Here is a 54,327-nt window from a genome sequence, read left to right as displayed (position 1 = left end):
GGCCGGCGAAGGCGAAGCCTTCGGACATGCCCCCGTGCAGGGCGAGCAGCGGGCGGCCCGGGCCGCCGAAGTCCAGGTACGACAGCGTGCGGCCGTCGATCGTCAGCGTGTGGCGCATGGCTTGGCTCTCCCCTGTGAGTCATGCGGTGCGGTGCGGTACGTGGATGAGCCTGCCAGGATTTGGGCAAGCGCGCAATACGAATGTCTTGCGCGCTTGCCCAAATTGGGTCGCGGATACGATCCCGGCATGGGAAATCGCGAGGACCTGCTGGCCGGAGCGCGCCGCTGCCTGGAGGAGAAGGGCTACCTGCGCACGACCGTGCGCGACATCGCCTCGGCGTCGCAGGTGAGCATGGCCGCGATCGGCTACCACTTCGGCTCGCGCGAGGCCCTGCTCAACCTCGCCCTCTCCGCCGCCATGGACGAGTGGGCGGCCGGGTCCGGCCGGCTCGCCGGCCAGGGCGCCACCACCGCCGAGCGGTACGCCGACACCTGGGACCGCAAGATCCGCGACTTCGGCGACATGCGCTGGCTCTGGACCGCCTCCGTCGAGGCCTTCGTCCACGCCCAGTCCTCGCCCGAGCTGCTCGCCACCCTCGCCGAGAACCAGCGCCAGGCCCGCCGCATGGTGGCCGCGCAGCTGCGCGGGGTCCCCCAGGACGAGGTCACCGAGGAGGACGTACGGGCCCTCGGGTCGGTGCACATCGCGCTGCTGAGCGGGGTGATGGTGCAGGCGCTGACCGACCCGGAGCAGGCGCCGACGGGCCGGGAACTCGCCCAAGGCCTGCGCGCCATGGCCGAGTTGCTCGAAAGCTGAGGGCTACCGAAGGGTAGTAAAGCCGCGTCCCGCACGCCAGAATCCCCGGGGCACCAGCCGACGGCGGCTGGCAGCCGTCACCGGGTCGGCAAAGGGGCGGGCATGGCACTGGATCGACGGGCATTTCTGGTCGGGGCGATGGCGGCGGGCGCGGCCGCGGCCGCGGGACTCGCAGCGGCGGGGCCGGCCTCGGCCCGTACGCTCGGCACGCAGGACTGGATGGCCGGGCTCGGGGACTCCACCGCCCTCCAGCGGATGACCATCCCCGGCACCCACGACTCCGGAGCCCGCCAGGGCGGGCTGTTCGTCGCCTGCCAGAACACCTCGATCGCCGAACAGCTCGACTCGGGCATCCGGTTCCTCGACGTCCGGTGCAGAGTCACCGGTGGATCGTTCGCGATCCACCACGGCTCCTTCTACCAGGGCCTGATGTTCGGGGACGTCCTCGTCGCCTGCTGGAACTTCCTCGCCGCACACCCCTCCGAGACCGTCCTGATGCGGCTCAAGCAGGAGTACTCGGAGGACAGTGACGCCACCTTCCGCGCCGTCTTCGACGACTACCTCGACAACCGGGGCTGGCGCCCGCTGTTCCGGATCGCGGACTCGCTGCCCGCCCTCGGCCAGGCCCGCGGCAAGGTGGTCCTGCTCGCCGACAACGGCGGTCTGCCCGGACTGCGCTACGGCGACGGCAACGTCTTCGACATCCAGGACGACTGGAACGCCGAGCCCTTCGCCAAGCGCGGCAAGATCGAGGGCCAGTTCCGCCGGGCCGTCCAGCAGCCCGGCAAGCTCTTCGTCAACTACGTGAGCACGTCCGCCTACATGCCGCCGCGCTGGAACTCCGACCGGCTCAACCCGCAGGTGCACTCGTTCGTCGACGGCGGGGAGCTGGCCGGCCGGACCGGGCTGGGGATCGTCCCGATGGACTTCCCCAACACCCGCTCCGGGCTCGTCGCCTCACTGATCCGGCACAACTGACGGCTGCTCCGGCGGCGGCGCCGGGGCGCCCGGGAAGCGGAGCACCGCCTCCGTGCCCGGGCCGCCGGCCGGCGCCGCCCGCAGCTCGACGCTGCCGCCCGCACGGCGCACCGTACGGTCCACGATCGACAGGCCCAGCCCGCTGCCGGGCAGGGCGCGGGCCGAGGAGGAGCGCCAGAACCGCTCGAACACGTGCGGCAGGTCCTCCGCCGGGATGCCGGGCCCGTGGTCGCGCACCGTCAGCTCGCCCGCCCGCAGCACGACCTCGACCGTGCCGCCCGGCGGGCTGAACTTCACCGCGTTGTCCAGGACGTTGACCACCGCCCGCTCCAGCGCTGCCGCCTCGCCCCGTACGTACCAGGGCGCCACCTCGTCGGTGAAGTGCAGCTCGGGGCCGCGCAGCCGGGCACGGGACAGCGCGCTCTGCGCGATCTCGTGCAGGGCCACCACCTCCAGCCTGGCGGGCGGGGCCGCGTCCGGGCGGGACAGCTCCTGGAGGTCCCCGATCAGCGCGGCCAGCTCCGTCATCTGCGCCTTGACCGAGGCCAGCAGCTCCTTGCGGTCCTCGGGCGGAATGGCCCGGCCCGTCTCCTCGCTGCGCGCCAGCAGCTCGATGTTGGTGCGCAGCGAGGTCAGCGGGGTGCGCAGCTCGTGCCCGGCGTCCGCGATCAGCTGGGCCTGCCGCTCCTGGGAGGAGGCGAGGGCCGCCGTCATGGAGTTGAAGGACCGCGACAGGCGGGCGATCTCGTCGTCGCCCTCGTCGGGGATGCGTACGGTCAGGTCCTCGGTCCGGGCGATGTGCTCGACGGCGCCCGTCAGCTCGTCGACCGGCCGCAGCCCCGTACGGGCCACCCACAGGCCGGCGAGGCCCGCGCCGGCCACCCCGATCCCGGAGACCAGGATCAGCACCCAGGCCAGCGTGGACAGCGGCTTGTCGATGTCGGCCAGCGGCCGGGCCACCGAGACCGCGAAGACCGGGGCGCCGGGCTGGGTCCGCGCCGCGAAGGTGTAGACGCGCATCCCGACGCCGTTGTCGGTCGTCGCGTCGTGCAGCGCCTTGGCCTTGCGGCCCGCCGCGACCTGCTTGTCCGTGGCGGTCACCGGCAGGTCGCTCTGCCCGCTCACCCAGCAGTGGCTGCCGTCCGCGGTGACGATCTGGACCGTGGCGTTCAGGTTCTCGGCGATGTCCTGCTGGACCTGCGTCGGCGGGCGGGCCGGACAGCCCTCGCGCAGCCGTTCCAGCACCTGCACGGTCGGGTTGGTGGCCATCAGGGACTGGTTCAGCTGGTTGTCCAGCTGGGCCCGCACCATCACCCACGACACCGCGGACACGATGGCCACGGCCAGCGCCACGGCCGTGGCCACCAGCAGGGCGATCCGGGAGCGCAGGGGGAGCGCGCGGAACCTGGCCGCCGGGCTCACTCGGGCCCCCCGGAATCGCCGGCCCCGGCGACGCGCAGGACGTAGCCCACCCCGCGCACGGTGTGCACCAGGCGGGGCTCGCCGCCGGCCTCGGTCTTGCGGCGCAGGTACATGACGTACACGTCCAGGGAGTTGGAGCTGGGTTCGAAGTCGAAGCCCCAGACGGTCTTGAGGATCTGCTCGCGGGTCAGCACCTGGCGCGGGTGCGCCAGGAACATCTCCAGCAGCGTGAACTCGGTGCGGGTCAGCTCCACCTGGCGCCCGGAGCGGGTGACCTCGCGGGTGGCGAGGTCCATGCGCAGGTCGCCGAAGGCGAGCGCGTCCGTCTCCTCGTGGTCGCCGGCGCCCGGACGCCCGGTCGCGTAGGCGCTGCGCCGCAGCAGGGCGCGGACGCGGGCGAAGAGCTCGTCGAGCTCGAAGGGCTTGACGAGGTAGTCGTCGGCGCCCGCGTCGAGGCCGGTGACGCGGTCGCCGACGGTGTCGCGGGCGGTGAGCATCAGGATCGGGGTGGTGCTGCCGGAGGCGCGCAGCCGCCGGGCCGCCGTGAGGCCGTCCATCCGGGGCATCTGGATGTCGAGGACGATCAGGCCGGGGTCGTACGCGGCCGCCTTGTCGAGGGCGTCGAGCCCGTCGACGGCGGTCTGCACGGCGTACCCCTCGAAGGCGAGGCTGCGGCGCAGGGCCTCCCGCACGGCCGGCTCGTCGTCGACGACGAGGATGCGGTGCGGGTCGCCTTCGGCCGGATTCATCTTCGGTCCCCCAGGGGTGGTCGTGGTCGGTCGTACCAGGCTCGCACGGGACGCCTGGGCCGTTTAGAACGACGTCCCGAAGCCGCTGGTGCCGCTGGTGCCACTGCTGCCACTGCTGCCGCTGTTGTTGCCGCCGGACCCGGTGGTGCCGCCCTTGCGGAGGGAGTCGAGGTCGGCCTTGATCGTGTTCACCGGGATGGCGAAGCCGAGGCCGACGCTGCCGGCCGAGGAGCTGTCGCTGGAGGGGGAGTAGATCGCGGAGGGCATGCCCACGATCTCGCCGTTCATGTTGACGAGGGCGCCGCCGGAGTTGCCCGGGTTGAGGGAGGCGTCCGTCTGGATGGCCTTGTACGAGGTGGTGTCCGACCCGGTGTTCCCGTTGAACTGCTGACCGTCGTACGAGAACGGCCAGCTGCCGCCGCCGCGCTGGCGCTGGGGCGCCTGCTGCTCGGACTTGGGTACGTTGACCTCGCGGTTCAGGGCGGAGACGATGCCGCTGGTGACCGTGCCGGTGAGGCGGTCGGGGGAGCCGATCGCGACGACCTGGTCGCCGACCTTGAGGTTGTCGGAGTTGCCGAGCTTCGCCGCCTTGAGCCCGCTCGCGCCCTGGAGCTTGATGAGGGCGAGGTCCTTGTCGGGGTCGGTGCCGACGGTCTTGGCGGTGTACTTCTTGCCGTCGCTCATCGTCACCTGGATCTCGGTGGCGCCCTCGACGACGTGGTTGTTGGTGACGATCTCGCCGTCGGCCGTGACCACGACGCCCGAGCCGGTGCCCTGGCCGGAACCGGTGCGGGTGTCGATCCGCACGACGGAGGGGCTGACCTGCTCGGCGACGCCGGAGACGGTCCCGGTGCTGGACTGCGAGACGTTGGTGCCGCTGATGCCGCCGCCGGTGCGGTCCTGGCCGGCGAGCAGCTGCTGCACGCCGGCGGCGGTGCCGCCACCGATCACGGCCGCGGCCAGCGCCACGGCCGCGAGCAGCGCGACGGGCCGCTTGGCCCGGGCCGCGTGCGCGGGCCCCTCGGGGGGCGTGGGCGCCATCGGCGGCTGGTGTGCTTCGTGCCATCCGGGCGCGGCCGGCGCCGGCGCATGCGCCGCCGGCGGCGGGTACGCGGGCGGCGGCGGGTAGTCCCCGAAACCGGCGCTCTGGGTCGGGCGGTTCTCCTGCGGGTACTCGCCGTCGCGGCGGAAGCTCTCGGTCATGACCACGACTCTGTCCCCGGATCATGAGAGCTTCCTGAGTCCACCCTGAGAAGCCCGACAGAACCGCGTATGCCCGAAATAAGCCCGCGAAGGACCAAGCTCGCGAAGGATCAAGCCCGCGAAGGATCAAGCCCGCCCGGGCCCACCGGGGCTGCGGCATCCCGGCCGGGGGCCGACGGACGGAGTCCGGTGCAGCGGCCCGAAGCCCGGGAGGCCCGCCAGGGCCGAGCGGTGCGAGGGGCGCGTGGAGGAGGAGTCAGCGGCAGCCGCAGGAGCGGCGGATCACCAGGGCCGACGGGAACTGCTTCAGGCGTTCGCGGCGGGAGCCGGCCACGCGCAGGGCGTCGTCCAGGACGAGGTCCACCGCGGCGCGCGCCATCGCCGGGCGGTCCGAGGCGATCGTCGTCAGCGGCGGGTCCGTCAGGGCCGCCTCCTTGACGTCGTCGAAGCCGGCCACCGCCAGCTCCCCCGGTACGTCGATCCGCAGCTCCCGCGCCGCCCGCAGCACGCCGATGGCCTGGTCGTCCGTGGCGCAGAAGATGGCCGGCGGCCGGTCCGGCCCGGACAGCACCTCCAGCGCCACCCGGTACGCGTCGTAGCGGTTGTACGGGGCCTCGAAGAGGCGCCCTTCCGTCGAGCGGCCCGACTCCTGCATCGCCCGGCGCCAGCCCTCCACGTGGTCGGCGACCGGGTCGCCGACCGACGGGGTGTTCTCCACCCCGCCGATGCAGGCGACGTACTCGTGCCCGTGCTCCAGCAGGTGCCGGGTGGCGAGCTGCGCGCCGCCGATGTCGTCCGTGACGACCGCGACGTCGTCGATGGCCTCCGGCCGCTCGTGCAGCAGCACCACCCGCGCGTCCCACGCCTCGATCTCCGAGGCGGCGCGCTCGCTCATGCCCTGGCTGACCAGGATCAGGCCCGAGACCCGCATCCCGAGGAAGGCCCGCAGGTAGTGCACCTCGCGCTCGTCCCGGTAGTCGGAGTTCCCGACCAGGACCATCTTTCCGCGCTCGGCGGCGGCCTGCTCGACCGCGTGCGCCATCTCCGCGAAGAACGGCTGCCGCGCATCGGGGACGATCATGCCTATGAGGTCGGTGCGCCGCGACGCCATCGCCTGGGCGACCCGGTCCGGGCGGTAGCCCAGCTCCTTGATCGCGGCGAGTACACGCTCGCGCGTGGCCGGGGCGACCGGCCGGGGTCCGTTGTTGATGACGTAGCTCACGACGGCGGTAGACGTACCCGCAAGTCGTGCAACGTCATCCCGCGTCACCTTGGCCACGCTCGGGAGTCTACGCGGGGTGACCTACCTCTGGGCAGGCCGTCCTGCCGACTGGGCGATCACAGGAGGTTCCTCCATACGGGGGACGCCGGACGCGGCCTGGGCCGCCGCCTGCGCCGCGGCCTTGGCGGCCGCCTGGGCCGCCGCTTCCGCGGCCGCCCGCTCGACCTTCTCCGGCGTGACGAAGCGGTAGCCGACGTTGCGGACCGTACCGATCAGCGACTCGTGCTCGGGGCCGAGCTTCGCGCGCAGCCGCCGTACGTGGACGTCCACCGTCCGGGTGCCGCCGAAGTAGTCGTACCCCCACACCTCCTGGAGCAGCTGGGCACGCGTGAAGACCCGGCCCGGGTGCTGGGCCAGGTACTTGAGCAGCTCGAACTCCTTGAAGGTGAGGTCGAGGACCCGCCCCTTCAGCTTGGCCGAGTACGTCGCCTCGTCGACCGACAGGTCGCCGTTGCGGATCTCCATCGGGGAGTCGTCGGAGCCGAGCTGCTGGCGGCCGGTGGCCAGGCGCAGCCGCGCCTCGACCTCGGCGGGGCCCGCGGTGTCGAGGAGGACGTCGTCGATGCCCCAGTCGGCGGTGACGGCCGCGAGGCCGCCCTCCGTGACGACGAGGATCAGCGGACAGCCGGGGCCGGTGGAGCGCAGCAGCTGGCAGAGCGAGCGCACCTGCGGCAGGTCGCGGCGGCCGTCGACGAGGATGACGTCCGCGCCGGGGGTGTCCACGAGGGCCGGGCCCTCGGCGGGGGCCACCCGGACGCTGTGCAGGAGCAGGCCGAGGGCCGGCAGCACCTCGCTGGACGGCTGGAGGGCATTGGTCAGCAGCAGGAGAGAGCTCATGCCCGACCACCTGCCCAGGTCGGGCGTTCGTGCACGGTTCGCTGGTCCATCACGTCGGTTCCTCCTCGGTCCCGTCGAGGACTTTCGCGGTACTGCTTCGTACGTGGTGCGTGGTGCTGGTGCGGTGTGGTGGTTCGCCGGGCCCCGCGCCCTGAGGCCCTGACGGCCACCACTGTTCTCGGTCCGTTCAACGTGTTGAAAGCACAAAAGGACCCGGGGGCAACGTTGCCCGGATCCTCTCGCCAGCAGGATAGCCCACCCGCCGCCGCGTGGCCGAGGCTCGGACTTCCTCGCTTCTGTGGTCCCTGCCACCCCTGGGACCAGCGTATGCCCCGGTTTCACCGGATCGATGGATGTACGGGAGGCCGCCCGGGCGCATGCGGGGCGCGTGGGGGCACACCGGATCCGGGGGCCGGAGGGTTCATCATGGAGGCCGACGGTAGAGAGCCGACGATAGGAGCTGCAGTGGCAACCGGAACCATCCGCTACTGGGCGGCGGCCAAGGCCGCGGCCAAGACGGCGGAGGAGCCGTACTCGGCGCGGACACTGGCCGAGGCGCTCGACGCCGTGCGGGAACGCCACCCCGGTGAGCTGACCCGGGTCCTGCAGCGCTGCTCCTTCCTCGTGAACGAAGAGCCCGTGGGCAAGCGCCCGCACGATGCCGTTCCGCTGACCGAGGGGGGCACCGTCGAGGTGCTCCCGCCGTTCGCGGGCGGGTGAGCGGAAACCGATGAGCACTCCCGAGGAACAACAGCAGCAGCAGCGCCCGCAGGAGGACCCGTACGGGACCCAGACCTGGCAGGCGGACACCTGGGAAACCGGCTACCAGCCGGTCCAGCCGCCGCTGGGCGCGCTGCCGGGCCAGCCGGTGGCGCCGGAGGGCTGGTTCCGCGACGAGGCCGCGGCCCAGCCGCAGGCCGCTGTGCCGTGGCCGGAGGCCGCCTCCGGCGCCGCGGCCGAGCAGCCCGCGTACCAGCAGCCTCCGGCCGAGCAGCCCGCGTACCAGCAGCCTCCGGCCGAGCAGCCGGTCGCCCCCGAGGGCTGGTTCCGCGACGAGGCCCCCGCGGCGCCCGCCCCCTCCTCGGGCTGGCCCGCCGCCTCCGGCCCCGAGGCCGGCTGGCAGCCGAGCGGCACCCGGGACGCGGCGCCCGCCGCGGGCTGGGCGCCGGGCGGTGGGTCGTGGACCGAGGGCTCCGCCGCGGAGCAGACGGCCTACCTCCCGCCCCAGAGCGCCGCCCCGGCGGCCGACGCCGCCGACCAGACGGCCTTCCTCCCGCCGTACCCGGGCCCGGCCGCGCCCCGGCCGGCCGCCGCCGCGCCGTACGAGGGTTCCGCGTACGAGGGTTCCGCCGCGGGCGACCGCTACCCGGGCGGTACGCCGTACCCGGCTTCCCCCGCGGCCGGGGGACCCGCCTCCGCGGCCGCCGAGACCTCGTACCTGCCGCCGTACCCCGGCCCGGGCGGAGGCGGCGAGCCGCAGGCCGCCGCCGCTCCGCCCCGGCACCAGCAGGGCGGGGTCGGCCGGGGCCGGGTCCCGGCCGCAGTCCCCCGGCCGGGGGGGGGGGGGGGAGCCGCAGGCCGCGGGCTCGCCGCAGGCGCAGCCCGTGGCTCCCGAGGGGTGGTTCCGGGACGAGGCGCCGGCCGCCCAGGCACAGGCCCCCGGCCAGGCCCCGGCCCCCGCCCCGGCCGCCGACTGGGCGCAGGGCGGCTCCCGCGAGTCCTGGGCCGAGGGGTCCGCGGCCGAGCAGACCGCCTATCTCCCGCCGCAGGCCGCCGCCCCGGCGGGCGGCGCGGCCGAGCAGACCGCCTTCCTGCCGCCCTACCCGGGCCCGGCCGCGGCCGACCCCCAGGGGGCCGCCGGCGCCGCGGAGACCGCGTACCTGCCGCCGTACCCCGGCCCGGGCTCCGAGGAGCCGGCCGCCGCCGCCCCCGCCGCCCCCGCCCCCGCCCCGGCCGCCCCGGCCGCCGCTCCCGCGGCTCCCGCCGGCGCCGAGGGCGAGGATCCCGCGTACTCCCCGCCCACCCTCGGGGGGAACACCCTGCGGGCCGTCGATCCGGCTCAGGCGCGCGCCGAAGGGCGGTCGCCGATCATCGATCCCGGGCCGCAGCCGGCCATACTGACCGCCGCGCTCGGGCTGCTGCTGGCCGGTGCCGCCGCCGTCGGGCACCTCGGCCTCCTCGCGCCGCTGATCGTCCTCCAGGGGCTCACCGCGGCCGGCTGGTTCCGGCTCAACGGCATGTGGCCCGCCCGCCAGGGCATCGCCCTCGCGTTCCTCGGAGCCCTCGTCGCCGACGCGGCCGTGCTCGCCGTGGACGACACGTACGGCCCCGGCGCGATCATCGGGACCCTCGGCGCCTGGGTGCTGCTCACGCTGGTCCTCCAGCTGCGCAGCCACGCCGACCCCGACGAGCGGATGTACGGGCTGATGGCCTCCGTGGCCTCGGCCGCGCTCGCCATCGTCTGCGCCGGCTACCTGGCCGCCGACCCGGCCGCCGTCAGCGTCGGAGCCGCGGCCGTGGCCGTCGCCGTCTTCACCCGCGCGCTGCCGCTGCCGACCCCGGCCTCCGTCGGCGTCTCGCTGGCCGCCGCCACCGGAGCCGGCATCGCCGTCGGCGGGCTGACCTCCGTCGGGGTCGGCGGGGCGCTGCTCGGCCTGGCCGCCGGGGTGTGCGCGCTGATCGGGCTGCGGGTGGCCGCGTACGACTACCCGTCCAAGTTCGTGCACATGACGGCCGGTGTGGCGCTGCCGCTGGCGGCCGCCGCTCCCGCCGTCTACCTGATCGGCCGGGTGGTCGGCTGAGGCGGGCCCTCCGCCGGCCCCTCCGCCGGCCCCTCCGGCGGCCCCTCCGTCACCCTCCGTCACCCTCCGTCAGGCCCGGCTCCGGGCCTGACGGCCTCCGTACGGCCGGTCATGGTCAACTAGAACGCACGTACCGGTCTACAGGGGGAGGACACGTGCGGTTCCTGCGCGTCGTTGTGATCATCGGAGTGGTGCTGGGGGCGCTGTTCGCCGGCGCCGACCGCTGGGCGGTGAACTACGCCGAGAACCGGCTGGCCGACCGCATCCAGGCCCGCCAGGGGCTCGCGGGGGCCACGGAGGTGGACATCCACGGGTTCCCGTTCCTGACCCAGGCGCTCAGCCACGACCTCGACCGCGTCGACGTGAAGCTCAAGGGCGTGGAGGCCGTCTCGGACGGCCGCAAGACGCGGCTGTCGGAGCTCGACGCCAGCTTCCGCAGCGTGAAGCTGAACGGCGACTACAGCGGGGGCACCGCGCAGCGGGCCGAGGGCACGGCCCTCGTCACGTACCAGGACCTGACCGAGGCCTCGCAGACCGGCGTGACGGTCACGTACGGCGGGGCGCCCGGCAAGGTGAAGGTGACGGCGGCCGTGGAGGTCCTCGGCAAGCGGCTCGCCCCCAGCGTGGTGTCGACGGTCGCGCTCGTGGACGCCCCCGGCGGCGGCAAGATGGTCCGTGTCCGCGCCGACGAGGTGCCGGGCGGGGGCCTGCCCGGGATCGAGGGCGCGGTCCGCAAGAAGACCGACTTCGACCGCCGGCTCGACAGCGGCCTGCCGTCCGGGCTCAAGCTGACCGCGCTGACCTCGGACGAGTCCGGCGTACACCTCACGCTGAGCGGCTCGGACGTGGTGCTGGCCGGATCGTGAGACGGTACGGTCCGATCCGCAGAAGGCCGGGCCGTACGAAGGCCCCCGGAGGCGGTGCGGGAGCCGCCCGGGAGCATGTTCATCCCATTATTCGGACGATCCTGTCTCGGAATATGACACACCGGTGACAGGGCGGCCGATTCGTCCCTACGATCCATGGCTATGAAGCATCAGCAGGCGGACCTCACGAAGCGACGGGCAGTAGACCTGTGTCGCGTCGCCGCCATGCTCTGTCGATCCATGTGACCTGTGAGCGCTTCCGCTCCATCAGCCGGACGACCGTCCTTCCCGCGTGACCGCACCGCAGCCGCCCCCTCCTGCCCACTGACGCCTCCCCGCGCAGTGCCCGAGGAAGCCGCCCGCAGCGGTACGCACCAGCAGAATCCGCAGAACCTGCAGAACCCGCAGACCGCCCCGCGCCACCTGCACCTGCACAGCACGCCCCGCCGCACACTGCCCCGGAGGAGATCACCATGAGCCGCAGCGACGTCCTCGTAGACGCCGACTGGGTCGAGGCCCACCTGAACGACGCGAACGTCGTCATCGTCGAGGTGGACGAGGACACGTCCGCGTACGACAAGAACCACATCACCAACGCCGTCCGGATCGACTGGAAGCAGGACCTCCAGGACCCGGTCCGCCGCGACTTCGTGGACCAGGAGGGCTTCGAGAAGCTCCTCTCCGCCAAGGGCATCTCCAACGAGGACACGGTCGTCCTCTACGGCGGCAACAACAACTGGTTCGCGTCCTACGCCTACTGGTACTTCAAGCTGTACGGCCACCAGGACGTCCGCCTCCTCGACGGCGGCCGCAAGAAGTGGGAGCTCGACTCCCGCGACCTGGTCGACGGCACCGAGGTCCCGAACCGCCCGGCCACCCAGTACAAGGCCCAGCCGCAGGACGCCTCGATCCGCGCCTTCCGCGACGACGTCGTGGCCGCGATCGGCGTCCAGAACCTGGTCGACGTCCGCTCGCCCGACGAGTTCTCCGGCAAGCTGCTCGCCCCGGCGCACCTCCCGCAGGAGCAGTCGCAGCGCCCCGGCCACGTGCCGAGCGCCCGCAACATCCCGTGGTCGAAGAACGCCAACGACGACGGCACGTTCAAGTCCGACGAGGAGCTGACCGCCCTCTACCAGGCCGAGCAGGTCGACCTGGCGAAGGACACCATCGCGTACTGCCGCATCGGTGAGCGCTCCGCGCTGACCTGGTTCGTGCTGCACGAGCTCCTGGGCCAGGAGAACGTCAAGAACTACGACGGCTCCTGGACCGAGTACGGCTCCCTGGTCGGCGTGCCGATCGAGCTCGGCGCCAACAAGTAACCACCACGGCCGGGTACGCGACGCCCTCCGTAGTACGACCCCTCCAGGACAGGACAGAGAACATGTGTGGAGCACAGATCGGCGGGCCCGACCTCGCCACGCTCAAGCCCGGTGAGACCGCCATCCAGGGCCAGGTGACCAAGGACGGCGAGCCCATCAGCGGCTACGTGCGCCTGCTCGACTCGACCGGCGAGTTCACGGCCGAGGTCCCGACCTCGGCGACCGGCCAGTTCCGCTTCTACGCGGCGACCGGCTCGTGGACGCTGCGCGCGCTGGTTCCCGGCGCCCAGGCCGACCGCGCCGTGGTCGTGGCCGAGGCCGGCGGCGTGACGGACGTGGCGATCGCGGTCTGAGCACCGCACGCCTGAATGACCGGCCGAAGGGCCGCACCCCAGGGGGTTGGACGCCACTGGAACGGGGTGCGGCCCTTCGCGCCGTCCGCCTCCCGGCTCTACCCTGAAGGCATGTACGCCCGGCGGCGCCGCGTCTACTTCGTCCTCATGGGCGGATGCATCTTCCTCTTCGTATCCGCCTGGTCCTTCGTACGGCTGTTCTCGGTCGAGGCCGCCGTGGCCCTGTGCGTGGTCGCCATGGTCATCCCGCCGGTCGCCGCGATGATCGCGAACCGGCGCGGGCCCGACGACCGCTGGTGGGACGACCCCTCGGGCGACCCGAAGTCCGACGAGTGGTGGGACGAACTGGACGGAAAACGGCGTCACGAGGACTGAAGCCCCGCGTGACGAGAATGTGATCGGCGTACGTACAACCGCCCCCCTCTCGTACATGTCATGCGTGTGCACGGGTGATCACCCGATGCCCCATGCCCTGTGGGGGGACTTCCTTGGAACACGCACAGACCAGCCCCGAGCAGCCGGCCGGGGAGGAGACCGGGACCGCCGCCGCCCGCCCGCGCGCCGGCCGCCGTACGGTCCTCCTGATCGCCGGCGCCGCGGTGCTCGGCCTCCTCGCGGGCACGGTCACCGGCTACGCGATCCAGTACGACCGCGAGCCCACGCCGCTGCCGCCGCTGGCGCAGCAGAAGATCGACCAGCCGAAGCCGCAGGCTCCGAACGAGTCGACGAGCGCGCGCTCGATCAACGCCAACCGCTGGCACAAGACGGACGAAGACCTGGCCAAGACGCTGATCGAGGCTCCTTCCGGGGTGGAGGTCCGCTACCGGGGGACCGTGTCCCCGGACGCGTTCTCGGCGGACTTCTACAAAGAGCCGGGCAGTGGCCTGGCCGCCCAGCTCAGGAACGACGTACGGCGGATCGCCGAGCTGGAGTGGGCCCAGGACGACCGGAACTTCGTCACGGTCCGGCTCTTCCAGTACAAGGACCGCTCCGGAGCCGATTCGTACCAGCACGCCCACCGCTACATGTCGGAGAAGGAGCACGCGGGCAACCCGGGCAAGGACCTGCCCGGCGTGCCCGCCGAGTACGGCCACTTGTGGGTGGACTCCGCGCAGCACGAGGAACCGGGCTACCTCCCGACGAAGTCGGCCCGGGTGGTCGCCCGGCGCGGGGACATCGTCATGGAGATCAAATACATGAACAACCGAGGGGTCATCGACGAGAACGACATCGTCGAGATCGCCAAGCGACAGTGGGAGCGGCTGTGAGCGACCCGCAGGACGCCGTCGTCGAAACGGCCCCCGCGGCCGCCCCCGAGACGACTCCGGCCGCCGCGCCGCGGGCGCGGAGCCGCCGGACCGTGACCCTGGTCGCGGGCGGGCTCGCCGTCGCCCTCCTCGCCGGCGGGGCGCTCTGGGGGGCCGGCCGGATCGCCGGTGCCGACCGCACCGCGCCGACCCGCTACTGGATCGCGGCGGGCGTCGATCCCCTGCCCACCGATGCCCCGGAGCCGGCCCCGACGGTGCCGCCGAACGAGCTGACGGGCAAGCTGCTGCCGATGCCGTCCGGCTTCGAGCCCGGCCCGGACATCGCCGTGGACGGCAACGACTTCTACGTGTCCGGCGAGCGGGCGGTCCAGGCGCAGAAGGACGTGCGCTCCGGACTCTCCGGCGACCAGCGGGCGGAGCGGGACAAGGCTCTGGCCGACCTGAAGCTCAAGGGCACGGCCGGACGCAGCTACTACACCCGGCAGGGGAACCGGGTGATGGAGATCCGCCTCACCCAGGCCGACCCCCAGGCCCTCGCGAAGTTCTCCGAGTTCAGCAAGAAGCTGCTGGAGCTGATCGGGGACGACCGCGACGCACCGAAGATCGAGGGCTTCCCCGACGCCAGGTGCGCCCTGCAGGCCCTCGGCAAGGAGAAGCTCGAAGAGCAGCACAAGATCGACACCATCGACTGCGTGGCCCTCCAGGACGATGTGCTGGTGGCCTTCCGGATGTACGGGCCGAGGCCCTTCGCCGCGAACGAGGCCGCGGCCCTGTTCAAGCAGCAGCTGAGCCACCTGAAGTCCCCCGGGGAGTCCGTGTGACCGAGCAGAACACCGCCGACGCCGCCCCCGAGGCCGCAGCGGCGGCTTCCGAGGCCGTACCGGATACGGAAGCCGCCGTACCGGCCGACGAGCCGCAGCTCCAGGTCCCCGCCCCGGCGCCCGCCGCGCCCAAGGACCGCCGCAAGCTGTTCGCCGCCCTGCGCTGGACGGCCGCCGCTGCCGTCTTCGCCGCGGTCGCCTCGGGGGTCGCGTACGGGATCACCGGGATCGAGCGCACCGACGTCCCCGGCCTGGCCACCGAGGACGACGGCCGCTGGACGTACCCGACCCTGTCCATGCCCGCCCTGCCCGCCGGCGCCGCGCCGGCCAGGCCCGACGGCAGCAGAGGAGCCGAGACGCACTACGCGCCGCTCACCGGCCTGCTGCTGCCGGCCCCCCGGGGCAGTACGCCGGACGCCGGGCTCAAGGCCGGCCAGGACCAGCTGGTCTCCACCGAGGCCTTCCTGGAGGAGTACGCCCCCGACAGCCGGGCGAAGCTGAAGACGGAGCTGGAGTACGAGGGGCTGCGCCAGATCGCCGCCCGCGGCTGGACCACCCCCGACGGGACGCGCACGCGCGTCTACCTGCTGCGCTTCCACGCCGCGGGCTTCGTGGACGGCTTCCACGGCTGCACCTACGACACGCGGCTGGCCGGCGCCCCCGCCCTGGAGATGGACGCGGCCTGGAGCGCCGTCAGGAGCAAGCAGCCCGTCGTCACGGACCAGCACGTCGCCGGGTACCCCGTCGGCCTCCCCAGCACCGACATCAGCCTGTACCAGGAGCCCGGGGCCGCGGGCGGCGACGAGCAGACCAAGCTCGGGTGCCTCCAGGCGGGTGACATCCAGGCCGTGATCGTCCAGACCCGCAAGGGAGGGGTGGCCACCGTCCCCTTCCACCAGACGGTGATCCTGCAGAGCCAGCTGCTGGGCTGACCACCTGCGCGAAAGGCCGTGCGGCCCACCTCGCGGAGTGCGCCGGTCCCCGGGCCAGTAGGCTTGGGGACCGGCCCCGTACACGCCCACATCACTTCGAGGAGCACCCCGTGCTTGAGGCAATCTTCACCTCCCTGCTGGTCCTGGTCTGCGTCGGCGTGCTCGCCTTCAGCGGCCTCGCAGTGAAGAAGCTGTACCAGGGCCAGCGCTGATCGTCCGATCGGCCGCCGTCCCGGACCCGGAACCCCTCCCCACAGATCGCCTGAGCAGCCACACATGATCCAGATCCCGTCCGACCTGAACCCGGGCCTCGTCCCCCTCGCCTTCCTCCTCGGTACGTGGGAGGGCGCGGGCGTCTTCGACTTCCCCGGTGAAGAGAAGTGCAACTTCGGCCAGGAAGTCGTCTTCAGCCACGACGGCCGGGACTTCCTGGAGTACACCTCCCACAGCTGGGTCCTCGACGCCGAGGGCAACAAGGTGCGGCCGCTGGAGTCCGAGTCCGGCTACTGGCGCATCGACAAGGACCGCAAGGTCGAGATCGTCATGGTCCGCGACCAGGGCGTCGTCGAGGTCTGGTACGGCGAGCTCGCCGACCAGAAGCCCCAGATCGACCTGGCCACGGACGCCGTCGCCCGCACCGCCGCCTCCGGCCCGTACAGCGGCGGCAAGCGGCTCTACGGCTACGTGAAGAGCGACCTGATGTGGGTCGGCGAGAAGGCCACCCCGGACGTCGAGCTGCGCCCGTACATGTCGGCCCAGCTCAAGAAGGTCGTCACCCCGGAGGAGGTCGCCGAGATGGCGCGCAACCTCCCGGACATGCCGGACGACGGCATCGCCTTCTTCCGCTGACGGACCGCGCACGAAAGGGGACCGCGGGCTCGGCCCACGGTCCCCTTCGCGCGCTTACACTGGCCGGGTGGGGAGCATCGGAGACACCGAGAGTGCCGACTGGAAGAGCGACCTGCGGCAGCGCGGATACCGGCTGACCCCGCAGCGCCAGCTCGTGCTGGAAGCCGTCGACAGCCTGGAGCACGCGACGCCGGACGAGATCCTCTCCCAGGTGCGCAAGACCGCCTCCGGGGTCAACATCTCCACCGTCTACCGCACGCTGGAGCTCCTGGAGGAGCTGAAGCTGGTCTCCCACGCCCACCTCGGGCACGGGGCCCCCACGTACCACCTCGCCGACCGGCACCACCACATCCACCTGGTCTGCCGCGAGTGCACCGACGTGATCGAGGCGGACGTGGACATCGCCGCCGAGTTCACCGCGAAGCTGCGCGCCACCTTCGGTTTCGAGACCGACATGAAGCACTTCGCGATCTTCGGGCTCTGCAAGAAGTGCGCCGCCAAGCAGCAGGACGCCCCGTCGTAGGCTTGGTGGCATGACCAGCAGCCCCTTGCTCCATCTCCCCGGCGCCGTACCGGCCGAAGGCCGCGACGAGGGCGTCGCAGCCCACTACGGAGAGCTGTACGGCGAACAGCGCGCGCTCGCCGACGGCCGAGGTTTCGTCGACCTCTCGCACCGCGGAGTCGTCACCGTCACCGGACCGGAGCGGCTGAGCTGGCTGCACCTGCTGCTCACCCAGCACCTGACGGAACTCCCGCCCGGGCAGGCCACCGAGGCGCTGATCCTCTCGGCCAACGGCCACATCGAGCACGCGCTCTACCTCGTAGACGACGGCGAGACCGTGTGGGCGCACGTGGAGCCCGGCACCCAGGAGGCGCTGATCGCCTACCTGGAGTCGATGAAGTTCTTCTACCGCGTCGAAGTCGCCGACCGGACCGCCGACTTCGCCGTCGTCCACCTGCCGGCCGGCTCCATCGCCGAGCTCGCCAAGGAACACCCCGTACGGGAGACCCCGTACGGCCGCGACGTCTTCGTGCCGCGCGCCGAGCTGGAGGCGTTCGCCGCCGCGCACGGGCCCGCCGCCGGGCTCCTCGCCTACGAGGCCCTGCGCGTGGAGGCGCACCGGCCGCGGCTCGGCCTGGAGACCGACCACCGCACCATCCCGCACGAGCTGGGCTGGATCGGCACCGCGGTGCACCTCCAGAAGGGCTGCTACCGCGGCCAGGAGACCGTGGCCCGCGTCCACAACCTGGGGAAGCCGCCCCGCCGGCTGGTCTTCCTGCACCTGGACGGCTCCGAGGTGCTCCTCCCGGCGCACGGCACGCCGATCCGGCTCGCCGCCGACGGGGAGGAGGGCCGCCAGCTGGGCTTCGTGACCACCGCGGTCCGCCACCACGAGCTCGGCCCGATCGCGCTGGCGCTGGTCAAGCGGAACGTGCCGCTCGACGCCCCGCTGCTGGCCGGGAAGACGGCCGCCGCGCAGGAGGTCGTCGTGGCGCCGTGACGGCGCCCCGGCGGTTCAGATGTCGATGACGATGGTGAACGGGCCGTGGTTGGTCAGCGAGACCCGCATGTCCGCGCCGAACCGGCCCGTCTCCACCGTCGCCCCCAGCGCGCGCAGCTGCGCGACCACCTCGTCGACGAGCGGCTCGGCGACCTCGCCCGGCGCCGCCGCGTTCCAGGTGGGGCGCCGGCCCTTGCGGGCGTCCCCGTAGAGCGTGAACTGCGAGATCACCAGCAGCGGCGCGTTCACGTCGCTGCAGGACTTCTCCGCCTCCAGGATCCGTACGGACCACAGCTTTCGCGCCAGCTGCGCCGCCTTCTCCGGGGTGTCGTCGTGGGTCACCCCCACCAGCACGCACAGCCCCTCGCCGACGATCTCGCCCACGGTCTCGCCGGCCACGACGACGCTCGCGCCGTCCACCCTCTGCACCACTGCTCGCATACCACCTGTGTATCAGGCGTGCACCCATCAGGGGCCGATCGGGTGGAGTGGGACTGCACCTGCACCACGGAGAGTGGCACGATGCACGCAGGCGGTGCTTCCCCCCGGCCCCACGGGCCGGGGTAGACCCCATGCACCGGTCGAGGGGACGGACACGTTCACATGAATACTTCTGGTACCTCCGTACCTGCATCACCCGTACCTGCATCACCCGCACCGGCCTCACCCGCGGCCACTTCGACGGGCGCGGTCAGACCACCCGCGCAGCGCACGGGCGGGGAGCAGGCGCCGACCACGCCCGCGACCGCCCTCGCCGCCACCCCCGCCACCGCGCTCGGGCTGCCGGAGCTGCGTACGCTGCGCCGCGACGCGCAGCGCGACGAGGCCGATCTGAGCTACGTACGCAGACTCCTCCAGGGCCGGATCGACATCCTGCGCGCCGAACTGGCCTGGCGCAGCGATCCGGAGGCCCCGGTGACCCCGGAGCCGCCGGTGGTCGACCGGCTCTCGGAGATCCTCGCGGACGCGCCCTCCAGCCGCAGCGCCTCCGCCCGGCACGTCACGCTCTGCACCCCGCACGGCGAGGAGTTCCGGCTGCTGGCCGCGGAGATGCTGTCCGATGTGGAACTGTCGGACCTGGCGGCCCGCACCGACGGCGAACTACACGACGCGATGGGCCGGTTGGTGGGATACGAGCAACAGGTCTCGCGGCGCCGCCAGCAGCTCCAGCGCACGGCGGACGACTGCAGCGCGGAGATCACCCGGCGCTACCGGGAGGGCGAGGCACAGGTGGACGACCTGCTCGTGTAGCCGGCCGGGCGGTCGGCCGGTCGGCCCGGCGGGCCGGGGCGGCCGGGGCCGGGTCCGGGGCGCGGTCCGGCGCGGTTAATTCGGGCGACGGCGGCCGGAGCGGCGGTTAGCGTGGCCGGTTATGAGTGCTGACGTGCGGCCGATCGCCGAATCCGAACTCCCCGAGTGGCTCCGGACCGTGAACACCGGCTTCCTGCGTCCCGATCGCGTCACCGAGTCCGATGTCGCCCAGCGGGCCAAGCACGGCGACCTCGGCCGCACGCTGGGCGCCTTCGACTCCTCCACCGGCCGCTGCGTGGCCACCCTGCGCTCCTTCGCCCAGGAGCTGACCGTCCCGGGCGGGGCGACCGTGGCCGCGAGCGCCGTCACCAACGTCACCGTGCTGCCCACGCACCGCCGGCGCGGCCTGCTGACCGGGATGATGGCCACCGAGCTGGCGGCCGCGCGGGCGCGCGGCGACGTCGTGTCCACGCTGATCGCCGCCGAGTACCCGATCTACGGGCGGTACGGGTACGGGCCCGCCGCCTCGATCGCCGAGTGGGAGATAGACGTGAGCCGCGCCGGGCTCGACCCGCGCTGGTCCGGGCCCGCGGACGGCGGCCGGATCGAGCTGGTGGACGCGGCCGAGGCGCGCACGATCGGCCCCGGGCTGCACGAGCGGCTGCGGGCGGTCTCACCCGGCACCGTCAGCCGCAACGCCCGCTGGTGGAGCCTGGCCACCGGGCTGGAAGAGATGGCCTTCCGCCCGTACAAGGACAAGTTCCACGCCGTCTACCGGACGGCGGAGGGCGAGCCGGCCGGCCTCGCCGTCTACGCGTCCGACGATCACTGGACGGACGGGAAGGTCCCCCTCAACACCGTGCAGGTCAAGGACCTGATCGCGGTCACCCCGGACGCCGAGCGCGCGCTGTGGCACTTCCTGTGCTCGATCGACTGGGTGATGAAGGTCCGTACGGGCTACCGCGCCCCCGACGACCTCGTCGCGCAGCTGCTGCCGGACCCGCGTGCGGCCGGGATCGTGACGGCCTCGGACTTCCTGTGGGTGCGCGTGCTGGACGTCGTACGGGCGCTGGGCGCGCGGACGTACGCCGTGCCCGGAGTGCTCGTACTGGAGGTGACGGATCCGGCCGGTCCCGCCGCCGGGCGCTACCGTCTGGACGCGGGCACGGGGGAGTGCACGGTCACCGAGGAGCCGGCGGACCTGCGGCTCGACGCGTCGGCGCTGGGCTCCCTGTACCTCGGCGACGGGTCGGCGGTACGGCTCGGTGCGCTCGGGCGGATCGTGGAGGCGCGGCCGGGGGCGCTGGCGCTCGCGGACGCCGTGTTCCGCACGGCGCGCCGCCCGTGGTGCCCCGACATCTTCTGAGAGCGATGGAATCAGTGACTTCGATTGTGGAAACCCTTCGGGCGGCGGGCTGCGTCTTCGCGGAGGAGGAGGCGGAGCTGCTGACGGCCGCCGCCGAGGACGACGGGCACCTGGCGGACCTGGTGGCCCGCCGGGCCGGCGGCGAACCGCTGGAACACGTCGTCGGCTGGGCGGAGTTCTGCGGGCTGCGCATGCGCGTGGGCGAGGGGGCCTTCGTACCGCGCCGGCGCACCGAGTTCCTGGTGCAGGAGGCCGTGGCCCTGGGCCGGCCGGACGCCGTCGTACTGGACCTGTGCTGCGGGGTCGGCGCGCTGGGCGCGGCGGTGGCGGCGCAGCTGGGCCCCCGCGTGGAACTGCACGCGGCGGACATCGACCCGGCGGCGCTGGCGTACGCGCGGCTGAACGTGGCCCCGTACGGCGGGCAGGTCCACGAGGGCGACCTGTACGCGGCGCTGCCGGACTCGCTGCGCGGGCGGGTGGACCTGCTGCTGGTCAACGCCCCGTACGTGCCGACGGAGGAGATCGGGCTGCTCCCGGCGGAGGCCCGCGACCACGAGCCGCTGACCTCCCTGGACGGCGGCCCGGACGGCCTGGACGTCCACCGCCGGGTCGCGGCGGGGGCCCTGCCGTGGCTGGCCCCGGGCGGCAGGCTGCTGATCGAGACGAGCGCCCGCCAGTCCCCGCGCACGGCCTCGGCCCTCTCGGCGGCGGGCCTGGCGGTCCGCGCCACCACCTCGGAGGACCTGCACGCGACGCTGGCGATCGGGACGCGTGCCGCCTAGGCGGTGGGGCTAGGGAGTGGGGCTAGGGGGTGGTGAGGGCCCGGGCGAGGGGCTGCCCGGTCCTGCGGGCCAGCTCCGTCCGCTCCCGCACCTCGCGCAGGGTGCGCGGCCGGTAGCCGGGCCCGCAGCCGCAGCAGGCCTGCCGGAAGTCGACCCCGGCGGCCAGCAGCGCGCCGACCACGCGCCAGCCGTCCACGTCCCGCCGCGCCGGCGCCTCGAAGGCGTCGCCGGCGCACACCAACGCCCCGCGGCAGCGCGGGCACCGGTGGTCGCGCTCCTCGCCGGCTTCGCCGTACGGGGCGAGCTTGAGCGAGATCCGGCAGGACAGGCAGACGTGGGCGAACCGATGGGGCATGGTGGGGCTCCTGCTCGTAGCTCTGTGCGCGGCCGCGGGCCGTTCGGCGATCGACCGGCGATAGTACGGACAACGCGGCGGCGGGGCGAACGAGTTGACGGGGCCCGGCCCGCGGCCGGCGCGGTCACGGGCTCCCACCGGCGGCGCCGTCGCCGTACGCTGGCGGGGTGACGCTTGAGGACCTCGTACGGCTGCGCCGGGCCCGGGACATGATGGACCGCGAGTACGCGCGCCCCCTCGACGTGGCCGAGCTGGCGCGCGTGGCCCTGATGTCGCCGGGGCACTTCTCCCGCAGCTTCCGGGCCGCCTTCGGGGAGACCCCGTACAGCTACCTGATGACGCGCCGCGTCGAGCGGGCCAAGGCGCTGCTGCGGCGGGGCGACCTGAGCGTGACGGAGGTCTGCTTCGAGGTCGGGTGTACCTCGCTGGGGTCGTTCAGCTCCCGTTTCACCGAGCTGGTGGGCGAGAGCCCGAGCGCGTACCGCGCCCGCAGCCACGAGCCGGGCGCGGCCCTTCCGGCGTGCATCGCCAAGATCCTCACGCGGCCGGTCAGGAACGGCCCGGCGGAGAGCGGCCCGGCGGAGAGCGGCCCGTCCGAGCGCGGCCCGGAAGCGGGATCCGCCGCCCGCGCATAGCGTCGGTGGCGTGGGAACAGCCCCCGGCCGGTGGGTGATTTTGCAAGCAGGTGCTTGCAATAGTTAGCAGAGTCGGGCAGGATCGGGGCATGGCATCGCTCAACGTCGGAAATCTCGGCGAATACCTCCGCGAGCAGCGGCGGCAGGCCCAGCTTTCGCTGCGGCAGCTGGCCGACGCGGCGGGGGTGTCGAATCCGTACCTGAGCCAGATCGAGCGCGGGCTGCGCAAGCCGAGCGCGGACATCCTCCAGCAGCTGGCCAAGGCGCTGCGGATCTCCGCGGAGACGCTGTACGTGCAGGCCGGGATCCTCGACGAGCGCGATCGCGACGAGGTCGAGACGCGGGCCGTCATACTCGGCGACCCGTCCATCAACGAGCGGCAGAAGCAGGTGCTGCTCCAGATCTACGACTCGTTCCGCAAGGAGAACGCGGCCGAGGCCGACCCGGCCGATCCGTCCGACCCGCCCGGCGGGGACGACGCGATGCACCCTACGAACTGAACTGTGATCCGGGAGGACCAGCCACCATGGCCATCGCCGATGACCTGAAGAAGACCCTCACCGACCCGACTCCGCTCTACTTCGCCGCCGGCACCGCCGACCTCGCGGTGCAGCAGGCCAAGAAGGTGCCCGGGCTCATCGAGCAGCTGCGCACCGAGGCCCCCGCGCGCATCGAGGCCGTGAAGAACACCGACCCGAAGATCGTGCAGGAGAAGGCGCGCGAGGCGCAGGAGGCGGTCGCCGCCAAATTCGCCGAGGTGCTGACCGCGATCGACCCGAAGAAGCTCGGGGAGAGCGCGCAGGACCTGGCGCTGCGCGGGGTCGGTGTGGCCGCCGAGTACGCGGTGCGCGCCAAGGAGACGTACGACAAGGTCGCCGAGCACGGCGAGCAGGCCGTACGGACGTGGCGCGGCGAGGTCTCCGAGGAGATCGTCGACATCGCGGTCGCCGTCGAGCCCAAGTCGGAGCAGGAGCAGGAGGCCGCGGCGGAGCCCGCCGCCGACGCCTCGGCCGACGAGAAGCCCGCCGCCCGGCGGAGCGCGGCGCGCAAGAACAACGTGAAGAAGGCTCCCGTCGCTGTCGGCGACGAGAGCTGAATACGTGACGGCGGGCCGGGCACCAGTGCGGTGTCCGGCCCGTTGTTGTTTGCGGGGGCCGCTCTGCCGGTAGCGTGGAGGCAGGCGGCATCAGGCGTTCAGGCGTGAGAAGGCGGTCAGGCGATGTTGATGAACGGGTTCGATAACGGAGTGCTTCCGTTGCTCGGGTTCGCCATGCTGGCACTCGCCGTCGTGGCCTTCGTCTTCGCGCTGCTGGCGCGCGAGGACGCGTACCGCGCCGCCGACAAGCAGACCAAGACGTTCTGGCTGGTCATCCTCGGGGTCACCGTGCTGGTGGACTTCTTCCTCGGGATGCTGTTCCTGGAGATCGCCGGCCTCGTGGCCACCATCGTGTTCTTCGTCGACGTACGCCCGGCCCTCAAGCAGGTATCGGGCGGCGGCCGGGGCGGCCGGCGCAGCGGCGGGAGCAGCAGCGACGGTCCGTACGGCCCGTACAACGGCGGGCGCTGACGGCGCCGGGCGCCCCGGCCTTCGCCCAGGCGTTCGCCGGACCCGTCACGATTCGTTGCGCGAGAGCAGCACCACGGCCACGTCGTCGGTGAGCTCGCCGCCGTTGAGGCGCCGGGCCTCGGTGACGGAGGCCTCCAGCAGGCCCTCGCCGCTCAGGCCGCGGTCGAGGTGCCGGTTGATCATCTCGACCATCCCGTCCTGTCCCAGCCGCTCCTTGCCCTCGCCAATGCGGCCCTCGATCAGGCCGTCGGTGTAGAGCATCAGGCTCCAGGTGCCGCCCAGCTCGACCTGGCGGCGCGGCCAGCGGGCCTTGGGCAGCAGACCGAGCGCCGGGCCGCTGTTCTCGTACGGGAGGAGCCGCGCGCGGCGGCCCGGCCGGGATATCAGCGGGGCCGGATGGCCGGCCAGGCACAGGCCGGCGCGGCGGCCGTCGGGGGAGATGTCCACCGTGCACAGCGTCGCGAAGATCTCGTCGTTGGGGCGTTCCACCTCCAGGACCTCCTGGAGGGTCGACAGCAGGTCGTCACCGCACAGGCCGGCCAGGGTCAGGGCGCGCCAGGCGATGCGGAGCTCGACGCCGAGGGCGGCCTCGTCGGGGCCGTGGCCGCAGACGTCGCCGATCATGGCGTGGACGGTGCCGTCGGGGGTGCGGACGGTGTCGTAGAAGTCCCCGCCGAGGAGGGCGCGGCTGCGGCCGGGCCGGTAGCGGGCGGCGAAGCGGAGATCGGATCCTTCGAGGAGGGGGTTGGGGAGCAGGCCCCGCTCCAGGCGGGCGTTCTCCTGGGCCCGAAGTTTCGATTCTGCGAGCTTGTACTGGGCGATGTCCGCCCGCTTTCTCTCCACGGCGTAGCGGATCGCCCGGCTCAGCAGGCGGCCGTCGAGCTCGTCGCGGAAGAGGAAGTCCTGCGCGCCGACCCGTACGGCCTCGGCGGCGCGCTCGGCGTCGGCCTCGGCGGTGAGGACGAGGACGGCGTGGCGGGGCGCGATCCGGAGCACCTCGCGGAGGGTGTCCAACTGGTCGACGACGGCGGTGCGCCCGCCGGCCGCCGCCGTGGCTCCGGTGGCGGGGAGGGAGAGGTCGAGCAGGATGCAGTGCACGTCGGGGGTGAGCAGGCGTGCGGCCTCGGTGAGGTTGCGGGCGGTGCGGAGGCGGATGCGGTGCCGGTCGGCGTCGAGGATCTCGGGGACGGTGAGCCCGCCTGCGGGGTCGTCCTCGATCACCAGCAGGGTCAGGGACGCCTGGGGTGCGGCGGCGGGCGCGGCTGGCGGCGGGGCTGCCTGAGCGCTCTCCGTGGCGGGGGTGTCCCTCTGCCGCGGTACGGGTACGGCCATCGTCTCCGGTTCCTTCCCTCCCCCCGAGGGTGCGTCCGGCAGACCCTAGCGGGCGGTGGCCGGGGAACGGAATGGCGTTCCGGGCCAGGGCCGCCGTCATATGCCGGTATCGCGGGGGAAAGTCCGCCTCACTGGGTGCCCACTGAATGAGAAACGTCACGGCATGCGCGATCGCCGTCCCGACCAACGAGACGCAGCCCGGCCCTGCGGGGTTCCCCCGCCGCAGGGCCTGGGCCCGTGCTCCGGAGCCGCGCCCCGGCGGGCGGGGCTCCGGGCCCGTCAGGGCCGCGGTCTGCGGTTACGCGTCGGGGCGGACCACTGCCTTGATCGGCATCGAGCCGGCTCCGGCCAGGGTGACGTTGCGGCCCGGGCGGGGGGCGTGGATCATCGCGCCGTCGCCGAGGTACATCCCGACGTGGCTCGCGTCGTCGAAGTAGATGATCAGGTCACCCGGCCGCATGTCCTTGATCGCTACCTTCGGCAGCAGCCGCAGCTGCTCCTGCGAGGTGCGGGGGATGCCCTTGCCCGCCGCCCGCCAGGCCTGCGAGGTGAGGCCGGAACAGTCGAACGAGTCCGGGCCCTCGGCGCCCCACACGTACGGCTTGCCCATCTGCGCCGTGGCGTACTGGACCGCCTTCTTCCCCGACTCCGACGCCGAGTTGTTGATCTCCTTCAGCACGCCCGTCGAGAGCCACGCCGTCTGGGCCTTGTACTGGGCTTCCTGCTCCAGCTGGATCAGCCGGGCCTTCTCCTCGGCCTCCAGCTTGCTCTCCAGCGACTCGGCCGACTTGATCTTCTCCTCGATCTGCTTCTTCGAGGTCTCCTGCTTGATCCGGTTGGCTTCGAGCTTCTCCCACTGCGCGCTCGCGTCCTTCGCGTACTGCTGCAAGTCGCTCTGCGTGCGGTTCATTTCGGACATCAGGTCCGTGGTCGCCTTCTCGCCCTGGCGGATCCGGTCCGCCCCGTCGAGGAACTGGCTCGGGCTGTTGCTCAGCGCCAGCTGGGCGCCGGCCGGCATCCCGCCCGAGCGGTACTGGGCGCGCGCGGCGGCCCCCGCGCGGTTCTTCAGCGCCGCGATCCGGTCCTGGCCGGCCACCACCTGCTTGGCGATCTCGACGATCTTGGCGGACTGCGCCTTGGCCTCGCTCTCCGCGAGGTTGTACGCGTCCGTCGCCGTGCCCGCCTGGCGGTACAGCTCGTCGATCTCCTGGCGCACCTGCTCAAGGGACTTGGCGCCGGGCTCGGGCGCCGGCGCCGCCTGGGCCGCGCCCGTCATGGCCGACACCGCCAGCAGCGCCGTCGCACACAGCAGCGTGAGAGCGGACGCGCCCCTCCATCGCCTGCGCTCCACGGTCCCCATGGTCCCCCCAAGGTGCCCCGAGTCGGATCCGGTATCAGATCTGACTATTCATCAGTAACTTTGTCCTGCCTTCGGGATGGTGCCACGAGTGGGTGAATTCCAACACCCTCGCGGATGTCGTCCCGATCTTGGCTCTTGCCCCGGCTCGGCCGCGGCCCCGGCCGCCGGCCCCACCCAGTCCCCCACACCCGTCCCCGACGACTCAACGGGCCACCCCGGCAACCGGTTCCCCGCCGCGCCACATTCACCCCGCCGGGCGCAACGCCTCCCAGCGCACCGTCAGTTCCCCCTGCCGCCACCGCCCCGGCCCGTCCGCCAGCGGCCAGTCCGCGGCCAGCGCCCGCGCCGTCCGGATCCAGCGCTGCCGCGCGCCGTACGAGGCGTACGGAGCGGCCGCCGCCCACGCGCGGTCGAAGTCGCGGAGGAAGGCGTGTACCGGTTCCCCCGGCACATTGCGGTGGATGAGCGCCTTCGGCAGCCGCTCCGCCAGGTCCGACGGACGCTCCAGGGAGCCCAGCCGGGTCGCGAACGTCACCGTGCGCGCCCCCTCGGGCCCGAGCGCCACCCACACGTGACGCCGTCCGATCTCGTCACAAGTGCCCTCGACGAGCAGCCCGTCCGGGGTCAGCCGGGCGCACAGCCGCTCCCACACCGCCGCCACCTGCTCCTCGTCGTACTGGCGCAGTACGTTCGCCGCGCGGATCAGCGTCGGCCGGCCCCCGCCCTCCAGCGGCACCTCGAACCCGCCGTGCCGGAAGCTGAGCCCCTCCCGCTCGTACGGCTTCGCCCCCGCGACCCGCGCCGGCTCGATCTCGATGCCGACCACGCGCACCCGCGGCGCCGCCTCCCGCAGCCGGGCCAGCAGTTCCACCGCCGTCCACGGCGCGGCCCCGTAGCCGAGGTCCACCGCGACCGGGTCCTGCGAGCGCCGCAGCACCGGGCCGTGCGTGGCCGCGATCCAGCGGTCCATCCGGCGCAGCCGGTTCGGATTCGTCGTCCCGCGCGTCACCGTGCCCACGGGGCGGCGCGGGGGCGGGGCGGCGGAGCGGGAGGACATGCGCCGAGCGTAAGCGGAGGGCGCCCACCGGATGAAAACGCCCCACGGCCCGAACCCGCGCGGCAGGAGCCCGCACGGCGCGAACCCCCACGGCCCGAATCCCCACGATACGAACCCGCACGGCACGAAAGCCCCGACCTGATGGAAAGCGCCCTCGCGCGGCCCGCCGGGGCGAACGCCGAAGAAAAAGGCGCGCTCCCCCGGAATGCGGGACGCGGCCATCCGGGTTGCACTCCTTGAAGGGCGCCCCGTGCGCTCCTTCCGTCATGCCCTGCACGTGCCCTGTCCGCGTCCCGCCGGTGGTCCGCCCCTCCCACCGCGCGCCGTCCGAGTGTCGTCCGAGCGAGAGGAACTGCTCCCTTGAGCCAGTACGTGTCCCGCCTCGGCGGCAGCATCGGCGGCCGCATCGCCGCTGCCCGCGGCACCCGCCACGACCCGCCGCGCCTGCGCCTGCCGGCCGTCGGCCACCACCGCAAGCCGCGCCGCGTCGCCATGCTCAGCGTGCACACCTCACCGCTGCACCAGCCCGGCACCGGCGACGCCGGCGGCATGAACGTGTACATCGTGGAGCTGGCCAAGCGCCTCGCCGCGATCAACATCGAGGTCGAGATCTTCACCCGCGCCACCGAGGGCGGTCTGCCGCCCGCGGTCGAGCTGGCCCCCGGGGTCCTCGTACGGCACGTGGACGCGGGCCCGTACGAAGGCCTCGCCAAGGAGGAGCTCCCGGCCCAGCTGTGCGCCTTCACCCACGGCGTCATGCAGGCCTGGGCCGGCCACCGGCCCGGCTACTACGACCTCGTCCACTCCCACTACTGGCTCTCCGGCCACGTCGGCTGGCTCGCCGCCGAGCGCTGGGGCGTCCCCCTCGTCCACGCCATGCACACCATGGCCAAGGTCAAGAACGCCGCGCTCGCCGCGGGCGACACGCCCGAGCCCGCCGCCCGCGTCATCGGCGAGACCCAGATCGTGGCCGCCGCCGACCGGCTCATCGCGAACACCACCGAAGAGGCCGACGAGCTCGTCCGGCACTACGAGGCCGACCCCGGCAAGGTGGCCGTCGTCCACCCCGGGGTGAACCTCGACCGCTTCACCGCCGGCGACGGCCGGGCCGCGGCCCGCGCCCGCCTCGGCCTGCCGCAGGACGCCGTCATCCCGCTCTTCGCCGGCCGGATCCAGCCGCTCAAGGCCCCCGACATCCTGCTGCGCGCGGTCGCCGAGCTCGTCGACCGCGACCCCTCGCTGCGCCGGCGCCTCTTCGTCCCGGTCGTCGGCGGGCCCAGCGGCAGCGGGCTCGCCAAGCCGGAGGGGCTCCAGAAGCTCGCCGCGAAGCTCGGCATCGCCGACATCGTCCACTTCCACCCGCCGGTCCGCCAGGACGCGCTCGCCGACTGGTTCCGGGCCGCGTCCGTGCTGGTCATGCCCTCGTACAGCGAGTCCTTCGGGCTCGTCGCGATCGAGGCCCAGGCCACCGGCACCCCGGTGCTGGCCGCCTCGGTCGGCGGGCTGCCGGTGGCCGTCAACGACGGCGTGACGGGGATCCTCGTACCCGGGCACGACCCGGTGGACTACGCGCGCGAGCTGCGGCGCTTCGTCGACGAGCCGGGGCTCGCGGACCGGATGGGCGCCGAGGCCGCGCGGCACGCGCAGTTCTTCGGCTGGGACACGGCGGCGAGCGGCACGGCGGACGTGTACACCGCGGCCATGCATGATCACCGCCGTCGCGTACGCTCCCACCATGGCTGACACCGCCGCGATCATCGAGAGCACGCTGACCGAGGCCGGACTGGGCTGGGAGAGCCCCGAACCCGGTTCGTACGTCGTCCAGCTCCCCGGCACGCGCAAGCTGTCCACCACCTGCTCGCTCCGGGCCGGGCGGCACTCGCTGTCGGTCAACGCGTTCGTGATCCGCCACCCCGACGAGAACGAGGCGGGCGTCCACCGCTGGCTGCTGGAACGCAACCTCAAGCTGTACGGGATGGCCTACGCGGTCGACCCGCTCGGCGACGTCTACCTGACGGCCCGGCTCCCGCTGTCGGTCGTCACCCCGGAGGACCTCGACCGGCTGCTCGGCACGGTCCTGGAGGCGGCGGACGGCGCGTTCAACACGCTGCTGGAGCTGGGCTTCGCGGGCGCGATCCGGCGCGAGTACGAGTGGCGGGTCTCGCGCGGCGAGCCGACCCGCAACCTGGACGCCTTCAAGCACCTGACGCAGCCGTCGCGGACCGGCACCGCCTGAGGGCTCGCGCGGATCAGGCCGAAACCGGGACGGTCGCCGCGGCAGCCGGTGCGGGTGCCGGCACCGGCGCCGTGACCACGGAAGCGGGCTCGCTCTCCGCCAGTCTCCGCATCAGCAGCCAGTAGCCCAGCGCCGCCACCGTGCCCAGCACCGCCACGGACGCCCAGAGCCAGCCCGCCCCCCACCGGTCGATCATGAACCCGGCCATCAGCGGAGCCACGAGCGAGGCCACCGCCCAGGACATCGTGTACATGCCCTGGTAGCGGCCGCGCCCGTGCAGCGGGGAGAGCCGGGCGACCAGACCCATCTGGGTCGGGGAGTTGACGATCTCGGCCAGCGTCCACACGCAGACCGTCAGCCCCAGGCTCCACACCGACCCGGCGAAGGCCGTCAGCCCGAAGCCGTACCCGGCCAGCAGCGCCGAGGCCACCAGCAGCTTCTGCGGGTCGCCCTTCTCCAGGAACCGGGTGACCGGGATCTGCAGCAGCACGATCAGCACCCCGTTGACGCCGATGACCAGACCGTAGTCCCCGGCGGAGAACCCGCCCGTGGCCATGGCCAGCGGCAGCCCGAACGAGCCCTGCGTGAAGATCAGCGAGATCAGGAACGACAGCCCGACCACACCCATGAAGCGCTTGTCCCGCAACACCGTCCCGAGCCCGGTCTCCGGCTCGGCGGCCGCCCGCTCCGCGGCGGTCCGCTCCGGCCGCGACTCCGGCAGCTTCACGTACACGAGGACGGCGCAGACCAGCGTCAGCGCCGCCTCGCCGAGGAACCCGGCCAGGTAGCTGTACTCGGCGACGAAGCCCGCCGCCGTCGCCGAGACGGCGAAGCCGAGGTTGATCGCCCAGTAGTTCAGCGCGAAGGCGCGGACCCGGTCCTCCGGCCGGACGATGTCCGCCATCATCGCCTGCACCGCCGGTCGCGAGGCGTTCGAGGTCATGCCGACCAGCAGCGCCACCGCCGCGATCGCGGCCGGGTGCTCCATGAAGCCGAGCAGCGCCACCGAGAACGCCGTCGAGGCCTGGGCAGCCAGCAGCGTGGGACGCCGGCCGAGGCGGTCGGTCATCACGCCCGCGCCGAGCGAGGAGACGACCCCGCCGAGCCCGTGCAGGGCCACCACGAGTCCCGCGAAGGAAGCCGAATAGCCCCGGTCCACGGTCAGGTACAAGGTCATGAAGGTGGCGACGAAGGCCCCGAGCCGGTTCACCAGGGTGCTGGTCCACAGCCACCAGAACTCGCGGGGGAGGCCGGCCACGCTCTCGCGCGCCGCCCGTCTGAGACTGGCAACGGACATGACGGATTCCCCCCGGGGATGTAAGTGGCTCTCCTGCTTGCCGCACCCTACGGGTGGGGGGTCCGCGAGGGCCACCGGATTGACGCGCACCGTCAATCCACGGCCGGTTCCGCGGCCGGTCCGCGGCCGGTCCACGCCCGATCCCGCGGCCGATCCCGCGGCCGTGGACACGCGCGCGAGCGCCCCCGCGCGTCCATTAGGCTCGTACGCATGGCCGACGCACCGTACAAGCTGATCCTCCTCCGCCACGGCGAGAGCGAGTGGAACGCGAAGAACCTGTTCACCGGCTGGGTGGACGTCAATCTCAACGAGAAGGGCGAGAAGGAGGCGGTCCGCGGCGGTGAGCTGCTCAAGGACGCCGGCCTGCTCCCCGATGTCGTGCACACCTCGCTCCAGAAGCGCGCGATCCGCACCGCGCAGATGGCGCTCGAGGCCGCCGACCGCCACTGGATCCCGGTCCACCGCTCCTGGCGTCTGAACGAGCGCCACTACGGTGCGCTCCAGGGCAAGGACAAGGCCCAGACCCTCGCCGAGTTCGGCGAGGAGCAGTTCATGCTGTGGCGCCGCTCGTACGACACCCCGCCGCCGGCCCTTGAGGACGGTACGGAGTTCTCCCAGTCCGAGGACCCGCGCTACGCGACGATCCCGCCGGAGCTGCGCCCGAAGACGGAGTGCCTGAAGGACGTCGTCGTCCGCATGCTCCCGTACTGGTACGACGGCATCGTCCCGGACCTCCTCGCGGGCCGCACGGTCCTGGTCGCCGCGCACGGCAACAGCCTCCGCGCGCTGGTCAAGCACCTGGACGGCATCTCCGACGCCGACATCGCGGGCCTGAACATCCCGACCGGCATCCCGCTCGCCTACGAGCTGGACGCCGAGTTCAAGCCCCTCAAGCCGGGCGGCACCTACCTCGACCCGGCCGCCGCGGCCGCCGCCATCGAGGCCGTCAAGAACCAGGGCAAGAAGAAGTAGTACTCGCGCACGAACAGGCCCTCTATCCGCTGCTTTTCGGCGGGTAGGGGGCCTGTTGGCGTTCGGGGGCGAGCGTGGGGGCGGGGGTGGGGTCGGGGGTCGGGAGTCGGCGGTGGGTCGGGGATCTTGGTCGCTCGGGTGGACCAACCGGTCACCTGCGCGGGCCAAGCATCGGGTCGTCGGGGTGCGGAGCGCGGAGGGTGAGGGTCCGATGGGCTCGCGGGCCGACCGGTCCCGTATCCACTCGTCCTCCGCGAGAGCCTCGGCTCGCCGCGGGGAAGGAACTCGCTCCGTGAACCAGAAGCCCGTTTCCCAGCGCTCGCGCGCCCCCCGCCGGTTGCTCCTCGCCTCCGCCCTGGCGGCGGTGGCCCTCTCCGGCCAGCTGCTCACCATGGCGCCCGGCGCACTCGCGTACGACGGCCCCCACGGCGGGGGCGACAGCGGCCGCCCCCACGGCGCCGACAACGGCGACGACCCCTACGGTGAGGGCGACAGGCCCAAGCCCAAGGAGCCGAAGGCGCCCACCGACATCCACGGCCTGCGGGACTTCACCGCGGACGGGTTCTTCACGCCGCCCGAGGGCGTCACCTCGGTGCACGTCCAGGCCTGGGGCGGCGGAGGGGGCGGAGGCGGCGGAGGCGGCGGCGCGAGCGCGGCGCTGACCGGCAACGGAGGCCAGGGCGGTGGCGGCGGCGCCGGCGGGTTCACCTGGTGCGTCATCAAGGTGAAGCCCGGCCAGAGCTACACGGTGGACGTGGGCGCCGGCGGCGGTGCCGGCGCGGTCGGTCCCGGCGGTGCCGCCGGTGGCAACAACGGACAGCCGGGCGGCACCGGCGGGACCGGCAGCCCGACGACGCTGACCTCGGCGGGCGGCATCCAGCTCAGCGCCACGGGCGGCACCGGCGGTGGCGGCGGTGGCGGCGGCACCGCCACGACGGGCACCCCGGGTACGGGCGGCGCCGGCGGCAACGGCACCTGCAACAGCGTCGACGTGACGAACCGCAGCGGTGCGAGCGGTCAGAGCGGCGCCCAGGGCGGCGTGGGCGGGGCCGCAGTCGACGGCATCGTGCAGCTGCCGGCGACGAACAGCTCCGCGGGCGGCAACGGCGGTGGCGGCGGCGCGGGCGGCACCACCGTCGGCGGCCCCGGCAGCCCCGGTGGCGTGGGCGGCAACGGCTACCTCGTCGTGTTCTGGTAGGTCCGGCCGAGAAGGCCGAGTAGGCCGAGAAGGCCGAGAAGGCCGAAACGAGCTGCGAAAGGCCCCCTGCCTGCGGATCTCCGCGGGCAGGGGGCCTCTCCGTGCTGGTGCTGGTGCTGCCGGTGCCGTGCCGGGCCGGTTCGGCCGGGTCAGCCTCCGCACTGGCAGGGCGCGCCGGACTGGCAGCCGCAGCCGCAGCCCGAGCCGCAGCCGCAAGCCGCGAGCAGCGGGAGCCGCAGCGGTTCGGGCCGCGGTGGTGGCTGCTCGTGCTCCGGGGTGATGGGGACGGGGGAATCGGGCATGGATCCTCCTCGCAGGCGGCGTGCGTGGCGTCTTGCTGCTTCTCAGAGCCTCTTACTGCCTTCGCCCTCATTCATGCCCAGCCGCACCGGCGCGTCAACGGCGCACTGGTGCAGAACGGCTCAGACGCCGTCGACCACCGTCGGCGTCTGCAGCTCGTCCGCGTGCTCGCCCGTCACCAGGTAGACCACGCGCTTGGCCACCGACACCGCGTGGTCCGCGAAGCGCTCGTAGTAGCGGCCCAGCAGGGTCACGTCCACCGCGGTCTCGATGCCGTGCTTCCAGCGGTCGTCCATCAGGTGCTGGAACAGGGTGCGGTGCAGCTGGTCCATCTCGTCGTCGTCCTGCTCCAGCTGGAGCGCCAGGTCGACGTCCTTCGTGATGATGACCTCGGCCGCCTTCGCCATCAGGCGCTGCGCCAGCTGCCCCATCTCCAGGATGGTCGCGTGCAGGTCCCGCGGTACGGCGGTGTCCGGGAAGCGCAGCCGGGCCAGCTTCGCCACGTGCTGGGCCAGGTCGCCCGAACGCTCCAGGTCGGCCGACATGCGCAGCGAGGTCACCACGATGCGCAGGTCGGTGGCGACCGGCTGCTGGCGGGCCAGCAGCGCGATGGCGCGGGCCTCCAGGTCGTGCTGGAGGTCGTCCACCTTCTGGTCGGCGGCGATGACGCTCTCGGCGAGCTTCAGGTCGGCGTCGAGCATGGACGTCGTGGCCCGCCCGATCGCGGAACCGACGAGCCGCGCCATCTCGACCAGGCCTTCTCCGATGGAGTCCAGTTCCTCGTGGTACGCGTCGCGCATGGGTTGTCCCTCTCTTGCCTACTGCCTCTGCTGCCCGTGTGGGACGGGCCGGGGCGGCCTCGTGCCCCCACGTTGACACGTTGGGGCGCAAACGCGTCAGACTCCGGCACCACAAGTGAATCAACCCCGTCGCCACGGTGAACTCTGGGCGACGAGTGTTCGAGGTGCCACCCGAACGGCTGTGGAAGTGCCGTCGAGCCTGCTTAACCTTGAGGCATGGACGTGAACGCGGCGGTCGCCGCAGCTGCAGCGATCGCCGGTCTTTGCACCGGTGTGATCGCGATGCTGGCGTTCCGCTGGAGCGAGCGCGACCAGGCCCGCCCCACCCGGAGCTCCATGCGCCCCGACATCAATGCGGTGCTCCCGCCCGGCGTGGACACCGTCCTCTCCGTGCTCCGATCCTCCGCCGTCGTCCTCGACGAGGGCGACGCGGTGGTCAAGGCCAGCTCGGCGGCGTACGCCCTCGGACTGGTGCGCGGCGGCAAACTGGCCGTCGAGCCCATGCTCCACATGGCCCGCGACACCCGCCGAGACGGGGAGATACGCCAGGTCGAGCTCGACCTGCCCCGGCGCGGCACCGGCCGCGGCGAGGCCCTCGCGGTCTCGGCGCGCGTCGCCCCGCTCGGCTCACGGCTGGTCCTGCTCCTGGTCGAGGACCTCACCGAGGCCCGCCGCATCGAGGCCGTACGGCGCGACTTCGTCGCGAACGTGTCGCACGAGCTGAAGACGCCGGTGGGAGCGATCTCCCTGCTGTCCGAGGCCGTCATGGACGCCGCCGACGACCCCGAGGCGGTCAGCCGCTTCGCCGGCCGCATGCAGATCGAGGCCACCCGCCTGATCAACCTCGTACAGGAGCTCATCGACCTCTCCCGGGTGCAGAACGACGACCCGCTGGAGGACGCGGAGCCCGTACGGGTGGACACGCTCGTGGCCGAGGCCATCGACCGCTGCCGCCACACGGCGTCCTCCAAGCAGATCACCATGGCCGCGGGCGGCACCGCCGACCTGCGCGTCTGGGGCAACCGCGGCCAGCTCGCGGCTGCCCTCGGGAACCTGGTCGAGAACGCCGTCAACTACAGCCCCGCCCGCACCCGCGTCGGCATAGCCGGACGCAAGGTCGCGGCACCTGGGGGAGACTTGATCGAGATCGCCGTGACCGACCAGGGCATCGGCATCCCGGAAAAGGACCGCGAGCGCATCTTCGAGCGCTTCTACCGCGTGGACCCGGCCCGCTCCCGTGCCACGGGAGGAACCGGCCTCGGCCTTGCGATCGTGAAGCACGTAGCGGCCTCACACGGCGGGGAGGTGTCCGTATGGAGCTCGGAGGGTCAGGGCTCCACGTTCACCCTGCGCCTGCCGGAAGCAGCCGCTCCGGCACCTGCACCCGCGACCGCCCCGGCCGCGGATCCCGTCGCCACACCAAGCCACTCCACCCCCGCCTGAACCACGCGTCCCAAAGAACCACGCCAGCCATTCCTGCCCCGGAGGTCCTTCCGTGACCCGAGTGCTCGTCGTCGAGGATGAGGAATCCTTCAGCGACGCCCTGTCCTACATGCTCCGCAAGGAGGGCTTCGAGGTCGCGATCGCCGCGACCGGCCCCGACGGGCTCGACGAGTTCGAGCGCAACGGCGCCGACCTCGTCCTCCTCGACCTGATGCTCCCCGGCCTGCCCGGCACGGAGGTCTGCCGGCAGCTGCGCGGCCGCTCCAACGTGCCCGTCATCATGGTGACGGCCAAGGACAGCGAGATCGACAAGGTCGTCGGGCTGGAGATAGGAGCCGACGACTACGTCACCAAGCCCTTCTCCTCGCGGGAGCTGGTCGCCCGCATCCGCGCGGTCCTGCGCCGCCGCGGCGAGCCGGAGGAGGTCACCCCGGCCGCGCTGGAGGCCGGCCCCGTACGGATGGACGTCGACCGCCACGTGGTCACCGTCGCCGGAGCCAAGGTGGACCTCCCGCTGAAGGAGTTCGACCTGCTGGAGATGCTGCTGCGCAACGCGGGCCGCGTACTGACCCGCATGCAGCTGATCGACCGGGTCTGGGGCGCCGACTACGTCGGCGACACCAAGACCCTGGACGTCCACGTCAAGCGCCTGCGCGCCAAGATCGAGCCGGACCCGGGCGCGCCGCGCTACCTGGTCACGGTCCGCGGCCTGGGCTACAAGTTCGAGCCGTAAACCGGCGGTGTCGCCGTGGCCCGGGGCCGGTCGGAGGCCGGCGCAGCGGCCCGAAGCCGGTGAGGCCCCCGGGGCCTCGTCGCGCGAGGGTCGCACGGGGGAGGGGTTCGAGCCGGACCCGGGCGCGCCGCGCTGCCTGGTCACGGTCCGCGGCCCGGGCTACAAGTTCGAGCCGTAAACCGCGAGCCGTGCCGCCGCGCACGCTGACACGAAAGGGCCCCGTCCGCTTCGGCGGACGGGGCCCTTTCGTACGTGGTGCCGTCGGCTCAGTGGCCGGCGCTGTGCGAGGGCGAACCCGACGGGGTGCCCGAGGCCGCGCCCGAGGGGGTGCCGGAAGCGGCGCCCGAGGGGGTCGTGGCCGGGGAGCCGGACGGGCTGCCCGACGGGGTGCCCGAGGGGCTGCCCGACGGGGTGGCGCCGGGGGCGGCGACCGGGGCCTCGGTCGGGCCGAAGCCCGCGTACATGCCGGTGCCCGGGACGACGAAGGCGGAGATCTCCACGTCACCCGCGTTGCTCAGCTGGAAGACGACCGGCTGCGCGTTGCCGTTCTGCACGGCGTCGCCGCCCTCGACCACCGCGGAAGCGTTGCCCTTGCCGCCCAGCACCACCGAGCCGCCGGCCGGCACGGTGACCTTGGCCGTGCCCTCGGCGGGCTTCAGGACGACCTTGCCCCGGCCACCCGGGAGGGTGATGGCGTCAAGCGTCTGAGGCTTGATGCCGCTGTTGAAGAGCGTCGCGGAGACGACGGCCTTCTTCTCCTTCTCGCCCTGGGTGATCACCAGCGCGTTCTGGATCTTGATGTTGCCCTTGGTGACGGCGGCGTTGTCCGGCTTGATCTGGAGCGTCTCCGCGTTGTTGCCTGCACCGCAAGCGGCCAGCGAGGCGATCGAGAACACGATGGCGGTGGCGGCGAGGGCGCCGCGTCGAAGGCTGCGGCTCACGGCGGCGGCAACTCCTTGGACGTACGGAACGGAAGGGTGGGCAGTCTCGGAGCGGCCGAGGTAAAGCCGCCCTAAGGGTGTGTCAGCGCGCTTAGGTTACCGAGCCGCCGCCCCGCCCCCGCACCCGACCCTCCGCAGCGCACGGGCCGCCCCGCACCGACCCCGCGATCTTGCATTCCCCCCGCGGTTCCCCCCGCCCTTCCGGCCGTCCTTCCGTTCGGCACTTCCCGCGCCGTTCATCTGCCGATCATGTGCCACCCGCATATCGCCCGCCGGACCCCCGGTGATCAATTCCGGGATTCCTTCGAACGGCCCTCGGTGATCAATTCCGGATTGGGCCTGAACCGCTCCGTACGGGTGGTCGCCAGTCGAACGGAGTAGTTCGGTTTCCCGGCTTCGAAACCGGCAAAACGGGACGTACGTCACACTGACGGGACCCGTGCCCGGGTGTAGCGTGGCCGTTTCGCCCGGTCCGCACAGCGCCTCCGACCTGCGAATACCCCCCTCCGGAAGCTCTTCGCAGCACGTTCCTGTCGCTGTTGTCAAGCCCCGAGATGTGCCCTGACCTGCGAAAACGCCATTCATAACAGTCAGTTCTCGTGTTACCCTGGATAGCCACGGAAGGGGTACCTGTCACATGACGTTCAAGGTTGGCGACACCGTGGTCTATCCCCATCACGGGGCCGCGCTGATCGAGGCCATCGAAACTCGCCAGATCAAAGGCGTGGACAAGACCTACTTGGTGCTCAAGGTCGCCCAGGGCGACCTGACGGTTCGTGTGCCTGCGGACAATGCGGAGTTCGTCGGCGTTCGCGACGTAGTCGGCCAGGACGGGCTGGACCGGGTCTTCGAGGTGCTTCGTGCACCGTATGCCGAAGAGCCGACGAACTGGTCCCGGCGCTACAAGGCAAATCTGGAGAAGCTCGCTTCTGGCGATGTCATCAAGGTCGCCGAAGTGGTGCGTGACCTGTGGCGTCGTGAGCGTGAGCGCGGGCTTTCCGCGGGCGAGAAGCGCATGCTCGCGAAGGCGCGCCAGATCCTGGTGAGCGAGCTCGCGCTCGCGGAGAACACCAACGAGGACAAGGCAGAGGCCCTCCTCGACGAGGTTCTCGCGTCCTGACGCGGGAAATCCTTCACACAGTTGTGCCGCGGTGCCCGATGACATGCCCTCTCCTCCACGAGAGGGCTGTTGCCGGGCGCTGCGGCATGTCTGTACCCACACCTTTTCCGCACTTTTTCCACCGGCGTGCCGGGTCCTGACAGCCTGCTCGACCGGTCGTCACGGAAGGGGCGAGGGCGTCGCACCCGGCACCCTTCAGGCCATACCCATGTCGGCCGAAGTCACAAACCTGGCTCGGAGCTACTGATGTCTGACGAATCGCGCGCCCACCGCACCGCCGCGGTGATCCCGGCCGCCGGCCGGGGGGTACGCCTCGGCCCCGGCGCCCCCAAGGCCCTGCGGGCCATCGGCGGCACCCCCATGCTCATCCACGCCGTCCGCGCGATGGCCCGCTCCCGGGCCGTCTCCCTCGTGGTGGTCGTGGCCCCGTCCGACGGCGCCGCCGAGGTGCGCCGGCTCGTCGACGAGCACACGCTGCCCGACCGGACCGAGATCCTGGTCGTCCCCGGCGGCGAGACCCGCCAGGAATCCGTGAACGCCGGCCTCGCCGCGCTCCCCGCCGACGTCACCTCCGTCCTCATCCACGACGCGGCCCGCCCGCTCGTCCCGGTGGACACCGTCGACTCCGTCATCGAGGCCGTACGCGACGGCTCGCCCGCCGTGGTGCCGGCGCTGCCGCTGGCCGACACCGTCAAGGAGGTCGAGCCCGGCAGGCCCGGCGAGGCCGAGCCGGTCGTCGCCACCCCCGAGCGGGCCCGGCTGCGCGCCGTACAGACCCCGCAGGGCTTCGACCTCGCGACCCTCGTACGGGCGCACGAGACCATCGCCGTCAACGGCGAGGGCGCCACCGACGACGCCGGAATGGTGGAACAGCTCGGCATCACCGTCATGGTGGTCCCCGGCCACGAAGAGGCCTTCAAGGTCACCCGCCCGCTCGACCTGGTCCTCGCCGAGGCCGTACTCGCCCGCAGGAGGGCCACCGATGCCTACTGACCCCGCAGGTTCCGCCGCCCCGCTGATCCCGCTGATCCCGCTCGTCGGGATCGGCACTGACGTGCACGCCTTCGAGGCCGGGCGCGAGCTGTGGTGCGCCGGGCTGCTCTGGGAGGGCGAGGACGGCCTCGCCGGGCACTCCGACGGCGACGTCGCCGCCCACGCCGCCTGTGACGCCCTGTTCTCCGCCGCCGGCGTCGGCGACCTCGGCGCGCACTTCGGCACCTCCCGCCCCGAGTGGTCCGGCGCCGCCGGCGTCACCCTCCTGGCGGAGGCCGCCCGCATCGTCCGCGCCGAGGGCTTCGAGATCGGCAACATCGCCATCCAGGTGATCGGCGTACGCCCGAAGATCGGCAAGCGGCGCGAGGAAGCGCAGAAGACCCTCTCCGCGGCCGCCGGAGCCCCCGTCTCCGTCTCCGGCACCACCACCGACGGCCTCGGCCTCACCGGCCGCGCCGAAGGCCTCGCCGCCATCGCCACCGCACTGGTGTACCGGACGAACCCCTAAGGAACGCCCGGCGGATCGGGCTCCGGACCGCTCCCGGACCACACCCGGACCACACCGCTTCGGCAACAAAGCACCCCCGCGCCCCGAAAGGGTCGCGGGGCACTGCTACAGGCCCACTACCCTGGATGCCGTGACTATTCGCCTGTACGACACCAGCGCCCGGCAGATCCGCGACTTCACCCCGCTCGTTCCGGGCTGCGTCTCGATCTACCTCTGTGGCGCCACCGTCCAGGCGGCCCCGCACATCGGGCACATCCGCTCCGGCCTGAACTTCGACATCATGCGGCGCTGGTTCGAGTACCGGGGCCTCGACGTCACCTTCGTCCGCAACGTCACCGACATCGACGACAAGATCATCGCGAAGGCCGAGGTCCAGGGCCGCCCCTGGTGGTCCATCGGCTACGACAACGAGCGGGCCTTCAACGACGGCTACACCGCCCTCGGCTGCCTCCCGCCCACGTACGAGCCGCGCGCCACCGGCCACGTGCCCGAGATGATCGAGATGATGCGCGGGCTCATCGAGCGCGGCCACGCGTACGAGGCCGACGGCAGCGTCTACTTCGACGTGCGCTCGTTCCCGGGCTACCTGGAGCTGTCCAACCAGGACATCGACGACCTGCGCCAGCCCACCGAGCACGGCATCACCGGCAAGCGCGACCCCCGCGACTTCGCCATGTGGAAGGCCACCAAGCCCGGCGAGCCCGACTGGGAGACCCCGTGGGGCCGCGGGCGTCCCGGCTGGCACCTCGAATGCTCCGCGATGGCGCACAAGTACCTCGGCAGCGCCTTCGACGTCCACGGCGGCGGACTCGACCTGATCTTCCCGCACCACGAGAACGAGATCGCCCAGGCGAAGGCCTTCGGCGACGCGTTCGCCCAGTACTGGGTCCACAACGCCTGGGTCACCATGTCCGGCGAGAAGATGTCGAAGTCGCTGGGCAACTCGGTGCTCGTCTCCGAGATGGTCAAGGCCTGGCGCCCCATCGTCCTGCGCTACTACCTCGGCACCCCGCACTACCGCTCGATGATCGAGTACAGCGAGGAGTCGCTGCGCGAGGCCGAGTCCGCCTTCGCGCGCATCGAGGGCTTCTACCAGCGCGTCATCGAGAAGGCCGGCAAGACCGTCGACCCGGCCTCCGAGGTCCCGCCCGCCTTCGCCGAGGCCATGGACGACGACCTGGGCGTGCCGCAGGCGCTCGCCATCGTCCACACCACGGTCCGCCAGGGCAACAGCGCCCTCGCCGCCGACGACAAGGACGCCGCCATCGCCCGGCTGTCCGAGGTACGGGCCATGCTCGGCGTCCTCGGCCTGGACCCCCTCGACCCGCACTGGGCCGGGGAGTCCGACCGCGGCGAGGACCTCCACGGCGCCGTCGACACCCTCGTACGCCTCGTCCTGGAGCAGCGCGAGTCCGCCCGGGCCCGCAAGGACTGGGCGACCGCCGACGCCATCCGCGACCAGCTCCAGCAGTCGGGCCTGGTCATCGAGGACAGCCCCACGGGACCGCGCTGGTCGCTCGGCCCGCGCTGAGGCGCCGCCGCCCGGAGCAGTCCGACTGTGCCGCCCGGCGTTCCGGGCGGCACACTCTTCATACGTACATATCGCAGCATCAACGAAACAGGTAGAGGTCATGGCCGGGAACAGCCAGCGCAGGAACCGCCGCACGTCCAACAAGAAGGGCGCCACGGTCGGCAGCGGTGGCCAGCGGCGCAAGGGCCTCGAAGGCAAGGGCCCCACGCCCAAGGCCGAGGACCGCAAGAAGCACAAGGCGAACCGCATCAGCAACGCCATGGCCCGGCAGGCCGCCAAGCGCCGTCCGGCCCCGCGCCGCGGCGGGCCCAAGGGCACCAGCGAGATGGTCGTCGGCCGCAACCCGGTCTTCGAGGCCCTGCGCGACGGCGTGCCCGCCACCACCCTCTACGTCCAGCAGTTCATCGACAACGACGAGCGCGTCCGCGAGGCCCTCCAGCTCGCCGGCGAGCGCGGCAACATCAACCTGATGGAAGCCCCGCGCCCCGAGCTCGACCGCATGACCAACGGGCTCAACCACCAGGGCCTGGTCCTCCAGGTCCCGCCGTACGAGTACGCGCACCCGGAGGACCTCACCTCCGCCGCGTACGACGAGGGCGCCGACCCGCTGATCGTCGCCCTCGACGGGGTCACCGACCCCCGCAACCTCGGCGCGATCGTCCGCTCCGTCTCCGCTTTCGGCGGCCACGGCGTGGTCATCCCCGAGCGCCGCGCCGCCGGCATGACCGCCGGCGCCTGGAAGAGCTCGGCCGGCACCGCGGCCCGCACCCCGGTCTCCCGCGTCACCAACCTGACCCGCGCCCTCCAGGACTTCAAGAAGGCCGGCATCGCCATCGTCGGCCTCGCCGCCGAGGGCACGCACGAGGTGCAGGACCTGGAGGCGCTCGGCGGCCCGGTCGTCATCGTCGTCGGCTCCGAGGGCAAGGGCCTCGGCCGCCTCGTCGGCGAGAACTGCGACTACCTCGTCCGCATCCCGATGCCGGGCGGCGCCGAGTCGCTCAACGCCGGTGTCGCCGCGGGCGTCGTGCTCTACGAGGCGGCCCGCCGCCGCGCGACCACGCCCCGCGCCTGATCCACGGATCGCCCGATCCATTGATCCACTTGGCTCACGCGGCGTGACCCGTGAGCGTGCCACCCCGCCCGTTTCGGGCGGGGTGGCTTGATCTTGACGGGTCTCGGACACATCACTCCCGTCAAGGCAGTGTCCTAAACACTGATCACTCGGTTAGATGAGTGTGGACACCAGAACGTCAGGGTTCGACGACCAGCCCGCGCTGAGCATGGTCAAGGTGCCGTGCGACCCCGCACAGGTCATCGTCAACCACGCCAGCTTCCGCGTGCGGCTCGCACCGAGCCCGAGCGCGCGTTCCAAGCCCGCGAACGCCCCCGGCCGCGTGCCCGTCCTCGGCGGCGCCGTGGTCGCCGCCGCTGCCGGCGCGGGCCGCCGCCGGGCCCCCGTCGTCTGGAGCGGCAAGTCCGCCCCCGGCGACACCGCCGCCATGGGCGGACTCCTCCAGGCCGTACGCGAACACGGGCGCGGGCACGACGAGTTCGACGGCGGCGCCACCCAGACCATTCCCCGCGTCGACCTCGCCCGCGACCTCGCCGAGGACACGCTGGCCACGCCGACCGTCATCGGCCAGCGCACGTACGGCGACCCGGACGAGACCCGCCCGCTGTCCGCCGTACGCGACCTCCCGTACGACGCCCGGTACGCGGGCGGCGGGGGGCCGTACGACGGCCCCGACGGCGGACCCGGCACCGACTCCCGCCGCGCCCCCTCCGACACCCGCGGACAGGCCTCGTACTACCCCGGCCGCCGGATGAACCTCGGCGTCGTGCTGCTCCCGCTGCGCGTCTTCCTCGGCTTCATCTGCATCTACGCCGGCATGGGCAAGCTGTGCGACCCCGTCTACTTCGACGGCGGCGAACGCGGCTCCATGGTCACCTGGCTCCGCACCCTCCACCCCTGGGCACTCGCCGAACCCCTGCGCGACTTCGCCCTCGCCCACCCCGTCGGGGCCGGGCTCAGCGTGGCCTTCCTCCAGGTCGTCGTCGGCGTACTGACCGTCCTGGGCCTGTGGCAGCGGTTCGCCGCCTGCATCGGCGCCCTGCTGTCGGCCGCCCTGCTGATGACGGTCAGCTGGAAGACCGTCCCCGCCTACGACGCACCCGACATCATCTACCTCGCCGCCTGGAGCCCGCTGATCATCGCCGGCGCCCCCGTCTACTCCCTCGACGGGCGCCTCGCCGGAGAGGCCTGGCGGACCCTCGGACCCCGCTCCGAGATCTGGCGGCTGCGCCGCCGCGTCCTGCGCCGCGGAACCATCATGGCCACCATCGTCTGCGGACTCACCCTGCTCATCGGCTCGCTCCTCGGCGGCGCCGTCCGCTCCACCACCGTGGTCACCGTCCCCGGACCCGGCCAGGCCCCCAGCAACTACCTTCCCGGCACCCCGCTCCCGCAGACCCCGTCCGGCAAGCAGCAGCGGCCGCAGCAGCAGCCCGCCACCCAGCAGCCCTCCAAGGCGGCCGAACCCAGCGCCAGCGCGTCGGCGCCCGCCGCCAAGTCCGGGCGCGGCACCACCGGTTCCACCGCCAAGCAGAGCGCGGGCACCGGCTCGCAGTCGCCGACCGCGACCCGCGGCTCCGGCAGCGGCCAGAACTCGGGCAGCTCGCCCAAGCAGTCCACCCCGAAGCCGCCGTCCTCCAGCTCCGGCAGCGGAGGCGGCAGCGGCGGCGGGGACGCGCCGCCGAAGAAGCCCGGACTGGTCGGCGGCCTCCTCGGCTGACGACGGTACGGAAAAGGGGCCCGGCGCGCTGTGTGCGCGCCGGGCCCCTTTCCGTGCTGTCCGTGCTTCCGTGCTCTGCCGTGTTCTGCCGTGGCTGCGGGGCTCTGGTACTGCTCTGCGGGCTCTGTCCGTGGTCTGCCGCGCTTCCGCCGGGCTTCTGCCGCGTGAACGGCCTCAGGAGCCGCTCTGGGCGGCCAACTCCCGCGCCGCCTCGGTCAGGTCCTTCGCCGTGTCGATCGCCCGCCAGTAGGCCCCCTGCGGCAGCGGGAAGCCCGCCAGCCGCCGCTCCCGCGCCAGCCGCGGGAACGTCCTACGCTCGTGGTCGCCCAAATCCGGCAGCAGCGCCGCGAATTCGGGACCGAAGACGTACACGCCGGCATTGATCAGATACGGCGACGGCGGCGACTCGATGAAGTCCAGCACCTGCCCGAACTCGTTGGTCTCCACCACCCCCCACGGGATCCGCGGCCGGGCCAGCGCCAGCGTCGCCGTCGCCCCCCGCTCGGCGTGGAACTCAGCCATCTCGCGCAGCGAGAACCGCGTCCAGATGTCCCCGTTCGTCGCGTACCAGGGCCGGTCCGGGTACGGCAGGTGGCGCGCCGCGTACTTCAGCCCGCCACCGCGCCCCAGCGGCTCCTCCTCCACCACCGTGGTCACCCGCAGCGGCAGGTCCGCCTTCGCCAGCCAGTCCTGCAGCACCTCCGCGAGGTGCCCGCACGACACCACGGCGTCCGTCACCCCCTCGGCCGCCAGCCAGGCCAGCTGGTGCCCGATGATCGGCACCCCGGTCCCCGGGATCTCCACCATCGGCTTCGGCCGGTCGTCCGTATACGGACGCAGCCGCGAACCCTGGCCGCCCGCCAGCACGACCGCCTGAACAGGCGCCTGAGCGGGGGAGGCCGGGTACGCGGCCGCGGAAACGGAGGAACGGGACACGGGGGGTACGTCGGTCATGGCCGCCAGAGTAGGGGCCCCGACGCGGGGAAGAACGGCGACGCCCGTCAGCCGTCAGCCCATCGAGGCGACGCCGGTCGCGTACGCGGTGTCGCAGACGGGACGCGCGAAGGACTGCGCCTTCGTCGGGCCGTACACGTCCACGGCGGCCCGCCCCAGCGCCCGCGCGATCCCCACGCAGTGCTCGGCCAGCGACGGGCGCCGGTCCACCTCCTGCTGAAGGTGCGTCAGGACGTCGCCCGGCGCCTCGCCCTGCTGGAGCTCGCCCAGCAGCTTGTCGCGCAGCACGTCCTGCGCGGCGCGCGGCTTCGCGGGGACGGACACGTCCTCGGCGGAGGCGGTCAGGATCTGGGAGGGCGTGTTGTCCGCCCAGGGAACCATGGTGACCGCGAGGGTCCCGGACAGGACCAGGACGACGGGCAGGACCAGGGCGAGGGAACGGCCGATACGGCGGGCAGTGTGGGTCACGAGGGCGAGAGTAGCGCTCGGTGAAGATTTGGCGACATTTAGTCACCCGGTCGGGGGATGGTTCGACGTGGCTTTTCGAATTAAGGGTTGACGGGTGGGGCTGAATGGCCCGGTCTGCCCCGGATGGCGGACGTGGACGGCGAACGTGGACGGCGGACGAGGATCGCGGACGGGGGTCGCGGACGCGGACAGGGGCGCCCCCGGGAAGGAGCGCCCCTGTCCGTACTCACTCGCGCATCGGGTCAGTCGGAGAGCCGCTCGCCCGACGAGGTCGAGAAGACGTGGATCTCGCCGGCCCGCGGCACCACGTGCAGCGTCGAGCCCTTCTCCGGCACCTGGCGGCCGCCCACGCGCACCACGATGTCCTGCGCGCCCTCGGCCTCGGTCGTGCGGCCGTAGACGTAGCCGTCGGCGCCGAGCTCCTCGACGACGTTGACAACGATCGTCAGGCCGCCGTCGGTGCCGATGTCGAAGTGCTCCGGGCGCACGCCGACCGTGACGGTGCGGTCGCCCGCGTCCGCGGCGGCGGACAGCGCCTCGCGCGACACCGGGACCACGGTGTCGCCGAACTTCACGCCGCCGTCGGCGATCGGGACCTCGACCAGGTTCATGGCCGGGGAGCCGATGAAGCCGGCGACGAACAGGTTCGCCGGGCGGTCGTACATGTTGCGGGGGGTGTCGACCTGCTGGAGCAGACCGTCCTTGAGGACCGCCACCCGGTCGCCCATCGTCATGGCCTCGACCTGGTCGTGGGTGACGTAGACGGTGGTGATCCCGAGGTCGCGCTGGAGCGCCGCGATCTGGGTGCGGGTGGACACGCGGAGCTTGGCGTCGAGGTTCGACAGCGGCTCGTCCATGAGGAACACCTGCGGCTTGCGCACGATGGCGCGGCCCATGGCGACGCGCTGGCGCTGGCCGCCGGAGAGCGCCTTCGGCTTGCGGTCGAGGTACTGGGTGAGGTCGAGCATCTTCGCCGCGTCCTCGACCTTCCTGCGGATGGTCGCCTTGTCCTCGCCGGCGATCTTGAGCGCGAAGCCCATGTTGTCGGCGACGGTCATGTGCGGGTAGAGCGCGTAGTTCTGGAACACCATCGCGATGTCCCGGTCCTTGGGCGGCAGGTGCGTGACGTCGCGGTCGCCGATGCGGATGGCGCCGCCGTTGACGTCCTCCAGGCCGGCCAGCATGCGCAGCGAGGTGGACTTGCCGCAGCCGGAGGGCCCGACGAGGACGAGGAACTCGCCGTCCTCGATGTGCAGCTCCAGCTCGTCGACGGCGGGCTTGTCGCCGCCGGGGTACAGCCGGGTCGCCTTGTCGAAGGTGACAGAAGCCATGGTGATGAATCCCTTCTACCGGCAGGAACGTGCCGGACGATCCGAGTGGAAGGTCTAGTCCAGCAAGCAGGACTTTGCCCGACGCTACCCGGCGACCCTCCTCCTGTCAGCACCCCCGAGGCCGTGACTTCGAACTCTGTGCGATCTGTCGGACCCGCCCGCGTGGTGACGGCCATTACCGGCGCGCAGCGTCCCCGCGACGTCCACGAACTGATCTGCATCGGCTGCCCCGAGGCCCGGTAGACGCCAGAGCAACGTACTTTTGACCTCCGGAGCCGCGGCAGAGCGCTTGCCCTTCGACCCCTGTACCGCCCTCGCGAGCGACGCTTCCTGCTTCGTCGTCCGCTGCCGCCAGGCACAGCCCTGAGGGCCGAACCGGATGGTCTGACACGGACTCCACAGGCAAGAAGACCGACGGCCCGTCGGCCCGTACTCCTGCGCGGCCTACGCGGCCACGGCGCACTCCGGCAGTTCCGACGCCCTGATCACCGTTGGCGTTGCCCGCCCCGGCGGCAGTGCCATCGCCACCAACCAGTACAGCCGCAGACCTTCGTCCCGGAGGTTCACCGCGGCGTTCGCATCACGGTCGTGAACGGCCCCGCAGTCCCGACAGGTCCAGGACCGGATCCACAGATCGAGCCGCTCCCCCTTTGCGTGGCAGGACGAGCAGCGCCGAGTCGACGGGAAGAACCGGTCCACGATGACCAGCGTGCGGCCGTACCACTCGCACTTGTAGCGCAGCATGCGCAGCAACTCGCCCCAGGCCGCGTCGGCGATCGACTGGTTGAGTTTCGCCTTTCGTCGGCGCCCGGTCCCCGAGGGGGACCGCATCAGATTCGCGACCGCCAGATCCTCCACCACGAGCACTTGGTTCTCGCGCACGAGGCGGGTGGTGAGCTGGTCGAGGCCGTCCTTCCGGACGTCAGTGATCAAGGCGTAGAGCCTGGCGATCTTCTCGCGGACCTTGCCGCGGTTGCTCGATCCCTTCTGTTTGCGGTGCAACTCCTTCTGGAGCCGCGCCAGCTTCTTCTCGTACTTCTTCAGTAGCCGCGGGTGCTCCACGGTGCTGCCGTCGTCCATGGTCACGAGGGCGGCCAGACCGAGATCCAGGCCGACGGCCTTGGGGGCGCTGGAACCGGGGACGAACGCGGCGGGCAGCGGGGCGATCCGCTCTTCCACAAGGACGTACAGGAAGAACCGGCCCGCCCGGTCGCGGGTGACCGTCAGCTTCACCGGCGGCACCCCGGCTGGCAGCGGACGGGACCAGCGCACGTCCAGTGGCTCGGTCTGCTTTGCCAGGGAGATGAGCCCCGTACCCGGTCGCTCCGGATCTTCCCGCCAGCGGAAGCCGGTGCGGACGTACGTGGCCGAATCCCGCGCCCGATGCTTGCGCTTCGGCTTCGGGTGCTTGGCCGCTCCTCTGAAGAAGCGGGTGAAGGCGGAGTCGAGATGGCGCAGTGACTGCTGGAGCACGGTCGAGGACACGGCTTGGAGCCACGATGTCTTCCTGGCCTGCCGCCACCCCGTCAGTGCGCGGGAGGTCTCGGCGAACCCGACCGACACCCGGTGATCACGCCAGGCGTTCGCCCGCAGCGCGAGGCCCTCGTTGTAGACCCACCGGCAGGCGCCGAACGTCTGCACCAGCTGCTGGGCCTGCACGGCGGTCGGATAGAAGCGGTAGCGGTACACCCGCTGCTGCGTACCCGGTTCCTTCACCCGGCTCGTGAGTGGCTTGGCAGCGTGCTCCCGGTGCTTGCGTTGGTCGGGGATGCCGAGGACCTCGCACTTGACGCGCTTGGCCTCCGCGCCTAGGACGCGGGTCTCCTGCTCGGTGGCTCCGGACACGGTCCCTCCCCAGCCCTACGGTCCGATAGTCGGACGTGCACTCCAGTACGGATAACGAACGTGAGGGCGATGGGTTACGTGGCCGGAAAGCTCTTCGCGGGGAAGTCTGGTCGCTGTGTAAAGTGAAGGCGATTCTGTGCGCTGTGCAGTGTCACCTGTGCCGCCTTAGCTCAGTTGGCAGAGCGGGATACTTGTAATATTCAGGTCATCGGTTCGATTCCGATAGGCGGCTCCGTCCCAGGTCAGAGGTCTACTGGTCCAGGGGATTCGTACAGAAGCGGAAGGCTCCGGGTGATCACCCGGAGCCTTCCGCTTTGTCGTCAGTGGCGGCCCGAGATGCGGTTGGCCAGGCGGGCCAGGGGGGTTGTGGTCGGGGTGTGGGTCGCCGATTCGTGGCGGTCGGCCTCGCGGTAGGCCGCGTAGAGGGCCTGGACGCCGAGCCAGCGGAAGGGTTCCGGCTCCCAGCGGCGGACGCGGTGGTTGACCCAGGGGAGGGTGGTCAGGTCCGAGGGTTCGCCCAGGACCAGGTCGCGCAGCGTGCGGGCCGCGAGGTTCGAGGTGGCGACGCCCGAGCCGACGTAGCCGCCGGCCCAGCCGAGGCCCGTCGTGCGGTCCAGGGTGACGGTGGCGCACCAGTCGCGGGGGACTCCGAGGACGCCCGACCAGGCGTGGGTGATCTCCACTCCCGTGAGGATCGGGAAGAAGGACGTCAGGAGCGCGGTCAGGGAATCGATCGTCGACTGCTGCGTGGTGCCGTCCGTGTCCGTGCGGGAGCCGAAGCGGTACGGGACGCCGCGGCCGCCGATCGCGATGCGGTCGTCCGCGGTGCGCTGGGCGTACATGTAGGCGTGGGCCATGTCGCCGAGGGTGTAGGAGCCCGACCAGCCGATGCGGGACCACACCTCGGGCGGCAGCGGGGCGGTCGCGATCATCGAGGAGTTCATCGGGAGCCACGAGCGCTTCTGGCCCTTGAGGGCGGCGGTGAAGCCCTCGGTGCAGCGCAGGACGTACGGGGCGCTGACGGTGCCGTACGGGGTGATGGCCCGGCGGGGGGCGATTGCGGTGACGGGCGTGGATTCGTGGATGACCACGCCGAGGCGTTCGCAGGCGGCGGCCAGGCCCTTGACCAGCTTGAGGGGGTGGATGCGGGCGCCGTGCGGGGTCCAGCTCGCGCCGACGGCGTCGGCGATGTCGATGCGGGCGCGGGTGTCGGTGGCGTCGTAGAGCTCGCGGTCGGCCTCGCCGAAGGCGAGTTCGGCGGCGTGGAAGGCCTTGAGGCGGCTGAGCTGGGCGGGGGTGCGGGCGACTTCGAGGACGCCGCCGCGGTGGACGTCGGCGTCGATGCCCTCCTTGGCGGCGGTGTCGATGACCTCGGTGACGGTCTCGTTCATGGCCCGCTGGAGGCGGAGCGCGGCCTGGTGGCCGTGGAGTTCGGCGTAGCGGTCGCGGCCGGCGATGCCGTTGTAGAGCCAGCCGCCGTTGCGGCCGGAGGCTCCGTAGCCGCAGAACTTCTGCTCCAGGACGGTGACGCGGAGGTCGGGGGCGGCGGTCTTGAGGTAGTAGGCGGTCCACAGGCCGGTGTAGCCGCCGCCGACGATGACGACGTCGGCCGTGGCGTGGCCGGTGAGGGGGGCGCGGGGTGGCTGCTGGGTGGCGGTGTGGTCGGTCGCGTACCAGAAGGAGATGCCGCCGTTGATCGTCATGGGGAGTTGGTACAGGGCGTTGCGGAGGGGTGTCCAGGTACCGGATGCCGGGTTTTGGGGCGGGAGAGGTGGCCTTTTGGCTGATGTGGCGGGGGTGCTGGGGTTCGTAGGGTGCCGGTGGGGGGTTTTGTCCGTGTTGTGAGAGGTTTGGTCGATGATGGGTGTACGTAGGGCAGGGCGCGCGGGGCGCGTCGTCGGGGCGGTCGTGGCGGCGGCCCTGCTCGTCGGGGCGGCGGCGGGTTGTGGCGCGGCAGAGGGGGCGCGGTCGGGGTCGGATTCCGGTTCCGGTTCGGGGTCGGGTGCCGCCGGGGTGGTGCGGACGAGTCCGGTCGCCGGTCGGCTGGCGGAGCTGCCGGCGCGGGTCGACGGGGCGAAGATCGTGGTCGGGGACCCGGCGGCGCCGCGTACGGCGCAGGTGCTGGTGGATCCGCGGTGCGGGTACTGCGCGAAGTTCGAGGCGTCGGGTGGTGAGGTGCTGCTGAAGCTGGCCGCGGAGGGGAAGGTCAAGGTCGAGTACCTGTTGGCCTCGTTCCTGGACCGGGGCGGGGCCAGCGGTTCGGTGCGGGCCGTGAACGCGCTGCGGGCGTCGGTGGACGCGGGGAAGTTCGCCGAGTACCAGGCGGCGGTGTTCGCGAGCCAGCCGAAGGCGAAGTTCACGGACGGGCATCTGCTGGCGATCGCGGCCGAGGTGCCGGGGCTGCGCGGGGAGGCGTTCGACCGGGCGGTGGCGGAGCGGACGTACGAGGGGTGGGTCGGCGAGGCGGAGGAGGCGTTCGAGGCGACGGGGGCCCAGGGGACGCCGCTGGTGAGGGTGGACGGGCGGTCGGTGGGCTCGAAGGACGGGGCGATGTTCGACGCGCCGGCGTTCGCGGAGGCGCTGAAGGCCGTCGGCATCGGCCCGGCGGATACCCCCTAGGGGGCGCGGCCTAGGGTGCTCGCATGATCCGTAGCGCCGTCGTCGAAGACGTTCCCGTCATCCATTCCATGATCCGCGAGCTGGCGGAGTACGAGAAGGTGCCGCACGAGGCGCGGGCCACGCGGGAGCAGTTGCGGGAGGCGCTGTTCGGGGAGCGGCCGGCGGCGTTCGCACACGTCGCGGAGACGGAGGACGGGGAGGCCGTCGGTTTCTCGGTCTGGTTCCTGAACTTCTCGACGTGGCGCGGGGTGCACGGGATCTACCTGGAGGACCTGTACGTACGGCCCGGGGCGCGCGGCGGCGGGTACGGGAAGGCGCTGCTGGCGGAGCTGGCGCGGATCTGCGTGGAGCGCGGGTACGAGCGCCTGGAGTGGGCGGTGCTGAAGTGGAACGCGCCGACGATCGCGTTCTACGAGGCCTTGGGCGCGCGGCCGCAGGACGAGTGGTCGGTGTACCGGCTGACCGACGGGCCGTTGAGGAGGCTCGGTTCGGCGCAGGACGCGGCGCAGGGCTCGGCTCCGGGCCCGGGCCCGGGCCCGGGCCCGGAGCAGGGCTGACGCCGCTGCGCCGGGCCGGGGTGCGGCTTCAGGCGGTGATCTTGGCCGTGAAGGAGTCGAGGTTGGCGCGGGCGCGGTCGATCTTCTCGGCGAGCGTGAGCGTCTCCTCGTACCGGCCGGCCCGCAGCTTCGGCTGCCGCTTGCCCCGGACGTAGAGGGAGCAGGCGAGGTCGGCGCAGACGTAGATGCCGACGGTGTTGCCCTCGCGGCCGCGGGCCCCGGCGAGGGGCGCGACCAGGAGGGAGACGCCGGAGGCGGCGTGGCCGGTGAGGCAGATCTGGCAGACGCTGGACTTGAGGGCGCTGGTGCGGCTCGTGCCCGGGACGCGCAGGGTGATGCCGACGGGGGTGCCGTCGGCGTCCTGGCGCACGAGGTGGGCGCGCAGCGGCGCGCCGGGGTCGACCCAGCCGAGGAAGTCGAGGTCTTCCCAGGGGAGTTCGCTGAAGTCCAGCGGGAGCTTGAGGCGTGCCGCCTCGCCCTTCGTGCAGTTCACGAAGGACGAACGGATCTGTTTTTCGGTGAGCGGGTCCACGTCGGTGGACGGTACGTGGGGATACGGGCCGCTGTCATCCGATATTGCCGGCGGGCCGGGGCGCTCCCCTCAGGGTTCGAGGACGACCTTGCCGGTGGTGGCGCGGGTTTCCAAAGCGTGGTGGGCGGCGGCCGCTTCGGCGAGCGGGTAGCGCTGGAGGGCGGGCCGGAGCCGGCCGGCGGCGGCTTCGGCGAGGGCGCGGGTTTCGAGCAGGCGCAGGGGGTTTTCGCCGCCTGCGCGCTGGAGCATGGCGGGGCCGAGGACGTTCTCGGTGATGACGCCGCGGGCGGCGAGGCGGGCGCGGTCGGCGTCGGTGAGGGGGATGGGGCCGGCGGACCAGCCGAAGACGAGGTGGCGGGCGCCGGGGGCGAGGAGGTCGAGGGCGGCGCGGGCGGTGGGGCCGCCGACGGAGTCGAAGAGGACGGTGGCGCCGGCCGGGTGGGCTTCGCGTACGGCCTCCGGCCAGTCGGGGGCGGTGTAGTCGAGGGCGAGGTGGGCGCCGTTCGCGGCGGCCATGGCGGTTTTGGCGGGGCCGCCGGCGAGGGCGATGACGGTGGCGCCGGCGCCCAGGGCGTACTGGACGAGCAGGGTGCCGATGCCGCCGGCGGCGGCGGGGACGAGGGCGGTGGAGTCCGGGCCGAGGTCGGCGAACTGGAGGATCCCGAGGGTGGTCCGGCCGGTGCCGATCATGGCGACGGCCTGGGCGGGGTCGAGGCCGGGCGGTACGGGGTGCAGGCGGTCGGCGTCGGCGACGGCGTACTCGGCGTAGCCTCCGGGCGCGAAGCCGAGGTGGACGACGACCTGGCGGCCGAGCCACCCGGGGTCGGTGCCGGGGCCGAGGGCGTCGACGGTGCCGGCGACCTCGCGGCCGGGGACGGTCGGGAGCTCGGGCAGGGCGTGGACGGGGCTCCGCACCCCTTGGCGCAGGGCGGTGTCGAGGAGGTGGACCCCGGCGGCGGCCACGGCGATGCGGACCTGGCCGGGGGCCGGTACGGGGGTTTCGGTGCGCTCGTGGACGAGGTTCTCGGCGGGGCCGAAGGCGTGGAGGCGGATGGCGCGCATGGTGTCCATGCCGACAGGCTCTGACCTCAAGCGCGGTTGAGGTCAAGACTCCGGGGGCGTTGTCAGTGGGGCGGGGGACGATGGGGGGATGGCGCGCAAGGAGCAGCAGGGGCAGCAGGGGCAGCAGGAGCAGCAGGGGCCGCGGGGCCGGCAGGGTCGGCGGGAAACGGTGAAGGCGGCGCGGCTGCCGGAGGTGCGGCTGCCGGAGCTGAGTGCGTGGGAGGGCGGTGGGCTGGAGCCGGACGGGGACTACGACGGGCTGGAGTTCGCGGACCTGGATCTGACGGGGCAGGAGGGGATCGGGGCCCGTTTCATGGACTGCGCGCTGCGGCGGTGCGCGCTGGACGAGGCGGGGCTGGCGAAGGCCCGGATCCTGGACTCGGTGCTGGAG

Annotated in this window: 59 protein-coding genes, 1 tRNA gene and 1 pseudogene (1 of these 61 only partly in view); 38 read left to right on the top strand and 23 right to left on the bottom strand. The window is 72.6% G+C overall.

The window, feature by feature from the left end; all coding sequences use genetic code 11:
* Positions 1-118, bottom strand: partial view of an alpha/beta fold hydrolase gene (locus ADK52_RS32380; protein ID WP_053693421.1) — the beginning only. 665 nt of this gene lie to the left of the window's left edge; only the first 118 of its 783 coding nucleotides appear in the window; its start codon is at positions 116-118; the stop codon falls past the left edge of the window.
* 129 nt (positions 119-247) lie between these two features.
* Between ADK52_RS32380 and ADK52_RS32375 the strand changes: the two genes are divergently transcribed.
* Both ADK52_RS32375 and ADK52_RS32370 read left to right on the top strand, forming a co-directional pair.
* The gene (locus ADK52_RS32375; RefSeq protein WP_053693420.1) at positions 248-817 is read left to right on the top strand and encodes a TetR/AcrR family transcriptional regulator; all 570 of its coding nucleotides are present in this window, start codon (positions 248-250) and stop codon (positions 815-817) included.
* 102 nt (positions 818-919) lie between these two features.
* Complete coding sequence (locus ADK52_RS32370; RefSeq protein WP_053693419.1) at positions 920-1,795, top strand: phosphatidylinositol-specific phospholipase C; 876 nt, start codon at positions 920-922, stop codon at positions 1,793-1,795.
* Here ADK52_RS32370 and ADK52_RS32365 read toward each other — a convergent pair.
* The 5 genes from ADK52_RS32365 to ADK52_RS32345 all read right to left on the bottom strand — a co-directional run bounded on the left by ADK52_RS32365 (position 1,775) and on the right by ADK52_RS32345 (position 7,288).
* On the bottom strand, positions 1,775-3,217 hold the full coding sequence (locus tag ADK52_RS32365) for a sensor histidine kinase (RefSeq protein WP_053693418.1): 1,443 nt from the start codon (positions 3,215-3,217) through the stop codon (positions 1,775-1,777). The two genes, ADK52_RS32370 and ADK52_RS32365, sit on opposite strands and share 21 nt — an antisense overlap.
* Entirely contained in the window at positions 3,214-3,966 is a 753-nt protein-coding gene (locus ADK52_RS32360) for a response regulator transcription factor (RefSeq protein WP_053693417.1), read from the bottom strand. The genes ADK52_RS32365 and ADK52_RS32360 overlap by 4 nt, the downstream gene beginning before the upstream one ends.
* Positions 3,967-4,029: 63 nt before the next feature.
* Positions 4,030-5,169 (bottom strand): S1C family serine protease, encoded by a 1,140-nt coding sequence (locus ADK52_RS32355; RefSeq protein WP_053693416.1) that lies wholly within the window; start codon positions 5,167-5,169, stop codon positions 4,030-4,032.
* A 256-nt stretch (positions 5,170-5,425) separates the two neighbouring features.
* A complete protein-coding gene (locus ADK52_RS32350; RefSeq protein WP_030157095.1) occupies positions 5,426-6,448 on the bottom strand; it encodes a LacI family DNA-binding transcriptional regulator in 1,023 nt (340 codons plus the stop codon).
* Positions 6,449-6,472: 24 nt separating this feature from the next.
* Positions 6,473-7,288, bottom strand: a complete 816-nt coding sequence (locus ADK52_RS32345) for a response regulator transcription factor (protein WP_053693415.1) — start codon at positions 7,286-7,288, stop codon at positions 6,473-6,475.
* Positions 7,289-7,753: 465 nt separating this feature from the next.
* On the opposite strand from ADK52_RS32345, the gene ADK52_RS32340 reads away from it, so the two are divergent.
* Entirely contained in the window at positions 7,754-8,008 is a 255-nt protein-coding gene (locus ADK52_RS32340) for a MoaD/ThiS family protein (RefSeq protein WP_030157092.1), read from the top strand.
* A 102-nt stretch (positions 8,009-8,110) separates the two neighbouring features.
* Here the strand turns inward: ADK52_RS32340 and ADK52_RS32335 are convergent, their stop codons facing one another.
* A complete protein-coding gene (locus ADK52_RS32335) occupies positions 8,111-8,422 on the bottom strand; it encodes a hypothetical protein (protein ID WP_053693414.1) in 312 nt (103 codons plus the stop codon).
* 470 nt (positions 8,423-8,892) lie between these two features.
* On the opposite strand from ADK52_RS32335, the gene ADK52_RS40740 reads away from it, so the two are divergent.
* The 12 genes from ADK52_RS40740 (at position 8,893) to ADK52_RS32280 (ending at position 17,999) form a co-directional block, all read left to right on the top strand.
* The gene (locus tag ADK52_RS40740; RefSeq protein ID WP_324615950.1) at positions 8,893-10,089 is read left to right on the top strand and encodes a hypothetical protein; all 1,197 of its coding nucleotides are present in this window, start codon (positions 8,893-8,895) and stop codon (positions 10,087-10,089) included.
* Positions 10,090-10,244: 155 nt separating this feature from the next.
* Positions 10,245-10,955 carry a DUF2993 domain-containing protein gene (locus tag ADK52_RS32325; RefSeq protein WP_053693413.1) on the top strand — a complete coding sequence of 237 codons (711 nt, stop codon included), beginning with the start codon at positions 10,245-10,247 and terminating at the stop codon, positions 10,953-10,955.
* 156 nt (positions 10,956-11,111) lie between these two features.
* Positions 11,112-11,201 carry an Ms5788A family Cys-rich leader peptide gene (locus ADK52_RS45125; protein WP_350875872.1) on the top strand — a complete coding sequence of 30 codons (90 nt, stop codon included), beginning with the start codon at positions 11,112-11,114 and terminating at the stop codon, positions 11,199-11,201.
* A 227-nt stretch (positions 11,202-11,428) separates the two neighbouring features.
* Complete coding sequence (locus ADK52_RS32320) at positions 11,429-12,274, top strand: sulfurtransferase (RefSeq protein ID WP_053693412.1); 846 nt, start codon at positions 11,429-11,431, stop codon at positions 12,272-12,274.
* Positions 12,275-12,336: 62 nt separating this feature from the next.
* Positions 12,337-12,627, top strand: a complete 291-nt coding sequence (locus ADK52_RS32315; protein ID WP_007265476.1) for a DUF1416 domain-containing protein — start codon at positions 12,337-12,339, stop codon at positions 12,625-12,627.
* A gap of 111 nt (positions 12,628-12,738) precedes the next feature.
* Entirely contained in the window at positions 12,739-13,002 is a 264-nt protein-coding gene (locus ADK52_RS32310) for a DUF3099 domain-containing protein (RefSeq protein ID WP_053693429.1), read from the top strand.
* A 113-nt stretch (positions 13,003-13,115) separates the two neighbouring features.
* Entirely contained in the window at positions 13,116-13,895 is a 780-nt protein-coding gene (locus ADK52_RS32305; protein WP_234344344.1) for a hypothetical protein, read from the top strand.
* The gene (locus ADK52_RS32300; protein ID WP_234344343.1) at positions 13,892-14,716 is read left to right on the top strand and encodes a hypothetical protein; all 825 of its coding nucleotides are present in this window, start codon (positions 13,892-13,894) and stop codon (positions 14,714-14,716) included. Before ADK52_RS32305 ends, ADK52_RS32300 begins: the two co-directional genes overlap by 4 nt.
* Positions 14,713-15,648: a hypothetical protein gene (locus ADK52_RS32295; RefSeq protein WP_063783993.1), complete on the top strand. Its 936-nt coding sequence runs from the start codon at positions 14,713-14,715 to the stop codon at positions 15,646-15,648. Before ADK52_RS32300 ends, ADK52_RS32295 begins: the two co-directional genes overlap by 4 nt.
* Before the next feature lie 276 nt (positions 15,649-15,924).
* Entirely contained in the window at positions 15,925-16,497 is a 573-nt protein-coding gene (locus ADK52_RS32290) for an FABP family protein (RefSeq protein WP_030718398.1), read from the top strand.
* A gap of 67 nt (positions 16,498-16,564) precedes the next feature.
* Entirely contained in the window at positions 16,565-17,020 is a 456-nt protein-coding gene (locus tag ADK52_RS32285) for a Fur family transcriptional regulator (RefSeq protein ID WP_234344342.1), read from the top strand.
* Positions 17,021-17,030: 10 nt separating this feature from the next.
* Complete coding sequence (locus tag ADK52_RS32280; protein ID WP_053693410.1) at positions 17,031-17,999, top strand: YgfZ/GcvT domain-containing protein; 969 nt, start codon at positions 17,031-17,033, stop codon at positions 17,997-17,999.
* A 15-nt stretch (positions 18,000-18,014) separates the two neighbouring features.
* Here the strand turns inward: ADK52_RS32280 and dtd are convergent, their stop codons facing one another.
* Positions 18,015-18,440 carry a D-aminoacyl-tRNA deacylase gene (dtd, locus tag ADK52_RS32275; RefSeq protein ID WP_030157071.1) on the bottom strand — a complete coding sequence of 142 codons (426 nt, stop codon included), beginning with the start codon at positions 18,438-18,440 and terminating at the stop codon, positions 18,015-18,017.
* Between the two features lie 162 nt (positions 18,441-18,602).
* On the opposite strand from dtd, the gene ADK52_RS32270 reads away from it, so the two are divergent.
* The 3 genes from ADK52_RS32270 to ADK52_RS32260 all read left to right on the top strand — a co-directional run bounded on the left by ADK52_RS32270 (position 18,603) and on the right by ADK52_RS32260 (position 21,398).
* Positions 18,603-19,250 carry a hypothetical protein gene (locus ADK52_RS32270; RefSeq protein WP_053693409.1) on the top strand — a complete coding sequence of 216 codons (648 nt, stop codon included), beginning with the start codon at positions 18,603-18,605 and terminating at the stop codon, positions 19,248-19,250.
* A gap of 121 nt (positions 19,251-19,371) precedes the next feature.
* On the top strand, positions 19,372-20,616 hold the full coding sequence (locus ADK52_RS32265) for a GNAT family N-acetyltransferase (RefSeq protein WP_053693408.1): 1,245 nt from the start codon (positions 19,372-19,374) through the stop codon (positions 20,614-20,616).
* A 5-nt stretch (positions 20,617-20,621) separates the two neighbouring features.
* Entirely contained in the window at positions 20,622-21,398 is a 777-nt protein-coding gene (locus ADK52_RS32260; protein ID WP_053693407.1) for a putative protein N(5)-glutamine methyltransferase, read from the top strand.
* A 22-nt stretch (positions 21,399-21,420) separates the two neighbouring features.
* Here the strand turns inward: ADK52_RS32260 and ADK52_RS32255 are convergent, their stop codons facing one another.
* Positions 21,421-21,753: a hypothetical protein gene (locus tag ADK52_RS32255; protein WP_053693406.1), complete on the bottom strand. Its 333-nt coding sequence runs from the start codon at positions 21,751-21,753 to the stop codon at positions 21,421-21,423.
* Positions 21,754-21,920: 167 nt separating this feature from the next.
* Between ADK52_RS32255 and ADK52_RS32250 the strand changes: the two genes are divergently transcribed.
* From ADK52_RS32250 to ADK52_RS32235, 4 genes are all read left to right on the top strand, one after another.
* Complete coding sequence (locus ADK52_RS32250) at positions 21,921-22,388, top strand: helix-turn-helix domain-containing protein (protein WP_053693405.1); 468 nt, start codon at positions 21,921-21,923, stop codon at positions 22,386-22,388.
* Between the two features lie 89 nt (positions 22,389-22,477).
* Positions 22,478-22,888 carry a helix-turn-helix domain-containing protein gene (locus ADK52_RS32245; RefSeq protein WP_030858640.1) on the top strand — a complete coding sequence of 137 codons (411 nt, stop codon included), beginning with the start codon at positions 22,478-22,480 and terminating at the stop codon, positions 22,886-22,888.
* A gap of 26 nt (positions 22,889-22,914) precedes the next feature.
* Complete coding sequence (locus tag ADK52_RS32240) at positions 22,915-23,484, top strand: hypothetical protein (RefSeq protein WP_053693404.1); 570 nt, start codon at positions 22,915-22,917, stop codon at positions 23,482-23,484.
* Positions 23,485-23,607: 123 nt separating this feature from the next.
* Positions 23,608-23,955 (top strand): DUF2516 family protein, encoded by a 348-nt coding sequence (locus ADK52_RS32235; RefSeq protein ID WP_030157060.1) that lies wholly within the window; start codon positions 23,608-23,610, stop codon positions 23,953-23,955.
* Between the two features lie 45 nt (positions 23,956-24,000).
* On the opposite strand, the gene ADK52_RS32230 is transcribed toward ADK52_RS32235, so the two are convergent.
* The 3 genes from ADK52_RS32230 to ADK52_RS32220 all read right to left on the bottom strand — a co-directional run bounded on the left by ADK52_RS32230 (position 24,001) and on the right by ADK52_RS32220 (position 27,704).
* Complete coding sequence (locus ADK52_RS32230) at positions 24,001-25,287, bottom strand: PP2C family protein-serine/threonine phosphatase (protein WP_053693403.1); 1,287 nt, start codon at positions 25,285-25,287, stop codon at positions 24,001-24,003.
* 298 nt (positions 25,288-25,585) lie between these two features.
* The gene (locus ADK52_RS32225) at positions 25,586-26,647 is read right to left on the bottom strand and encodes a C40 family peptidase (RefSeq protein WP_182508626.1); all 1,062 of its coding nucleotides are present in this window, start codon (positions 26,645-26,647) and stop codon (positions 25,586-25,588) included.
* Between the two features lie 244 nt (positions 26,648-26,891).
* A complete protein-coding gene (locus tag ADK52_RS32220; RefSeq protein ID WP_199828586.1) occupies positions 26,892-27,704 on the bottom strand; it encodes a class I SAM-dependent methyltransferase in 813 nt (270 codons plus the stop codon).
* 360 nt (positions 27,705-28,064) lie between these two features.
* Here ADK52_RS32220 and mshA point away from each other — a divergent pair, with 360 nt between their 5' ends.
* Positions 28,065-29,447, top strand: coding sequence for a D-inositol-3-phosphate glycosyltransferase (gene mshA / locus ADK52_RS32215; protein ID WP_053693402.1), 1,383 nt, complete (start codon positions 28,065-28,067; stop codon positions 29,445-29,447).
* On the top strand, positions 29,440-29,940 hold the full coding sequence (locus ADK52_RS32210) for a YbjN domain-containing protein (protein ID WP_053693423.1): 501 nt from the start codon (positions 29,440-29,442) through the stop codon (positions 29,938-29,940). Before mshA ends, ADK52_RS32210 begins: the two co-directional genes overlap by 8 nt.
* A 13-nt stretch (positions 29,941-29,953) precedes the next feature.
* Here ADK52_RS32210 and ADK52_RS32205 read toward each other — a convergent pair whose 3' ends face one another.
* Entirely contained in the window at positions 29,954-31,237 is a 1,284-nt protein-coding gene (locus tag ADK52_RS32205) for an MDR family MFS transporter (RefSeq protein WP_053693401.1), read from the bottom strand.
* Positions 31,238-31,447: 210 nt separating this feature from the next.
* On the opposite strand from ADK52_RS32205, the gene ADK52_RS32200 reads away from it, so the two are divergent.
* Together ADK52_RS32200 and ADK52_RS42650 are read left to right on the top strand one after the other, a co-directional pair.
* Positions 31,448-32,209, top strand: coding sequence for a phosphoglyceromutase (locus ADK52_RS32200; protein WP_030157053.1), 762 nt, complete (start codon positions 31,448-31,450; stop codon positions 32,207-32,209).
* 292 nt (positions 32,210-32,501) lie between these two features.
* Complete coding sequence (locus ADK52_RS42650) at positions 32,502-33,407, top strand: hypothetical protein (protein WP_053693400.1); 906 nt, start codon at positions 32,502-32,504, stop codon at positions 33,405-33,407.
* Positions 33,408-33,556: 149 nt separating this feature from the next.
* Here the strand turns inward: ADK52_RS42650 and ADK52_RS43170 are convergent, their stop codons facing one another.
* Entirely contained in the window at positions 33,557-33,709 is a 153-nt protein-coding gene (locus ADK52_RS43170) for a hypothetical protein (RefSeq protein WP_182508628.1), read from the bottom strand.
* Between the two features lie 120 nt (positions 33,710-33,829).
* On the bottom strand, positions 33,830-34,507 hold the full coding sequence (gene phoU, locus ADK52_RS32190) for a phosphate signaling complex protein PhoU (RefSeq protein WP_053693399.1): 678 nt from the start codon (positions 34,505-34,507) through the stop codon (positions 33,830-33,832).
* 216 nt (positions 34,508-34,723) lie between these two features.
* Here phoU and ADK52_RS32185 point away from each other — a divergent pair, with 216 nt between their 5' ends.
* On the top strand, positions 34,724-35,950 hold the full coding sequence (locus ADK52_RS32185) for a sensor histidine kinase (RefSeq protein ID WP_053693398.1): 1,227 nt from the start codon (positions 34,724-34,726) through the stop codon (positions 35,948-35,950).
* A gap of 52 nt (positions 35,951-36,002) precedes the next feature.
* A complete protein-coding gene (locus ADK52_RS32180; RefSeq protein WP_007265514.1) occupies positions 36,003-36,683 on the top strand; it encodes a response regulator transcription factor in 681 nt (226 codons plus the stop codon).
* A gap of 266 nt (positions 36,684-36,949) precedes the next feature.
* Here the strand turns inward: ADK52_RS32180 and ADK52_RS32175 are convergent, their stop codons facing one another.
* Positions 36,950-37,624, bottom strand: coding sequence for a hypothetical protein (locus tag ADK52_RS32175; RefSeq protein WP_053693397.1), 675 nt, complete (start codon positions 37,622-37,624; stop codon positions 36,950-36,952).
* Between the two features lie 637 nt (positions 37,625-38,261).
* Between ADK52_RS32175 and ADK52_RS32170 the strand changes: the two genes are divergently transcribed.
* The 6 genes from ADK52_RS32170 to ADK52_RS32145 all read left to right on the top strand — a co-directional run bounded on the left by ADK52_RS32170 (position 38,262) and on the right by ADK52_RS32145 (position 44,568).
* Positions 38,262-38,744, top strand: a complete 483-nt coding sequence (locus tag ADK52_RS32170; protein ID WP_003953493.1) for a CarD family transcriptional regulator — start codon at positions 38,262-38,264, stop codon at positions 38,742-38,744.
* Between the two features lie 246 nt (positions 38,745-38,990).
* Positions 38,991-39,737 carry a 2-C-methyl-D-erythritol 4-phosphate cytidylyltransferase gene (gene ispD, locus ADK52_RS32165; protein WP_053693396.1) on the top strand — a complete coding sequence of 249 codons (747 nt, stop codon included), beginning with the start codon at positions 38,991-38,993 and terminating at the stop codon, positions 39,735-39,737.
* Positions 39,727-40,245: a 2-C-methyl-D-erythritol 2,4-cyclodiphosphate synthase gene (gene ispF / locus ADK52_RS32160; RefSeq protein ID WP_053693395.1), complete on the top strand. Its 519-nt coding sequence runs from the start codon at positions 39,727-39,729 to the stop codon at positions 40,243-40,245. Before ispD ends, ispF begins: the two co-directional genes overlap by 11 nt.
* 130 nt (positions 40,246-40,375) lie before the next feature.
* Complete coding sequence (cysS, locus tag ADK52_RS32155; protein ID WP_053693394.1) at positions 40,376-41,776, top strand: cysteine--tRNA ligase; 1,401 nt, start codon at positions 40,376-40,378, stop codon at positions 41,774-41,776.
* A 100-nt stretch (positions 41,777-41,876) separates the two neighbouring features.
* On the top strand, positions 41,877-42,848 hold the full coding sequence (gene rlmB / locus ADK52_RS32150; protein ID WP_053693393.1) for a 23S rRNA (guanosine(2251)-2'-O)-methyltransferase RlmB: 972 nt from the start codon (positions 41,877-41,879) through the stop codon (positions 42,846-42,848).
* A gap of 157 nt (positions 42,849-43,005) precedes the next feature.
* On the top strand, positions 43,006-44,568 hold the full coding sequence (locus ADK52_RS32145) for a DoxX family membrane protein (RefSeq protein ID WP_078988765.1): 1,563 nt from the start codon (positions 43,006-43,008) through the stop codon (positions 44,566-44,568).
* Positions 44,569-44,742: 174 nt separating this feature from the next.
* Here the strand turns inward: ADK52_RS32145 and ADK52_RS32140 are convergent, their stop codons facing one another.
* The 4 genes from ADK52_RS32140 to ADK52_RS32125 all read right to left on the bottom strand — a co-directional run bounded on the left by ADK52_RS32140 (position 44,743) and on the right by ADK52_RS32125 (position 49,166).
* Complete coding sequence (locus ADK52_RS32140) at positions 44,743-45,522, bottom strand: nucleotidyltransferase family protein (protein WP_078988764.1); 780 nt, start codon at positions 45,520-45,522, stop codon at positions 44,743-44,745.
* A gap of 54 nt (positions 45,523-45,576) precedes the next feature.
* Entirely contained in the window at positions 45,577-45,990 is a 414-nt protein-coding gene (locus ADK52_RS32135) for a hypothetical protein (RefSeq protein ID WP_030157024.1), read from the bottom strand.
* A 242-nt stretch (positions 45,991-46,232) separates the two neighbouring features.
* Positions 46,233-47,321: an ABC transporter ATP-binding protein gene (locus tag ADK52_RS32130; RefSeq protein ID WP_053693390.1), complete on the bottom strand. Its 1,089-nt coding sequence runs from the start codon at positions 47,319-47,321 to the stop codon at positions 46,233-46,235.
* Between the two features lie 444 nt (positions 47,322-47,765).
* A complete protein-coding gene (locus ADK52_RS32125) occupies positions 47,766-49,166 on the bottom strand; it encodes an RNA-guided endonuclease InsQ/TnpB family protein (protein ID WP_053693389.1) in 1,401 nt (466 codons plus the stop codon).
* A 159-nt stretch (positions 49,167-49,325) separates the two neighbouring features.
* Between ADK52_RS32125 and ADK52_RS32120 the strand changes: the two genes are divergently transcribed.
* Positions 49,326-49,398 (top strand) — tRNA-Thr (locus ADK52_RS32120).
* Between the two features lie 88 nt (positions 49,399-49,486).
* On the opposite strand, the gene ADK52_RS32115 is transcribed toward ADK52_RS32120, so the two are convergent.
* Positions 49,487-50,869, bottom strand: coding sequence for an NAD(P)/FAD-dependent oxidoreductase (locus ADK52_RS32115; RefSeq protein WP_053693388.1), 1,383 nt, complete (start codon positions 50,867-50,869; stop codon positions 49,487-49,489).
* A 313-nt stretch (positions 50,870-51,182) separates the two neighbouring features.
* On the opposite strand from ADK52_RS32115, the gene ADK52_RS32110 reads away from it, so the two are divergent.
* Positions 51,183-51,785: a DsbA family protein gene (locus tag ADK52_RS32110; RefSeq protein WP_234344341.1), complete on the top strand. Its 603-nt coding sequence runs from the start codon at positions 51,183-51,185 to the stop codon at positions 51,783-51,785.
* A 23-nt stretch (positions 51,786-51,808) separates the two neighbouring features.
* Positions 51,809-52,342, top strand: coding sequence for a GNAT family N-acetyltransferase (locus tag ADK52_RS32105; RefSeq protein ID WP_053693386.1), 534 nt, complete (start codon positions 51,809-51,811; stop codon positions 52,340-52,342).
* Positions 52,343-52,370: 28 nt separating this feature from the next.
* On the opposite strand, the gene ADK52_RS32100 is transcribed toward ADK52_RS32105, so the two are convergent.
* A complete protein-coding gene (locus tag ADK52_RS32100) occupies positions 52,371-52,874 on the bottom strand; it encodes an FBP domain-containing protein (RefSeq protein ID WP_053693385.1) in 504 nt (167 codons plus the stop codon).
* Positions 52,875-52,943: 69 nt separating this feature from the next.
* Complete coding sequence (locus tag ADK52_RS32095) at positions 52,944-53,936, bottom strand: zinc-binding dehydrogenase (RefSeq protein WP_053693422.1); 993 nt, start codon at positions 53,934-53,936, stop codon at positions 52,944-52,946.
* Between the two features lie 88 nt (positions 53,937-54,024).
* Between ADK52_RS32095 and ADK52_RS32090 the strand changes: the two are divergent.
* Positions 54,025-54,327 (top strand): annotated as a pseudogene (locus tag ADK52_RS32090) (pentapeptide repeat-containing protein); the annotation flags it as partial.

The sequence above is a fragment of the Streptomyces sp. WM6372 genome (assembly GCF_001279655.1).
Taxonomy (GTDB): domain Bacteria; phylum Actinomycetota; class Actinomycetes; order Streptomycetales; family Streptomycetaceae; genus Streptomyces.
This window is presented reverse-complemented; position numbering and strand designations above follow the sequence as displayed.

What these genes read in the sequence shown, in the direction of transcription:
- ADK52_RS32360 (WP_053693417.1), bottom strand. Translation starts at nt 3,966, where the DNA reads ATGAATCCGGCCGAAGGCGACCCGCACCGCATCCTCGTCGTCGACGAC.
- ADK52_RS32260 (WP_053693407.1), top strand. Translation starts at nt 20,622, where the DNA reads ATGGAATCAGTGACTTCGATTGTGGAAACCCTTCGGGCGGCGGGCTGC.
- ispD (WP_053693396.1), top strand. Translation starts at nt 38,991, where the DNA reads ATGTCTGACGAATCGCGCGCCCACCGCACCGCCGCGGTGATCCCGGCC.
- ADK52_RS32170 (WP_003953493.1), top strand. Translation starts at nt 38,262, where the DNA reads ATGACGTTCAAGGTTGGCGACACCGTGGTCTATCCCCATCACGGGGCC.
- ADK52_RS32240 (WP_053693404.1), top strand. Translation starts at nt 22,915, where the DNA reads ATGGCCATCGCCGATGACCTGAAGAAGACCCTCACCGACCCGACTCCG.
- ADK52_RS45125 (WP_350875872.1), top strand. Translation starts at nt 11,112, where the DNA reads ATGGCTATGAAGCATCAGCAGGCGGACCTCACGAAGCGACGGGCAGTA.
- ADK52_RS32095 (WP_053693422.1), bottom strand. Translation starts at nt 53,936, where the DNA reads ATGCGCGCCATCCGCCTCCACGCCTTCGGCCCCGCCGAGAACCTCGTC.
- ADK52_RS32145 (WP_078988765.1), top strand. Translation starts at nt 43,006, where the DNA reads ATGAGTGTGGACACCAGAACGTCAGGGTTCGACGACCAGCCCGCGCTG.
- ADK52_RS32140 (WP_078988764.1), bottom strand. Translation starts at nt 45,522, where the DNA reads ATGACCGACGTACCCCCCGTGTCCCGTTCCTCCGTTTCCGCGGCCGCG.
- dtd (WP_030157071.1), bottom strand. Translation starts at nt 18,440, where the DNA reads ATGCGAGCAGTGGTGCAGAGGGTGGACGGCGCGAGCGTCGTCGTGGCC.
- ADK52_RS32245 (WP_030858640.1), top strand. Translation starts at nt 22,478, where the DNA reads ATGGCATCGCTCAACGTCGGAAATCTCGGCGAATACCTCCGCGAGCAG.
- ADK52_RS32310 (WP_053693429.1), top strand. Translation starts at nt 12,739, where the DNA reads ATGTACGCCCGGCGGCGCCGCGTCTACTTCGTCCTCATGGGCGGATGC.
- ADK52_RS32320 (WP_053693412.1), top strand. Translation starts at nt 11,429, where the DNA reads ATGAGCCGCAGCGACGTCCTCGTAGACGCCGACTGGGTCGAGGCCCAC.
- ADK52_RS32115 (WP_053693388.1), bottom strand. Translation starts at nt 50,869, where the DNA reads ATGACGATCAACGGCGGCATCTCCTTCTGGTACGCGACCGACCACACC.
- ispF (WP_053693395.1), top strand. Translation starts at nt 39,727, where the DNA reads ATGCCTACTGACCCCGCAGGTTCCGCCGCCCCGCTGATCCCGCTGATC.
- ADK52_RS32225 (WP_182508626.1), bottom strand. Translation starts at nt 26,647, where the DNA reads ATGGGGACCGTGGAGCGCAGGCGATGGAGGGGCGCGTCCGCTCTCACG.
- ADK52_RS43170 (WP_182508628.1), bottom strand. Translation starts at nt 33,709, where the DNA reads ATGCCCGATTCCCCCGTCCCCATCACCCCGGAGCACGAGCAGCCACCA.
- rlmB (WP_053693393.1), top strand. Translation starts at nt 41,877, where the DNA reads ATGGCCGGGAACAGCCAGCGCAGGAACCGCCGCACGTCCAACAAGAAG.
- ADK52_RS32255 (WP_053693406.1), bottom strand. Translation starts at nt 21,753, where the DNA reads ATGCCCCATCGGTTCGCCCACGTCTGCCTGTCCTGCCGGATCTCGCTC.
- ADK52_RS32280 (WP_053693410.1), top strand. Translation starts at nt 17,031, where the DNA reads ATGACCAGCAGCCCCTTGCTCCATCTCCCCGGCGCCGTACCGGCCGAA.
- ADK52_RS32205 (WP_053693401.1), bottom strand. Translation starts at nt 31,237, where the DNA reads ATGTCCGTTGCCAGTCTCAGACGGGCGGCGCGCGAGAGCGTGGCCGGC.
- ADK52_RS32355 (WP_053693416.1), bottom strand. Translation starts at nt 5,169, where the DNA reads ATGACCGAGAGCTTCCGCCGCGACGGCGAGTACCCGCAGGAGAACCGC.
- ADK52_RS32315 (WP_007265476.1), top strand. Translation starts at nt 12,337, where the DNA reads ATGTGTGGAGCACAGATCGGCGGGCCCGACCTCGCCACGCTCAAGCCC.
- ADK52_RS32105 (WP_053693386.1), top strand. Translation starts at nt 51,809, where the DNA reads ATGATCCGTAGCGCCGTCGTCGAAGACGTTCCCGTCATCCATTCCATG.
- ADK52_RS32185 (WP_053693398.1), top strand. Translation starts at nt 34,724, where the DNA reads ATGGACGTGAACGCGGCGGTCGCCGCAGCTGCAGCGATCGCCGGTCTT.
- ADK52_RS32290 (WP_030718398.1), top strand. Translation starts at nt 15,925, where the DNA reads ATGATCCAGATCCCGTCCGACCTGAACCCGGGCCTCGTCCCCCTCGCC.
- ADK52_RS32220 (WP_199828586.1), bottom strand. Translation starts at nt 27,704, where the DNA reads ATGTCCTCCCGCTCCGCCGCCCCGCCCCCGCGCCGCCCCGTGGGCACG.
- ADK52_RS32265 (WP_053693408.1), top strand. Translation starts at nt 19,372, where the DNA reads ATGAGTGCTGACGTGCGGCCGATCGCCGAATCCGAACTCCCCGAGTGG.
- ADK52_RS32235 (WP_030157060.1), top strand. Translation starts at nt 23,608, where the DNA reads ATGTTGATGAACGGGTTCGATAACGGAGTGCTTCCGTTGCTCGGGTTC.
- ADK52_RS32370 (WP_053693419.1), top strand. Translation starts at nt 920, where the DNA reads ATGGCACTGGATCGACGGGCATTTCTGGTCGGGGCGATGGCGGCGGGC.
- ADK52_RS32230 (WP_053693403.1), bottom strand. Translation starts at nt 25,287, where the DNA reads ATGGCCGTACCCGTACCGCGGCAGAGGGACACCCCCGCCACGGAGAGC.
- ADK52_RS32375 (WP_053693420.1), top strand. Translation starts at nt 248, where the DNA reads ATGGGAAATCGCGAGGACCTGCTGGCCGGAGCGCGCCGCTGCCTGGAG.
- ADK52_RS32345 (WP_053693415.1), bottom strand. Translation starts at nt 7,288, where the DNA reads ATGAGCTCTCTCCTGCTGCTGACCAATGCCCTCCAGCCGTCCAGCGAG.
- ADK52_RS32130 (WP_053693390.1), bottom strand. Translation starts at nt 47,321, where the DNA reads ATGGCTTCTGTCACCTTCGACAAGGCGACCCGGCTGTACCCCGGCGGC.
- phoU (WP_053693399.1), bottom strand. Translation starts at nt 34,507, where the DNA reads ATGCGCGACGCGTACCACGAGGAACTGGACTCCATCGGAGAAGGCCTG.
- ADK52_RS32210 (WP_053693423.1), top strand. Translation starts at nt 29,440, where the DNA reads ATGGCTGACACCGCCGCGATCATCGAGAGCACGCTGACCGAGGCCGGA.
- ADK52_RS32200 (WP_030157053.1), top strand. Translation starts at nt 31,448, where the DNA reads ATGGCCGACGCACCGTACAAGCTGATCCTCCTCCGCCACGGCGAGAGC.
- ADK52_RS32270 (WP_053693409.1), top strand. Translation starts at nt 18,603, where the DNA reads ATGAATACTTCTGGTACCTCCGTACCTGCATCACCCGTACCTGCATCA.